This is a genomic window from Candidatus Schekmanbacteria bacterium RIFCSPLOWO2_02_FULL_38_14, from assembly GCA_001790855.1.
GTDB lineage: Bacteria > Schekmanbacteria > GWA2-38-11 > GWA2-38-11 > GWA2-38-11 > 2-02-FULL-38-14-A.
Window position 1 is genome coordinate 1 of record MGDH01000008.1, and the last position, 57,671, is coordinate 57,671.

At 36.7% G+C, this 57,671-nt stretch carries 51 protein-coding genes (1 of these 51 running past the window's edge); 30 read left to right on the forward strand and 21 right to left on the reverse strand.

Annotated elements, in window-relative coordinates:
* Positions 1-93: 93 nt before the first annotated feature.
* The 5 genes from A3H37_10400 (at position 94) to A3H37_10420 (ending at position 5,092) form a co-directional block, all read left to right on the forward strand.
* Positions 94-510, forward strand: coding sequence for a hypothetical protein (locus A3H37_10400; GenBank protein OGL51217.1), 417 nt, complete (start codon positions 94-96; stop codon positions 508-510).
* A gap of 330 nt (positions 511-840) precedes the next feature.
* Entirely contained in the window at positions 841-1,146 is a 306-nt protein-coding gene (locus A3H37_10405; GenBank protein OGL51218.1) for a hypothetical protein, read from the forward strand.
* 165 nt (positions 1,147-1,311) lie between these two features.
* On the forward strand, positions 1,312-1,497 hold the full coding sequence (locus tag A3H37_10410) for a hypothetical protein (protein ID OGL51219.1): 186 nt from the start codon (positions 1,312-1,314) through the stop codon (positions 1,495-1,497).
* A 259-nt stretch (positions 1,498-1,756) separates the two neighbouring features.
* Entirely contained in the window at positions 1,757-2,296 is a 540-nt protein-coding gene (locus tag A3H37_10415; GenBank protein ID OGL51220.1) for a cob(I)yrinic acid a,c-diamide adenosyltransferase, read from the forward strand.
* A 12-nt stretch (positions 2,297-2,308) separates the two neighbouring features.
* Positions 2,309-5,092, forward strand: a complete 2,784-nt coding sequence (locus A3H37_10420) for an isoleucine--tRNA ligase (GenBank protein OGL51283.1) — start codon at positions 2,309-2,311, stop codon at positions 5,090-5,092.
* 27 nt (positions 5,093-5,119) lie between these two features.
* Here the strand turns inward: A3H37_10420 and A3H37_10425 are convergent, their stop codons facing one another.
* Together A3H37_10425 and A3H37_10430 are read right to left on the reverse strand one after the other, a co-directional pair.
* Positions 5,120-7,651 (reverse strand): hypothetical protein, encoded by a 2,532-nt coding sequence (locus A3H37_10425; protein ID OGL51221.1) that lies wholly within the window; start codon positions 7,649-7,651, stop codon positions 5,120-5,122.
* Between the two features lie 12 nt (positions 7,652-7,663).
* Positions 7,664-8,953 (reverse strand): hypothetical protein, encoded by a 1,290-nt coding sequence (locus A3H37_10430; protein ID OGL51222.1) that lies wholly within the window; start codon positions 8,951-8,953, stop codon positions 7,664-7,666.
* A 916-nt stretch (positions 8,954-9,869) separates the two neighbouring features.
* On the opposite strand from A3H37_10430, the gene A3H37_10435 reads away from it, so the two are divergent.
* The 9 genes from A3H37_10435 (at position 9,870) to A3H37_10475 (ending at position 21,136) form a co-directional block, all read left to right on the forward strand.
* Positions 9,870-10,916 (forward strand): hypothetical protein, encoded by a 1,047-nt coding sequence (locus A3H37_10435; protein ID OGL51223.1) that lies wholly within the window; start codon positions 9,870-9,872, stop codon positions 10,914-10,916.
* A 5-nt stretch (positions 10,917-10,921) separates the two neighbouring features.
* On the forward strand, positions 10,922-11,554 hold the full coding sequence (locus A3H37_10440) for a hypothetical protein (GenBank protein ID OGL51224.1): 633 nt from the start codon (positions 10,922-10,924) through the stop codon (positions 11,552-11,554).
* 7 nt (positions 11,555-11,561) lie between these two features.
* Positions 11,562-12,143 carry a hypothetical protein gene (locus A3H37_10445; protein ID OGL51225.1) on the forward strand — a complete coding sequence of 194 codons (582 nt, stop codon included), beginning with the start codon at positions 11,562-11,564 and terminating at the stop codon, positions 12,141-12,143.
* A gap of 55 nt (positions 12,144-12,198) precedes the next feature.
* Positions 12,199-12,729, forward strand: a complete 531-nt coding sequence (locus A3H37_10450; protein OGL51226.1) for a hypothetical protein — start codon at positions 12,199-12,201, stop codon at positions 12,727-12,729.
* A complete protein-coding gene (locus A3H37_10455; GenBank protein OGL51227.1) occupies positions 12,730-14,667 on the forward strand; it encodes a hypothetical protein in 1,938 nt (645 codons plus the stop codon).
* A gap of 36 nt (positions 14,668-14,703) precedes the next feature.
* Positions 14,704-15,369: a hypothetical protein gene (locus A3H37_10460; protein OGL51228.1), complete on the forward strand. Its 666-nt coding sequence runs from the start codon at positions 14,704-14,706 to the stop codon at positions 15,367-15,369.
* A gap of 26 nt (positions 15,370-15,395) precedes the next feature.
* The gene (locus A3H37_10465) at positions 15,396-19,148 is read left to right on the forward strand and encodes a hypothetical protein (GenBank protein ID OGL51229.1); all 3,753 of its coding nucleotides are present in this window, start codon (positions 15,396-15,398) and stop codon (positions 19,146-19,148) included.
* Positions 19,149-19,413: 265 nt separating this feature from the next.
* On the forward strand, positions 19,414-20,574 hold the full coding sequence (locus tag A3H37_10470; protein OGL51230.1) for a chorismate synthase: 1,161 nt from the start codon (positions 19,414-19,416) through the stop codon (positions 20,572-20,574).
* A gap of 4 nt (positions 20,575-20,578) precedes the next feature.
* Positions 20,579-21,136, forward strand: coding sequence for a hypothetical protein (locus A3H37_10475; GenBank protein ID OGL51231.1), 558 nt, complete (start codon positions 20,579-20,581; stop codon positions 21,134-21,136).
* 69 nt (positions 21,137-21,205) lie between these two features.
* Here the strand turns inward: A3H37_10475 and A3H37_10480 are convergent, their stop codons facing one another.
* Entirely contained in the window at positions 21,206-22,273 is a 1,068-nt protein-coding gene (locus A3H37_10480) for a hypothetical protein (GenBank protein ID OGL51232.1), read from the reverse strand.
* 169 nt (positions 22,274-22,442) lie between these two features.
* The gene (locus A3H37_10485) at positions 22,443-22,883 is read right to left on the reverse strand and encodes a type II 3-dehydroquinate dehydratase (protein ID OGL51284.1); all 441 of its coding nucleotides are present in this window, start codon (positions 22,881-22,883) and stop codon (positions 22,443-22,445) included.
* A gap of 205 nt (positions 22,884-23,088) precedes the next feature.
* On the opposite strand from A3H37_10485, the gene A3H37_10490 reads away from it, so the two are divergent.
* On the forward strand, positions 23,089-24,105 hold the full coding sequence (locus A3H37_10490; GenBank protein OGL51233.1) for a 3-deoxy-7-phosphoheptulonate synthase: 1,017 nt from the start codon (positions 23,089-23,091) through the stop codon (positions 24,103-24,105).
* Positions 24,106-24,295: 190 nt separating this feature from the next.
* Here the strand turns inward: A3H37_10490 and A3H37_10495 are convergent, their stop codons facing one another.
* The 3 genes from A3H37_10495 to A3H37_10505 all read right to left on the reverse strand — a co-directional run bounded on the left by A3H37_10495 (position 24,296) and on the right by A3H37_10505 (position 27,877).
* On the reverse strand, positions 24,296-26,008 hold the full coding sequence (locus tag A3H37_10495) for a hypothetical protein (GenBank protein ID OGL51234.1): 1,713 nt from the start codon (positions 26,006-26,008) through the stop codon (positions 24,296-24,298).
* A 167-nt stretch (positions 26,009-26,175) separates the two neighbouring features.
* Positions 26,176-26,664, reverse strand: coding sequence for a hypothetical protein (locus A3H37_10500; GenBank protein ID OGL51235.1), 489 nt, complete (start codon positions 26,662-26,664; stop codon positions 26,176-26,178).
* Between the two features lie 19 nt (positions 26,665-26,683).
* Complete coding sequence (locus A3H37_10505) at positions 26,684-27,877, reverse strand: hypothetical protein (protein ID OGL51236.1); 1,194 nt, start codon at positions 27,875-27,877, stop codon at positions 26,684-26,686.
* Between the two features lie 96 nt (positions 27,878-27,973).
* On the opposite strand from A3H37_10505, the gene A3H37_10510 reads away from it, so the two are divergent.
* The gene (locus A3H37_10510) at positions 27,974-29,521 is read left to right on the forward strand and encodes a hypothetical protein (protein ID OGL51237.1); all 1,548 of its coding nucleotides are present in this window, start codon (positions 27,974-27,976) and stop codon (positions 29,519-29,521) included.
* Here the strand turns inward: A3H37_10510 and A3H37_10515 are convergent.
* Both A3H37_10515 and A3H37_10520 read right to left on the reverse strand, forming a co-directional pair.
* Entirely contained in the window at positions 29,493-31,217 is a 1,725-nt protein-coding gene (locus A3H37_10515; GenBank protein OGL51238.1) for a hypothetical protein, read from the reverse strand. The two genes, A3H37_10510 and A3H37_10515, sit on opposite strands and share 29 nt — an antisense overlap.
* A gap of 3 nt (positions 31,218-31,220) precedes the next feature.
* The gene (locus A3H37_10520; GenBank protein ID OGL51239.1) at positions 31,221-32,219 is read right to left on the reverse strand and encodes a hypothetical protein; all 999 of its coding nucleotides are present in this window, start codon (positions 32,217-32,219) and stop codon (positions 31,221-31,223) included.
* Between the two features lie 79 nt (positions 32,220-32,298).
* Between A3H37_10520 and A3H37_10525 the strand changes: the two genes are divergently transcribed.
* Genes A3H37_10525 through A3H37_10550 form a run of 6 tightly spaced genes read left to right on the forward strand, consistent with a single transcriptional unit; the run spans position 32,299 to position 38,856 of the window.
* Entirely contained in the window at positions 32,299-33,135 is an 837-nt protein-coding gene (locus tag A3H37_10525) for a hypothetical protein (protein OGL51240.1), read from the forward strand.
* 9 nt (positions 33,136-33,144) lie between these two features.
* On the forward strand, positions 33,145-34,239 hold the full coding sequence (locus A3H37_10530; GenBank protein OGL51241.1) for a hypothetical protein: 1,095 nt from the start codon (positions 33,145-33,147) through the stop codon (positions 34,237-34,239).
* Positions 34,236-35,162, forward strand: a complete 927-nt coding sequence (locus A3H37_10535) for a hypothetical protein (protein ID OGL51242.1) — start codon at positions 34,236-34,238, stop codon at positions 35,160-35,162. Before A3H37_10530 ends, A3H37_10535 begins: the two co-directional genes overlap by 4 nt.
* Positions 35,122-36,006, forward strand: coding sequence for a hypothetical protein (locus tag A3H37_10540; protein OGL51243.1), 885 nt, complete (start codon positions 35,122-35,124; stop codon positions 36,004-36,006). Before A3H37_10535 ends, A3H37_10540 begins: the two co-directional genes overlap by 41 nt.
* Positions 36,003-36,905 (forward strand): hypothetical protein, encoded by a 903-nt coding sequence (locus tag A3H37_10545; GenBank protein ID OGL51244.1) that lies wholly within the window; start codon positions 36,003-36,005, stop codon positions 36,903-36,905. Before A3H37_10540 ends, A3H37_10545 begins: the two co-directional genes overlap by 4 nt.
* Entirely contained in the window at positions 36,886-38,856 is a 1,971-nt protein-coding gene (locus tag A3H37_10550) for a hypothetical protein (protein OGL51245.1), read from the forward strand. The genes A3H37_10545 and A3H37_10550 overlap by 20 nt, the downstream gene beginning before the upstream one ends.
* Here A3H37_10550 and A3H37_10555 read toward each other — a convergent pair.
* The gene (locus A3H37_10555) at positions 38,822-39,805 is read right to left on the reverse strand and encodes a hypothetical protein (GenBank protein OGL51246.1); all 984 of its coding nucleotides are present in this window, start codon (positions 39,803-39,805) and stop codon (positions 38,822-38,824) included. The genes A3H37_10550 and A3H37_10555 overlap by 35 nt on opposite strands.
* Positions 39,806-39,808: 3 nt before the next feature.
* Positions 39,809-41,848, reverse strand: a complete 2,040-nt coding sequence (locus A3H37_10560) for a hypothetical protein (protein OGL51247.1) — start codon at positions 41,846-41,848, stop codon at positions 39,809-39,811.
* Positions 41,849-41,880: 32 nt separating this feature from the next.
* Between A3H37_10560 and A3H37_10565 the strand changes: the two genes are divergently transcribed.
* Positions 41,881-43,014, forward strand: coding sequence for a hypothetical protein (locus A3H37_10565; GenBank protein ID OGL51248.1), 1,134 nt, complete (start codon positions 41,881-41,883; stop codon positions 43,012-43,014).
* On the opposite strand, the gene A3H37_10570 is transcribed toward A3H37_10565, so the two are convergent.
* The 10 genes from A3H37_10570 to A3H37_10615 all read right to left on the reverse strand — a co-directional run bounded on the left by A3H37_10570 (position 43,000) and on the right by A3H37_10615 (position 51,709).
* A complete protein-coding gene (locus tag A3H37_10570; protein OGL51249.1) occupies positions 43,000-44,145 on the reverse strand; it encodes a hypothetical protein in 1,146 nt (381 codons plus the stop codon). The two genes, A3H37_10565 and A3H37_10570, sit on opposite strands and share 15 nt — an antisense overlap.
* Positions 44,146-44,173: 28 nt before the next feature.
* Complete coding sequence (locus A3H37_10575) at positions 44,174-45,658, reverse strand: hypothetical protein (GenBank protein OGL51250.1); 1,485 nt, start codon at positions 45,656-45,658, stop codon at positions 44,174-44,176.
* The gene (locus tag A3H37_10580; protein ID OGL51251.1) at positions 45,659-46,624 is read right to left on the reverse strand and encodes a hypothetical protein; all 966 of its coding nucleotides are present in this window, start codon (positions 46,622-46,624) and stop codon (positions 45,659-45,661) included.
* Between the two features lie 193 nt (positions 46,625-46,817).
* Entirely contained in the window at positions 46,818-47,891 is a 1,074-nt protein-coding gene (locus A3H37_10585) for a hypothetical protein (GenBank protein OGL51252.1), read from the reverse strand.
* 203 nt (positions 47,892-48,094) lie between these two features.
* Positions 48,095-49,033 carry a hypothetical protein gene (locus A3H37_10590; GenBank protein ID OGL51253.1) on the reverse strand — a complete coding sequence of 313 codons (939 nt, stop codon included), beginning with the start codon at positions 49,031-49,033 and terminating at the stop codon, positions 48,095-48,097.
* Positions 49,020-49,298 carry an excinuclease ABC subunit C gene (locus A3H37_10595; GenBank protein ID OGL51285.1) on the reverse strand — a complete coding sequence of 93 codons (279 nt, stop codon included), beginning with the start codon at positions 49,296-49,298 and terminating at the stop codon, positions 49,020-49,022. The genes A3H37_10590 and A3H37_10595 overlap by 14 nt, the downstream gene beginning before the upstream one ends.
* Before the next feature lie 207 nt (positions 49,299-49,505).
* Positions 49,506-49,895, reverse strand: a complete 390-nt coding sequence (locus tag A3H37_10600; GenBank protein OGL51254.1) for a hypothetical protein — start codon at positions 49,893-49,895, stop codon at positions 49,506-49,508.
* A 2-nt stretch (positions 49,896-49,897) separates the two neighbouring features.
* Entirely contained in the window at positions 49,898-50,479 is a 582-nt protein-coding gene (locus A3H37_10605) for a hypothetical protein (GenBank protein OGL51255.1), read from the reverse strand.
* Between the two features lie 77 nt (positions 50,480-50,556).
* Positions 50,557-50,967 carry a hypothetical protein gene (locus tag A3H37_10610; GenBank protein ID OGL51256.1) on the reverse strand — a complete coding sequence of 137 codons (411 nt, stop codon included), beginning with the start codon at positions 50,965-50,967 and terminating at the stop codon, positions 50,557-50,559.
* Between the two features lie 55 nt (positions 50,968-51,022).
* Positions 51,023-51,709 carry a hypothetical protein gene (locus A3H37_10615; protein ID OGL51257.1) on the reverse strand — a complete coding sequence of 229 codons (687 nt, stop codon included), beginning with the start codon at positions 51,707-51,709 and terminating at the stop codon, positions 51,023-51,025.
* 269 nt (positions 51,710-51,978) lie between these two features.
* Between A3H37_10615 and A3H37_10620 the strand changes: the two genes are divergently transcribed.
* From A3H37_10620 to A3H37_10650, 7 genes are all read left to right on the forward strand, one after another.
* Positions 51,979-52,674 carry a hypothetical protein gene (locus tag A3H37_10620; GenBank protein OGL51258.1) on the forward strand — a complete coding sequence of 232 codons (696 nt, stop codon included), beginning with the start codon at positions 51,979-51,981 and terminating at the stop codon, positions 52,672-52,674.
* Positions 52,675-52,715: 41 nt separating this feature from the next.
* Positions 52,716-53,231 (forward strand): DNA-binding protein, encoded by a 516-nt coding sequence (locus tag A3H37_10625; GenBank protein OGL51259.1) that lies wholly within the window; start codon positions 52,716-52,718, stop codon positions 53,229-53,231.
* A 15-nt stretch (positions 53,232-53,246) separates the two neighbouring features.
* A complete protein-coding gene (locus A3H37_10630) occupies positions 53,247-55,256 on the forward strand; it encodes a hypothetical protein (protein OGL51260.1) in 2,010 nt (669 codons plus the stop codon).
* Positions 55,253-56,608 carry a hypothetical protein gene (locus tag A3H37_10635; GenBank protein OGL51261.1) on the forward strand — a complete coding sequence of 452 codons (1,356 nt, stop codon included), beginning with the start codon at positions 55,253-55,255 and terminating at the stop codon, positions 56,606-56,608. Before A3H37_10630 ends, A3H37_10635 begins: the two co-directional genes overlap by 4 nt.
* Before the next feature lie 314 nt (positions 56,609-56,922).
* Positions 56,923-57,216 carry a nucleotidyltransferase gene (locus A3H37_10640; GenBank protein ID OGL51262.1) on the forward strand — a complete coding sequence of 98 codons (294 nt, stop codon included), beginning with the start codon at positions 56,923-56,925 and terminating at the stop codon, positions 57,214-57,216.
* Complete coding sequence (locus A3H37_10645) at positions 57,209-57,553, forward strand: hypothetical protein (protein ID OGL51263.1); 345 nt, start codon at positions 57,209-57,211, stop codon at positions 57,551-57,553. Before A3H37_10640 ends, A3H37_10645 begins: the two co-directional genes overlap by 8 nt.
* Positions 57,553-57,671, forward strand: the 5' portion of a protein-coding gene (locus A3H37_10650) for a hypothetical protein (protein OGL51264.1). It continues 79 nt past the right edge of the window; the window shows 119 of its 198 coding nt (coding positions 1-119); it begins with the start codon at positions 57,553-57,555; its stop codon lies beyond the right edge, outside the window. Before A3H37_10645 ends, A3H37_10650 begins: the two co-directional genes overlap by 1 nt.

Here is a 57,671-nt window from a genome sequence, read left to right on the forward strand (position 1 = left end):
AGGCTATAAAAGCTGCAATAGATTCTATAGCAGGCAATTTAGAAATTAAAAGTTTTTTTGAAAAAAATAAAGGGATAAAAATAAAGAGAGTCTATGACTAAAAAAATATTGGATACAAATATTTATATAGATCTCTTTATAAACCCTGATTTGTATCAGGACATTTTTGTTTCTGAAGGACCTGTTTGTCTGTCATCTGTAGTGGTAATGGAACTTCTGGCTGGCGCACATTCAAAAAATGAGAAAAATAAAATAAAAAATCTTATTGATTTATTAAAACGATTAGGAAGAGTCATTACTCCTTCTGAAAGAGATTATGAGCAAGCAGGAGAAATACTTCTCAGGCTCCAAAGCCTAAAGGGATATGAGCTTAGGAAGTGTGATTCTATTTCTCATGATTGTTTAGTTGCAGCATCTGCAAAAGGTATTGGTGCTATTGTTTATACGCAAAACAGGAAAGACTTTCAGGCAATACAAGATGTTTTTAATTTTAAAGTAGTTTTCGTTTAATTATAAGTTATGGCATTAAAACCTTGAATTAATAAAAGGGTACCTCTCTTTTAAACTCTCCCTGAAAAATTATTATATCTAAACTAACGGTTCCTGTTTGCAGACAGACAGTAAAATTATTTTTCCTGACAAAAAATCCCTCCGCCTGATAACTCCTGTTTTCTTAAATTGTTTTTACCATTACAGGTTTTAGAAATTACGGTAATATTATTACATCTGCAAGAAAATCCTTTGTTTTTTGGAAGGAAGATAGTATATTGTTACCAGTAATGTAACTTTACATTCAGATATAAATTTGTTCAATATGTTAAAATAATTCAAAGGCATATTTTGAAGAAGATAAAATATTATCTTGATACAACAATATTTAACTTCGTTTTTGTTGAAGATGAAGGTGATATAGAAAAACCGAGTATCACTAAGAAATTTTTCAATGACCTGCCTCAGATTGCTGAAGGAGTATATATCTCTGATGAGGTAATCAGAGAAATTAGCAGGGCATCTGAACCAAGAAAATCCCAATTGGAAGAATTGGTAAGAAAAACTGATCCTCTATTCCTCGAAATTGATATAGAGGCAGAGGAATTAGCAGAACGTTATCTCAAAGAGGGAATCATCCCTGAACGGTATAAGTGATGCACTTCATATAGCTGTTGCTGTAGTAAATGAAATTGAGGTAATCGTCAGCTGGAATTTCGAGCATATAGTAAAACTAAAAACAAGAGTTATGGTTAATGGAGTAAATAGGTTATTGGGGTATCACGATATAGAAATTTGTACTCCTGAGGAGGTAGTAGAATTATGAAGGATTTAAAAGGATTAAAAGAAATCCATGAGATAATGGAAAAGATTCATGATGAAGAGAAAGGATTGACTGCTGAGCAGAGGGTGAAAAAGATTAGAGAAGAATCTGATAAATTCATGAGGGAACGCAAACTAAATTTAAAGCGAGTCAAATCGAAAAAACTAAAACATATTGCGGTATAATTAGTCCCTTTTTTAGAAAATGAAAAGAACTACAAGCATGCCACTTAGAATAATCGTGGAATCATAACACTGGATTCTGACTTTACTAATGGTCATCCCATTTTCTCCTTAACTTCTTGCTATAATAATATTTATCTTTGAATGGTACGCTTGTTGTTATTTCAAATAAAAGAGGTAATTAACTTGTACAGATACCATTAAATTTCCTTGACGTGAGGGAGAAGTACAGTTAGATAAATAGAAAATTATTCAAATTTTTATGAAAAAAGAAAAGTTAACACGGGGTCTTATTCAGGTTTATACCGGCAATGGCAAGGGAAAGACAACAGCTGCCTTTGGACTTGCTTTGCGGGCTGCGGGCAGGGGACTGAGGGTCTTCATTCTCCAGTTCATGAAGGGAGGAGATTATGGAGAGGTCAAGGCGGTAAAATTACTTAAGCCTTACATAACTATAAAGAAGACAGGGCTTTGTACTTTTGTTAACAAGAATAATCCAACAAGGAAAGATATAAAACTTGCAGGAGAGGGATTGAAAACTGCTTTAAAGACAATTGAAGATGGAAAATACGATGTGGTTATTCTTGATGAAATTATCTGTGCTGTTGACTTTAAGCTTCTGGATTTGAAAAAGGTACTGAATCTGCTTGAAAAGAAACCTCCTTTTGTTGAGCTGATTTTGACAGGAAGGAATGCGCCAAAGGAGATAATGGATATGGCAGACCTTGTTACAGAGATGAAAGAGATTAAGCATTATTACAGGAATCTTAAGATTGGAGCAAGAAAAGGAATAGAGTTATAAGAAATGGAAAAAATTGATTACAAGAACACTTTAAATCTTCCAAATACCTCCTTCCCGATGAAGGCTAATCTTGCACAGAAAGAGCCAGATTTTCTTGCAAGATGGGATAAAAATAAGATTTATACAAAGCTGCGGCAAAAATATTCCGGCACCAAGAAATATATTCTTCACGATGGTCCCCCTTATGCAAACGGGCATATCCATATAGGAACAGCTCTGAATAAAATTCTTAAGGATATTGTTGTGAAGATTAAGGCTATGGAAGGTTATGATGCAGTATATGTGCCTGGATGGGACTGTCACGGGCTTCCAATTGAGCACGAGGTGGACAAAAGCCTCGGGAAAAAGAAAGCCTCACTCTCTGTGGTTGAGATTAGAAAGATGTGCCAGGAATACGCAATGAGGTTTGTTAATATACAGAGGGAGGAGTTTAAGAGGCTCGGAATACTTGCAGACTGGGAAAATCCCTACCTTACGATGTCTCCTGAATATGGTGCGGCAATTATCAGGGAGCTGGGAAAGTTTTTTCAAAACGGAGGCGTATATCGCGGCAAGAAGCCAATCTACTGGTGTGCTTCCTGCAAGACCGCTCTCGCAGAGGCAGAGGTTGAGTATGAGGAGCATACCTCGCTTTCGGTTTATGTAAAATTCCCTGTTGTGAAGGAAAAGAGCGGAGTCTTAAAGAATATTAAAAAGGATAAAATCGATTTCCTCATCTGGACGACGACTCCATGGACACTGCCTGCAAACCTTGCAATATGCCTTCATCCTGATTTTATCTATTCAGCAATTGAAGTCAGCGGAGAGGTGATGGTTGTTGCCAGGGAACTTGTAAAGGATGTAGTGAGAAAAATGGGGAAAATAGACTATCATACTCTCGGTGAATACAAGGGGACAGAACTTGAAGGGATAAGGTGCCAGCATCCTCTGTACAAAAGAGAGTCTGTTGTAATTTTTGGTGAACATGTGAACCTTGAGCAGGGAACAGGATGTGTCCATACTGCTCCGGGGCACGGCGCAGAGGACTACGATATGGGACTGAAGTACGGGCTTGAAATCTACAACCCTGTTGATGATGAGGGAAAATTTACAAAAGATATAGAAGAGTTTGCAGGGATGAAGGTTTTTGAGGCAAACTTTCTGATAAAGGATAAGCTCAGGGAGCTTGGTTCCCTGATATTTGAAGAAAAAATCAAACATTCCTATCCCCATTGCTGGAGATGCAAAAACCCGGTAATTTTCCGCGCTACGGAGCAGTGGTTTATTTCCATGGAAACCAATGGCCTCAGGAAAAAAGCCCTCAGTGAAATCAGGAAAGTAAAATGGATTCCGCCATGGGGTGAAAACAGAATTACAGGAATGATTGAGAACCGTCCGGACTGGTGTATCTCAAGGCAGAGGTCGTGGGGGGTTCCGATAACAGTGTTTTACTGCACCTCATGCAATGAGATTCTTGCAAGCGGAGAGGTTTTTGAAGCAGTTGCAAGGGTTGTTGAAAGGGAGGGAACAGGGGCTTGGTTTTCAAAAGAGGCTCAGGAGATTTTACCGCAGAATGTTTCCTGTAAAAAATGCAACGGAAAAAGCTTCAGAAAGGAAACGGATATTCTTGATGTCTGGTTTGATTCAGGGACAAGCCACGAGGCGGTTCTTGCAAAAAGAAAAGAACTTTCCTTGCCTGCTGATATGTACCTTGAGGGAAGCGACCAGCACAGGGGATGGTTTAACAGCTCTCTTCTTATTGCTGTAGCAAATCGTGGCGCATCTCCGTTTAACGCAGTTCTGACACACGGCTATGTGGTTGATGGCGCCGGAAAAAAGATGTCAAAATCTGCCGGCAATGTTATTGCTCCTCAGGAGATAATAAAGAAATACGGCGCAGAGATTTTAAGACTATGGGCATCTTCTGTTGACTACAGGGATGATATAAGAATATCAAATGAAATCATAGAAAGGTTGTCAGAGGCATATCGTAAAATCAGAAATACCTTTAAATACCTGCTGGGAAACCTTTATGATTTTGATTTTAAAAAAAACAGGGTCTCCTGCAGTGAAATGGAGGAGATTGACAGATGGGCACTCCATCACCTCCAGAAATTAATAGAACGGGTGAGAAGCGCCTTTGATGAATTTGAGTTCCATGTATTTTTCCATATGTTCCATAATTTCTGCTCTGTCCATATGAGCTCCTTCTACCTTGATATAATAAAGGACAGGCTTTACACATCAAAACCTGATTCAAGGGAGAGACGCTCTGCGCAGACAGCCCTTTATTTAATCCTTGACTCAATGGTCAGGCTTATGGCTCCAATCCTTTCCTTTACCGCAGAAGAAATCTGGGGATATCTTCCGGGCAACTCAATGAGGGAAGAGAGCGTTCATCTTTCTCTTTTCCCTGAGGTTAAGAATGAATATGTTGACCAAGAGCTGGCAGCAAGATGGGAGAATATAATCCTTTTGAGGGAAGAAGCAGCAAAAAAACTTGAAACGGCAAGAAGGGAGAAACTCATAGGTCACTCGCTTGACGCACTGGTTGAGATAAAGGGAAAAGGGAAAAACTTTCAGTTCTTCAAAACTTACCAAAACCAGCTTCACACAATCTTCATAGTGTCGCAGGTTATTTTAAAGGAAGAGGATGTTGATGAAGACTCCTTTGAGAATGAAGCCCTGAGGGGTTTGAAAATCTCTGTTTCGAGGGCAAAAGGGGAAAAGTGCGACAGGTGCTGGATGTACAGCGAAAGCATTGGCGAAAAAAGAGAGCATCCAACAGTATGTTCAAGGTGTGGCGGGAATCTGTGATAAAATTTCAAGTTTCCGGACTGAATTTTACAAACTCAGCGGTCCGATTGCTCCGAGGCTTTCAAGCTCTATTACAAGCCAGAAGAACTGGTCATTTCTTATTTCATCATCAAAAGTCATCTTGGAATGTCCTTCCCTGAAATATTCTCTTACTCCATAGAGCGCTTCAACTGACCAGCACTGGCTTGAATATTTTGTGCGAATGGCAAATTCACGCTGGCTCAGGCTGAAGAGGTCACTGTCAAGAGATTGTTCTGAGGAATAGAACCTTCCGAGGTATCCAAGCTCCCAGCCGTTTGGAATGTTAAGGTCAAGCTTCAAGGTGGTGAAGGTATTACGAAGAGGAGTCTGGATTCTGGATGACGGGTTATAATCCGGTTCATACCAGTCAAGAGCCTGGTTTTTTTCAGGGTCTGTCCATCGCATGGAAAGTGAGGCATTAAGTTTTGTTCTGAAAAATTCACGCTCAAAGTTGATATTTCCTATAAATCTGTCAAGGGCTCCGTCAGTGGGGTCAAAGAAGGAGTTAAGGTTAAATACAAGATATTTATATGGATAGAGCTCCAAATCAAAGTTTAGATCAGAAAAGGCTTTTTTCTGCACATCAACCCTGCTCTGACTGAGGATTTTGTTGCCAAAACGCCCCTCTCTTACAATTCTGTCCCTTGTACTTTTTTTATCCTTCATAAAGTCATAATACTGGCTTATCTTAATGGTTGCTACCTCCCTTGCTGTTTCATTTCCATTTCCGGCATCTTTGAATTTTGCATAAAAACGGTTGGTGATTGAGTAGGAAAGAAACTCTCTCCCCTTAATATAATCCAGAGAATCTGTCTGTATTATAGTGCTCTGGTCAACGCTTGGAATATACTGATATTCAACAACAGGTTCAATTACGTGCTTTAGTTTGCTGATATCCAGAAAATTAAATCCAAGGGTTTTATAAATTCTCGGGGCATCAAACCTTAAGGAGAAGTCAAAAAGTTCTCTTGATAATGCCGAGTCCCCGCTGAAATCTGTTCTCTTGCCTGTACTGTCGGCTTTACCCTGAAATTCCTCGCTCCTGTTCCTGCTCGACTGAAGCCTGTGGGTATAATAGGTTTCTCTTATCCCTATTGCTGGGGTAAGGGTCATAAAATTTTTATAACTTAAAGGCAGTAAGATGCTGGGGTGTATATCCAGTCTTTCGGTAATAAATGAGTTTTTTGTATCACCGTCAAAGGTGTAGTCATTTGTATCTTTACTGCTTTTTAATGACGCAAAGGAAGCTTCAAGGTGAAACTGAAAAGGCATTAGTTCCGAGAGTTTTTCAAAGTCTTTGAAAATACCGTTTCTGCCAAAAACAGGCTGGGCAATGCTTATGAATTTCAGTTCAGGAAGATGCTGGTATATGCTTTCAATACTTGCTTCTCTTGAACCTTCTGGGTCTACTGCCTGCGACTTGATTCTGTCCTCATAGCCGCTTATGTTTAAAAGAAAGGCATTTTTCTCCCATGTTTTTGTAAGCGAAAAATAAGAATCAGACTTAATATCAGACTGTTTTGTTCTTTCTTCAAATGTTTCCTTAAAATCCCTGTTAAAGTTTTCATCGCTTCTTAAATCAACCTTTAAAATCATTCTCAGGTTTTCAGGAAAACTTTGCTGGTGGAAGGCAAAGAAATTCCACCTTGCTTTTTTTCCTGTTGTTCCGCTTTCATTACTGTAACCTGATCGGGTATCTATTATATATCCATTGACAGCGCCTGAACTTTCCTCGTCAATTACATACCTGAAGTTTCCCTCTGCGCCTACTCCTCTTTTTCCCTGATAGTCGATATTGAAGGTTGCATCAGCATAATCAGTCAGCGCCCAGAAGAATGGCTGGTACCAGCGGAATCCGTTTCTTGTGCTGGAACCGATTTTTGGAAATAAAAGTCCGGTAGCGCGTTTGGTTTTTATTGGTACAAGGAGATGGGGGAAATAGAATACCGGAACTTTTTTTATTGCAAATGAAGCATCCTTGGCATGAAGCATTCCTTCTACTTCTGCTGTTGCCTCTGAGGTTTTAATAGACCATTCAGGGACCGGCTTCTGACAGGCTGTGTAATATCCGTTTATAATTTTATATTTATCAACTCCGAGCCTTCTTATCTCAACCCCTGTGAGGTAATAGGTTGGCTCAAGAAATAATTCACCATTATAGATTACCCCAATCTGTGTTTTGATGTTAAGGTCCATAGATTCACAGAAAAGCACTGATGAGCCATCTTCGACAACCACATTGCCTGTCGCTTTTACGTTTCCTGTTTCAAGGTTATATTCAGCCCTGTCTGCCTGAAGGCTCATGCCGCGGTACTGTATGTCCACTGAGCCTTCACCTATAAGGAGGTTCTCATCTTTTCTGTAATCTAAATTCTCAGCGTAAAAATCAACCGGTATGGTATCATCTTTGCCCATTGCTTTTATTCTGTCAGAAATCTTTTCTGAAGCGAAATCAGCTGTCTTTTCTGCAAAAGAAATGACAGTGAGGCTTTTCAGAATCAGAAGCATTAAAAATATGTAAAGGAAATTTTTTCTCATAAACCCTTTTCTTTAGCGTCCTAAATAAAAATACCCCTCTTTGCTCTCCTTATAGTTTTTCCGGTTGCTGTTTTCTTTTTTTTCAAATTTTTTAAGAATATCAGCAACAAGAAAAGTAGAACCGGTAACGCAGATTAAGTCATTTTTTTCTGAAAGTTTTTGAGCGAGTTCCAGCGCTTTTACCGGGTTTGCCATTGCTATTACCCTGTTATCATCAGCGAAAAAAGTTTCTTTTATCTTTTCAGGGTCAAGTGAGCGCGGATGGTCAGGTTTTGAAAGAATTATGTTTTTTGCCAGAGGCTTCAGGGTTTTTAATATTTCAGCATAGTTTTTGTCAGACAGGGCAGCGTAGACAAAATTAACAGGCATATCTTTCAGGGCATCACTTTTCAGAAATTCACAAAGCTGCAGAATTCCTGAGATGTTATGGGCACAGTCAAAAAGCATTTTTCCGGGGCTTTGGATAAATTCAAGCCTTCCGCGCCAAATTACATTTTTCAATCCTTCTCTGATATTCTGCCTGTTGACTTTATATCTCAACTCGGAAAGCTTCAGGGCTGCAAATACAGCAAGGCTTGCATTCTTTGCCTGATGTTTTCCGCACAGAGGAGTTTTAATATTTTTGAAATCTGCAAGTGGAGAGGTGAAGTCAAAGGATGTTCCATGGAAATCTGTATTTACTGATGAAAAGGAAAAATCTTTTCCGGATAAAAAGATTTTTGACTTTCTATCATCACAAATTTTTTTAAAAAGATTTTGAATATCATCAGATTCCTCAGAAGCGATTAGTGTTCCACAGGGCTTGATTATCCCTGCTTTTTCAATTGCAATTTCTTCCAGGGTTTTTCCAAGGTATTCAGTATGGTCAAGCCCAATATTTGTGATTACTGACAGCAGGGGGTTTGCCACATTTGTTGCATCAAGCCTTCCGCCCATTCCCACTTCAAGGACCGCAATGTCAACCTCTTCCTGCGAGAAATATATTAATGCAACTGCTGTGATGAATTCAAAAAAAGAAAGAGGCTCAGGCAGATTTTTTTTAAGACCGTCAACAAGATTATCCAGTTTCTGGCGGCTTATTTTTTCGCCATTTATCGTGATTCTTTCACGCAGGTCAAAGAGATGAGGCGATGTGTAGAGACCTATTTTATATCCTGATTGCCTGAGAATGCCTGCAAGCATTGAAACTGTTGACCCCTTGCCGTTTGTGCCTGCAACAAGGACAGAATCAAAACTGTCCTGAGGGTTTCCATATACAGAAAGGCTTTTCTTTATGGACGCTAAATCAAGCCTTATTCCCATTTTCCCAAGGCTGTAGAGATATTGTATAGTGTCATCTTTCTTCATAGTTTATAGAAAATTATATGAATTGATATTGGTTGTCAAACTTAAACTTTAGCATAAAAGACTGCTTCCTTTTTAATTAAATAGATGATATTATAAAACATCCATGAGCACAGATTTAACTTTTATTACAAATGAGAAAGACAAAAGTTCACAACTATGAAAAACAAATTAACCAGATGGTTTATAAGCTTTATGGCTTAACAGAGGAAGAAATTAAAATTGTAGAGAATTTTGGTAATAAATAAACTATGGAATACACACCTGAACAATTAGATATTTTAAAACATGACCCTGAAAAACATGCTTGTATTTTAACAGGTCCAGGAACAGGAAAAAGTTTTACAATTATTAGTTATATTGGCAAAGTCCGCGAGCAACACAAAGATAAAAATATAAGACTTCTATAAGAAAAAGGGGACGGTTCTCTTTTTATTTTGAGCGAGTATAAATATCTTACTTTGCACCATGCTAAACTTAACTGTAACTGATAGAGCAGGTGCAGGTTAAAGTAATTTAAAAGGGGAATTAGGTGACGTTGGTGCAGAGAGTGCATTCATTTCTAAGTCCCTTTAATATTTCATCGCAGGATTTATCCACTCCTCCTGAAGAGGCTATTCTGTTAATGCAGGAAGTTGTTACGCCGAGATAGCGTGCATCGCAAAAGCTTTCTCATTGCATCTGACTGCGAGCATCGCTCAGGCAGGTCTGACTGCGGTAACTTTCCGGCACTAAGTCCCATCACTGTTAGTTGTCAAACCTAAAAGAGATTTCTGAAAGAAAAATCATTTTCAGTAAAAAATACAGAGAGTTCTTGACAATGGGGGTTTGGTGAAAATATAATAAAGATAAAATATTTAAAAAAGAAAACAAAATGCTTTTTTCAGAGAAACAAGTTGTCGGACTTGATATAGGGTCAAGTTTAATAAAAGCCTTCCAGATTGCTGAAACCAAAAAAGGGTTCCGGCTTTTAAAATTTGCCGTAAAGGATGTTGTTCCTGATGCAATTGTTGACGGCGCAATAATGGATTCAGCCTCTGTTGTTCAGGCAATCAAAGAAATCTTAAAGGAGATGAAAATAAAAAAATCCTTGGTCTCAACAGCAATTGCAGGTCATTCAGTTATTGTTAAGAGGATAAATGTAAACAAGATGACTGAGGATGAACTTCGTGAGGCAATAAGCCTTGAAGCTGAGCAGTATATCCCCTTTGGCATTGATGACGTTAATATGGACTTTCACATCATTGGAGACTCAAAGGCAATTGAAGGGCAGATGGAGATAATACTTGCTGCTGCAAAAAAGGAACAGATAAATGAATATTCAAACCTGATAAGAGAGACAGGCCTGATGCCGGTGATTGTTGATTTAGCGGCTTTTGCTCTTCAGAACTGCTATGAGGCGAACTATGAGGAGGAAGACGGCAAGACAATTGCCATTGTGAGCATAGGGGCTTCTTCAATTAATACAAATATTTTAAAAAACAGGATTTCCTCATTTGTAAGAGATATTCCGCTGGGAGGGAAACAATATACAGAAGCAATACAGAAGGAACTGCAGCTGAGTTTTTCAGAGGCTGAGAAGCTCAAAAAGAGCAGCAGCCCGCAGGGCGGAGTTCCGCCGGAGATTGAAGGGATTTTAAACGGAGTCAGCGAAGAAATATGCCAGGAAATAAAAAGGTCATTTGATTTTTTCAAAACCCAGACATCAGAAGCTGATGTAGATAAAATTTATCTGTGCGGAGGCTCTTCCAAGGTTTTTGGTTTGGATAAGATTCTTTCATCGAGGATAGGTATTGAAGTAAGCATGCTTGATCCTTTCAGAAGGGTTAAGATTGATGAAAAAAGCAAAGATTTTCAGCTTCTGAAGGAGATAGCCCCAATGTCAGGAATCGGGGTAGGGCTTGCAATAAGAAAGTTTTAAAAGATATGATAAAGATAAACCTTCTCCCATATCCTGAAGAATTAAAAAAAGCCAGGGCAAACACTGAGATTTCTATTTTCTTTGCTGTTTTGCTTGTTATCTGTCTTGGACTTTTTCTTTTTCAGAAAAGCAGGAGAGCGGTTGTAAATCAGCTTATGGCTAATATATCAGAGATAAATGCGAATGTTGACAAGCTGAAGGATGTTGACCCGATACACACCGAAATTATAACTGAAAAAGACAAAGTCAAAGTAAAGCTTGATGCAATAAATGCTGTGACAAAGGCAAAACGCAACCCTATAAAGCATCTTGATGAATTGACAGCAATTACTCCTGATACTGTCTGGCTTGTAAAATTTTCTCTCCACGGAAGCAATATTTCAATGGATTGCAAGTCTATGAGCTATTATGACGTATCAAGATTTTACAACAATATCGTGGATTCAAAATGCTTTAATATAGACAAATTTCCTTCTGTCGCTGAAGGTGAAAAATTCGGAGATAAACCAATTTATCAGTTCAGCCTTTCCTGTATTGCAGAATGGATGGTTTTGGAGGAGCCTGCCCGTGCACCTGAAGACGCAAATAAAAAAGGTAATGCAGTAGCAGGACAAATTCCGCAGGGCAATAAATCTTAGGGGAAAAATGGCAAAGCTATTTGGAAGAGAGCTTAATATAGAGTTTATGACAAGAATGCCGCAGAAACAGAAATTACTCGTCTTTGCAGGAACAATAATACTCATAGTAATTCTTTACCTCTGGCAATGGTATTTTCCAGTGAGAGAAGAAATTACAAACTATGAGAACCAGAAGGTAGAGTTGGAAAAGAAGCTTGAATCGCTCCAGAAGGTTCAAAAAGAGATTGATAAGTTTAAGGCAGAGATAGCGGCATTGACTTCTCAGTATCAGAAGCAGAGCGAGATTCTTCCTCCCGAGGAAGAGTTGCCAACGCTATTAATCTCAATTGCAGACCTTAGCAAGGAAACAGGAGTTATGATAAAGGCTTTTACGCCCGGCGCTCTCCAGAATCTTGGGAATTACCAGGAAATGGGAGTTAATCTCAAGTTATCAGGGAACTTTCATAGTCTTGCGACTTTTATAGACAGGATTGGCAAATTGAAGAGAATAGTCAATGTTGAGAACGTAACGTTCGGAGAGCCTGCCCTGAACAATGGCAAAATTCTGCTTAACTCAGAATGTGATTTAAAGATTTTTTCAAGGCCTTAAAATAAAACTTGGAGATCAGGCTTTAGAATTTAAAGTCTAAATATAGGGATAGGTTTTGCAGTATAATAAAATTACTATAACACTAACTTGCTGGGCTTTTTTTTTATGCGGGTATGTTTTTTCTGCTGAGCAGACTCAGCCCTTAGATTTGAAAAAAGAGGCTCAGAATACAATTAATAAAGCTGAAGAGAATAAAATCTTATATTATTATAATCCAGCAGGGAAAAGAGACCCTTTCAAATCGCCGCTTGATGAAATTAAGGAGCAATCCGCAGTCGTTGAGACAGGAGAGGTTTTGGAAGGGATTAGAAAATTCAGCATCAGCACATTAAGGCTTACAGGGATTATGTCAAAAGGCTCAGATAGTATTGCTATTGTAAAAGCACCTGACGGAAAGAGCTATTCCCTAAAAAAGGATTCAAGGGTTGGGCCAAACGGAACAGTTAGAGAAGTACACAGGGACAAGGTGGTAATAGAAGACAAGTATAGGATTGATGAAAAAGATTATACGGGGAAAACGACGACTAAGACGATTTCAAATAAGATTATTTTATCCCTGCAACAAAAAGAAGGAGGGAAGAATTAAATGCTGCCAAGTCAAACAAGAGTTTTTATATCTGTTTTCTTTTTTACAGCACTACTTGGTTGTGCAATGAAAACTCCAAAGGATGAGATGTCTTCTTTTGGAAAAATTTCTGAAAGAAAATTAATTACGGACATGTCTTTTGAAGATACTCCCACAAACACTATTATCAGATTAAAATCCAATGGTGTTTTGTCTTACAGTTCCTATATTCTTACCAATCCAACAAGAATTGTCATAGATATAAACGACACGATACTTATACCCGGAATAAAAGATGAACTTGAAATAGATAAGGGGCTTGTAAAAAAGGCAAAACTGCGGGAAGAAAAACAGCCTGCGGAGATGACAAGGCTTGAGATTGAAATGGAGGAGATTGCACCGCGCAGGATTGAAATGGCAGGAGAAGACCTGGTTGTGGATATTGAAAACCCGAAAGAGAGTGAAAGCGTAAAGGAGGATTTAGAGGCAATAAAGGAATCTCTTAGAAAAGGAGTTGATGAAAAACTTGGAGAAATTGAAGCAGGAGAAGAGAGTGAAGCAGGTGAAGGGGCTGAATATGCAGAGGAAGAGGAAACTCAGGAGGCAGGGGATGAACCGCAGGTAAAAGAAGAGATGAAATATAAAGGTGAAAAAATATCCTTTGATTTTCAGGATGCCAGCGTTGAAGATGTGATAAGGCTGATTGCAGAAGTCAGCGGAATGAATTTTGTCATAGAGAAGGGAGTTACAGGAAAGATTAATGTAAAACTCAATAAAATTCCCTGGGACCAGGCATTGGATTTGGTTATGAAGATAAATGACCCTCAGCTTGTTACACTGGTTGATGAAGGAATATACAGAATTATGACGCGGGATAAGAGCAAAAAAATGCGGATGGATAAGGCTGAGGAAACCAAGGCAAGAAGAGAGGAGGAAGAGGATGCAGTGGCAATTCTTCCTCTCACGACAAAAACCTTCAGGCTGAGCTATGCCAAGGCAAAGGATATTGAAAATAATGTCAGGAATTTTATGTCCTCAAGAGTGAAAAGCGGAGATGCGCTTATTACCATAGATGATAGGACAAACTCTGTCATAGTAAAGGATGTAGAGAAAAACATCAGAGAGATGGAGGATGTAATCAGTAACCTTGACAAACCGACACCTCAAGTAAAGATTGAGGCAAAGATTGTTGAAGTAGCTGACAAGCTTGAAAGAGCCCTTGGCATCCAGTGGGGGGGAAGGTATATTGCAAGTCCTGTAACAGGAAATGCAACAGACCGCGAATTTCCAAACACAATAAGCCTTGGCGGCGCTCCTATAAATCCTGATACCAAAAGTTTCCTTAATCCCTCACCCGGAAATACCTGGCTTGCCAATTTTCCGGTAGAAAGAGCTGCGTCAGGGATTGGTCTCCTTCTTGGAAATGTAAACAACACACTCAACCTTGAAGTCCGCCTGTCAGCCCTTGAGGCTGAAAACAAGGTAAAAATACTTAACAAGCCTGAGCTTCTTGTTGTTGATAATGAGAAGGCAACAATCCAGGTTGGCAGACAGCTTCCAATGGTCACGGTGGATGAACAGGGAAAGCAGAGCATTGCATGGAAGGATGTGGGCATAATCCTTGAAGTAACACCGCAGATAACCGCAGATAAGAGCATATTTATGAAAGTCAAGGTTGAAAAATCTGAAAGGGGAGAGGAAGTAGCAATAACTACAGGAAAACATTTTTCTATAGATACAACCAAAAGCGAGACAATGGTGATGATAAGGAATGGAGATACAACAGTAATAGGAGGACTTTACTTTACTAGTAAAACAAATTCAAATCAAGGGACTCCGTTTCTGTCAAAGGTTCCAATTCTTGGCAATCTGTTTAAAGGAAGCTCAAAGACTGAAGACAGAAGAGAGCTTCTTATATTTTTGACTCCAAAGATTGTTGAGCAGTATGCTGGCAGTTGAAAAAATGTTTATGGCTTTGATATAGGAGAATATATTATGAAAATACGTTTATTCCTTTTGGCATTGATTATTGTTTCAGTGGGTTTTCTCTTTTCTTCAGATAAGATTGCATATAGCGGTAATAATGAGACAGGGTCTGAGATAAATATTGATGATGTTATTACAAAGGATTTCGGGGAGAATGATGGGTCAAATGTTGATGTTTTCAGAGTCTCGGATTGTGACGGAGATGAAACTACTAACGACCGTGAAGGTTTTTCAGATGTTACTGCTACACTTACGATTTCAAATGCAAGCAGGCCAAATTTTTCTGAGTCAACATCACACCCTGTAAGGATTTACAAATATAAAGTCAGCTTCCAGAAAATCGGAAGCTCGGTAAAAAAAAGCAAGATGCCTGATATAAAGGGTTTTTTAAGAAACATATCTTTTACAGTACCTGCTGGTGATGTTGATGAACCTGCTACTAAGGATTTAAAGGTAACAATATTTTCAAAAGCAATGAAGGAAGCCTTTGCAGACCAGTATATAAAAAAATTTGGAGAGAATCCAAGCGAGACTGGGATTATAAAATATCTTGATTATAATGTAAAAATAAAAATATTTGGCAGAGAAGTTACTGAAGAAAAGAACAGCGCGGGGGCTTCTGGCGAAACCACTATAATCCTCACTGAAGTAAATAACTGCGTAACAAGCGAATAATAATAACAAATAGGAGGGGAAAAAATATGCTCTCTAAATCTAAAAATATAAGTTTCTTTATTATTGCAATTATCTTTTTTATGTCAGGGCTATTTTTCTTTGAAAGCTCTTTGTATGCGCAGACCCAGAAATATATATTGAATCTTAGTGTTAAACCTAAAATCATCAAAGGTGATGGTAGCGATGAAGCGACAATGACCGCAAAGGTAACAAATTTTAAAAAGATTCCTGTTTCAGGCGTAACAGTATTATTTTCAATTATATCGGGAGAAGGAACCCTCTCAGAAGAATCTGCAACTACAGATGATGATGGGATTGCAACCACAAGCCTTACAAGCACAACAGCGGGGAATCTTTATGTGCGGGCAAACATTGAAGATGCCAGATTAAGGGGTAAGAGAGTTGTGAGAATAAGAATCACAAAGTCGCCTACAACAAGTACTTTTAACCTGACTCTTTCAGCAGAGCCCACGAGCATACAGGCAGACGGAGAGAGCGCATCAACCATAAAGGCATTACTGCGCAATAATGTGAATAATCCAGTTGTAGGCGTGCCAGTAACATTTGAAACAACTCAGGGAATAATTACAGGCTTTGCTGTGACAGATACCTCAGGTATTGCAACTGCAACACTTACAAGCGATACTACTGCGGGAACTGTAACTATTACAGCTAAATATAAAGGCACTAGCAAAACTACCACTGTTGAGTTTACTGAGATTACTGAGTCTGTAACTATGACTGTTAAGGCTAATCCAAAAACCATTCAGGCAGACGGAGCCAGCACCTCAACAATAACTGTTCTGTTGCGCAACAGCAAAAACAACCCTGTGCAGGGAGCCACAGTTTCTTTTGAGGCAGACCACGGAGTGATTCCGTCTTCTGCAGTAACAAACAGCTCAGGAGTGGCAACTGTTGCGCTTACAAGCGATGATTTTAATGGCGATGTGACTGTGATTGCAAAGTATAATGATATTGAAAAACCAGTTACAGTTAAGTTTGTTGTTGCAGGGCTTTTTAAGCTGTCGCTTTCCCTTTCAACCAATACAATACCAAGCGATGGCACAACTGCAACCATAACAGCAATCCTTACTGATTCAGCCAACAACCCTATTGTGGGTAAGACAGTTAAATTTTCAAATGCCCTTGATGTTGATGGAGACGGAACAATTTCTGCCGGGGATACTCTTGATTATGCAACTCTATCAGCTTCAACAGGCACTACTGATTCTGACGGAAAGGTAACAGGTATAACTGTTACATCTTCAAATACAGGCACAGTAGTTATAAAGGCTGAGGTTGATGAAGTTGTTGACAATGAAATACTTAAAATTGTTGCGCCATCTGAGGTTAAGAGTGTTGCAGTAACTACTGATGATACAAAAATACTTGTTGGCGGAGAGACAACCACAATTACAGCTACTTTCCAGAATGTACCTTCAGGCACAGCTACTTTTACCACTACTTTAGGTTACTTTACAAGTTCCACAGTAATCCCAATTGATGTCGTAATAAATTCAGGTATTGCAACAGCAACCCTTGCATCAGGGAATAAGACAGGTGTTGCTGAGATAAAGGTTTCAGCGTTGGTAGATGCAACAACAGGTGAAAGGATAGAGGGAAGCGTATTTGTCAAGATTTCTGCAAACACTGCAGCTACAATTGAACTCTCTTCAAGCCCGAATAATATTCCAATAAATGTTGGTGAGTCAACAATAACAGCAAGGGTAAGGGATGCAAGCGGAAACCCGGTTTCAGGAGTGCTTGTAGGGTTTGAAATAGTAAATAGCCCGGGCGGAACAGGTCCAAATGACACAAGCCAGCTTTCTGCTGCCTCTGCTATTACAGATGATGATGGAATTGCAACTGTTACATTTATTGCAGGAGCTTTAGAAACACCAACCTTTAACGGAGTAAGGATTGATGCGTTTTTAACTGATGATACAAGCATTAAAGACACAACATATCTGACAATATCAGGAAAGCCGTCATTCATATCAATAACATATTCTGAAGCTCCAACTATTAATGAAGATGATTCTTTGTCTGTTCCTGTAACAGCGCTTGTATCTGATATCCACGGAAACCCTGTTGCAGACGGAACCCCTGTTTCCTTAGGACTTGTAATCACAAGGCTGGCACGCGCAGGAGATGGAGCAGTTATTGGAGATTTTTCTGGGAGCGAGATTCTTAATTCAGAGGATATAAACCAGAACAGCGCGCTTGATTCAGGCGAGGATATCAATAACAACGGATTCCTTGATTTTATAGAGGATGTAAACGGCAACGGGCTTTTAGATGACGGTGAGGACTTAGACGGAAACAACAAGCTAAACAGGAGTGAAACTCTTGAGGAGGTTGGTGTGCTTATTACTCCGGCTAGTGCCACTACAGAGAATGGGGTTGCTAAAGCAGAGTTGAAGTACGGGCAGAGTCTGATGGAAAAGTATCAAGTTCTGATTACTGCAGAGGCAGGCGGTGTGATAAACAGCCAGTACTTGGTCCTCCCACATACTCTCAGGGAAATACACATAGAAGGCACAACAGACAAAACAAAATTAGTTCCTACTGACCAGACAGCCTTTATTGTTTCAGACACAACTAACAACGCAATTCCTCCTGCAGGTCCTACTGAGCTCACAGCAATACTGATTTCTGCAGGGCGCGTATCCCTTGATTGGACTGATAACAGCAATAATGAAACGGGTTTTGAGATTGAAAGAAGCACAACCTCAGGCTCAGGATTTGTCCAGATTGCAGATAGCTCTGATGTTGGACCAAATACTACAAGCTTTATTGATTCAACTGCATCTGTTGGGACAATATATTTTTACAGGGTAAGGGCTGTTAATACAAATGGCAATTCAAGCTATTCAAACGAGGCATCAACTCTGGCTGTAAAGATAAATCCTCCAAGCAGCCTTGCTGCATATGGTGCTTCATCAAACCAGGTTCTTCTTGTATGGACAGATAACAGCGATAACGAATCAGGATTTATTATTGAGAAGGCATCCTTTGACGGAACTTTTATAAATGCATTTGAAGAAATTGCAAAGGTTGGGAAGGATGTAACCTATTACAGGGATGGAAAAATTTCTCCGGCTTTTACATATTTTTACAGGGTTAAAGCCTTTTCTGAAACAGATGCATCCCTTTACTCCAATGAGGCAAGCCACAGGCTTGCAGCTTTTGCTCCGAGCAATCTTATTGCCACTGTATTCTCTGCAACCCAGAACGACCTCACATGGAATGATAACAGCAGTAATGAAACAGGATTTGAGATTGAAAGAAGTGAAAGTTTCTGGAGCGGTTTTGCCAAAATAGGGACAAACACAGCAAACGATACGACATATTCTGATACAACAGCAGTTGCTAATACTACTTATTATTATCGAGTAAGGGCAACAACATCAGGTGGAGGTGTCTCAGGGTATTCAAATGTAATAAGCCCAACAGGTCCAACAATTAATCCTCCAAGTGGTTTAGTAGCAACCGGATATTACTCTGCTGGACCACCCGTGGTTCGCGGAACAACGCTTACATGGACAGATAACAGCACCAATGAAGTAGGATTTGTTATAGAAGAAAAAACCTTGAATTCACCATATTACACAGAGACACTCTGGGTTCCTGCAACTCTTCCTGCAAGTGGGACAGGGGCAATGACTATTACGGTAGTAGGTCTTTCAGAAGCTTCACAGCATTTCTACCGGATAAGGGCATTTAATGGCTCAACAGTATCAGATTACTCAAATGAGGACGGGGCTGTAGTTCCGTAAATAATTTTTTTCAAAAGGAGAGAGCGGGGATTAAATTTCCCGCTCTCTTTCTATTTTCTCTTTGTTTTCCCTGCCACTAAAATAAACCTTGCAACAAAAGCAGGATTTCCTTTAATATCAGATACACTTGACAGACATTCCTTATAAAATGCTTTGTAAAAGTTATACGATAGTACTTTTTTCTTTCAATTTAATAGAATTTTTTGATATATTATTTCAATAAATAAAATTGATAATAGCATAAAAGAAGGATTGCAAAGAAGATATGCTCCGCTACTTAACATCAGGTGAGTCCCACGGGAAATTAATAAATGCAATTCTTGAAGGAATTCCTTCAGGGCTTGAGCTTTCTGAGGAGGATGTAAACATTGACCTCAGGAGAAGACAGTCAGGCTATGGCAGGGGAGAGAGGATGAAGATAGAGCGGGATGAGGTGGAGATAACCTCAGGAGTCCGTTTTGGAAAAACAATGGGAAGCCCAATTTCCATGATAATCCGCAACAGGGACTGGGAAAACTGGAAGAATGAGATGTCAATAATCAGGCGCAATAAAGGGATAAATATGGTTACAAGACCAAGACCCGGACATGCTGACCTTGCAGGAGGAATCAAGTATAACGAAATAGATTTACGTAATATTTTTGAAAGGTCAAGCGCAAGGGAAACCGCATGCAGGGTGGCTGTTGGGGCTGTTGCAAGAAAAATTCTTGCAGAATTGGGTATAAAAATTTTAAGCCACGTGATAAGCATAGGAAATATTCGGGCGAAAAACATTCCAAGAAACCCTAACTCAATCGTTCACTTGGCAGAGAGATCAGACCTTCGTTGCGCTGATGCAGAAGCTGAAAGGAAAATGAAGGATGTGATAGACAAGGCAAAAAACAAAGGAGATTCAGTAGGGGGGATATTTGAGATAATTGTGATGAATCCTCCTGTTGGTTTAGGAAGCCATACCCAATGGGACAGGAAGCTTGATGGAAAATTAGCCCGGGCTTTAATGAGCATTCAGGCAATAAAAGGAATAGAGACCGGTATGGGTTTTAGAACTGCCGACCTTTTTGGCTCACAGGTCCATGATGAGATATATTACAGGAAAGACAAAAGAGGCTTTTACAGGAAAACAAATAATGCCGGAGGAATCGAAGGCGGAATATCAAACGGAGAGGATATTGTTTTGAGGGCGGCTATGAAACCAATTCCGACATTGTTAACTCCGTTAAGATCAGTTGATATTATTACAAAAAAGCCTTTCAAAGCCTCTGTTGAAAGGTCTGATGTGTGCGCAGTTCCTTCTGCAGCGGTTGTGGGAGAGGCTGTTGTTGCCTTTGAAATGGCTGATGCTGTGCTGGAGAAGTTCGGAGGAGATAGTTTAAAAGAGATGAAAAGAAATTTCAATAATTACAGGGAGTATATTAACAGGCTGTGAGCAGATGAGATTATTTTTAGCTGTTATAATTTTTTTACTTTTGTTACCTCCAAATGTGTCAGCAAATATATATAAGTTTGTTGACGAGGAAGGGATTATTCATTTTATTGACACCTATGATGCAATACCTGAGAAATACAGAGAGAAAAAAGTTGAAGAAGTAGTCAGCAGTGATGAAAAAGTGGATGAAAAAATAAAAGAAAAAAAATCCAAAGAATCTGTTTCAAAGGATTCTAAAGAAAAAGACAAGGCTTTATCTGAACCTGAAAAGAAAAAGACAGAAGCAGAAATAATAAAGGATTGGGATGAAAAAGTATCCAAGCAGAAGGAAAAATTAAAGGAAACAAAAAGAAAGCTTGATGAGGCAGAGAGGTCTAAAAACCGCACCACAAGCTCTTATTCAAGGAAACAATATTCAAATGCTGACAGAAAAGCAGCAGAAGATGACTATGATGCCGCTAAGAAAGATTATGAAAGTATCCAGAAGGAATGGGATGAGCTTGGAGAAAAAGCAAAAAAAGAAGCGCCTTATCCATGGTGGCGCCAGAATTTTTACAAGTAGAATCCTTTCGTTTTTTTATTTTAATCCTGAATATTTCCTCTAAGCCTTAATTCTGTAACCTTTCTATGGTCAGATTTCAAATATATGAGGGATATTATTTGTAAGCACTTTACATCCTGATTCTGTTACATAGACCATATCTTCTATCCTTACGCCTCCAAAACCGGGGATATATATTCCCGGTTCAACTGTGAATACCATTCCCTCTTTGATTTTTTCCTTTACCTTTTTGCTTATTCTTGGTTCCTCGTGAACATCAAGCCCGACCCCGTGTCCCAAGCCATGGCCAAAGTATTTGTCAAAGCCATTTTTTTTTATATAATTTCTTGCTGCATCATCAATTTCTTCACAAGTTTTTCCGGGCTTTATATTTTCTATGGCAATACTCTGGGCATCCCTGACAATGTTATAAATCTGCTGCTGTTTTTTATCTGGTTTTCCAATTATAAAAGTTCTTGTAACATCAGAATGATAACCATTATAGGAACAGCCAAAATCAATTATTACAAATTCTCCCTTTGATATTTTTTTATCTGAAGCAACTCCGTGAGGAAGGGCAGACCTTTTTCCTGATGCAACTATTAAATCAAAAGATAATTTCTGTGCGCCGAGTTTTTTTAGCTGGTATTCAAGTTCAAGAGCTATCTCTCTTTCTTTAAGTTTTTTCCTTAGCATTGGAAGAACAGGCTTTAACCCTTTTTCAAGAATTGAGACTGCTTTCCTTATACATATCATTTCGCCTTCATCTTTTACAATTCTCAGTATTTCAATAACGCCTGTGGTTGGAATGAGTTTAACAGGGGATAAGGCTTTTTTAAAGTTTTTATAAACAGAGAATGGCATATAAGAAGCCTCAAAACCAAGATTTTTAATCCTTTCCTTTTTACAGAAATTTTTAATTGCTTCGTTTTGATTTTTAAATTCTTCGATTTTAAACCCTGAGACTTCTTTTTTAGCCTGTGTTGTGTAACGGAAATCAGTAAAGAAGAAGTTTTTTTTAGGGGACATTATAATAAAACCAGAAGAGCCTGTAAAATTTGAGAGATACCTGACATTGATAAGATTTGTGATAAGTAATCCGTCAAGGGGCGGCTTTATAAAGGACTGTAGGGCTTTGGCACGGGCGGTTGTTTTCACTTATTGTTCCTTCGATGATTTGCTTATGTCCCTAAAAATGTAGAAACAGGTCTTCAGACCTGTTAATCTATTGAATAACTAACACACCTGAAGGTGTGTTTCTACATTTCCTGCTTAATATAAAAGTCGGTATTAAAAAAAACCTTGGCAATTACTATTCTTTCAAAAATTACTTTGATTTAAGATAATCTATTGCAGCGCTGAATGCGAGGATGTAAGACTTGCTTCCAAACCCTGTAATTGTTCCTACTGCAATATCTGAGATTAAAGATTTTTTTCTGAACTCTTCTCTTTTGAAGATGTTAGACAGGTGGGCTTCAATAAACGGGATTTTTGTGGACAGCAAAGCATCCCTGATACAGACAGAGGTATGGGTCAGTCCTCCGGGATTAAGTATTATGAAATCAATCTTTTTTAAGCCTTCCTGTATTGCATCCACAATTTCTCCCTCGTGGTTTGACTGAAAGAATTTAATATTCATTCCAGCCTCTTTGGCGATTTTTGAAAGAGATGAATTGATATCCTTGAGGGTTTCTTTTCCGTAAACCTCAGGCTCTCTTGTTCCTAAAAGATTTAAATTTGGGCCATGGATTACGAGGATGGTTGGCATAGGGTTTGAATCCTTCCTATATTGAGTAAATATATATTTTAAATAATACCAGCAGAGAACCTCTATGTCAAGCAATCTGATTTTTTCTTTACTTCTATCTTGACATCTTAAAACGATAAACTATTAGTATAAAACATTAAACTGAAAAATTAGTCTGTTGAGAAAGAACAGTAATTAGCAAAGGAACGGAAAAGGTAATAAAAAAATGATTATTGTAATGCGGTCTCATGCAAGTGAGGCAGAGATTGATGAGGTTATAAAAAAAATTGAAAAGATGCACTACAAAACTCACATAATCAAGGGGGTTGAAAGAACTGTAATCGGGGCTGTGGGCGATGAAAGGGGAAAAGAGAGACTCCAGTCTCTTGAATCAATGCCGGGGGTTGAAAAGGTTATGCCGATTCTGCAGCCTTATAAGCTTGCGGGCAGAGAATTCAAACACGATGATTCTGTAATAGATGTTGGGAATGTTAGAATTGGCGGCAAGGAAATAGTTGTAATTGCCGGACCCTGTTCTGTTGAAAGCAGGGAGCAGATAATAGAGTCTGCTGAAATTGTAAAAAAGGCAGGAGCAAAGATTCTGCGCGGTGGAGCTTTTAAACCAAGAACCTCTCCTTACAGTTTTCAGGGGCATGAAGAAGAAGGGCTTAAAATGCTTGCTATCGCCAGAGAGAAAACAGGGCTTCCCTTTGTTACAGAGATAATGGATACCGTAGATATTGATACGGTTGCAGATTATGCGGATATGTTGCAGGTAGGTGCAAGGAATGTACAAAATTTTGCCCTTCTTAAAAAACTCGGAAAGATAAAGAAACCGATTCTCCTTAAAAGAGGAATGATGACAACTATTATAGAATTCCTGATGAGTGCGGAATATATATTGTCAGAAGGAAACCCAAATGTCATTTTATGCGAAAGGGGAATAAGGACATTTGAGACAGAAACAAGGAATACCCTCGACTTAAGCGCCATACCTGTTATTAAGAGCAAAAGCCACCTTCCAATTATAGTTGACCCAAGCCATGCTATTGGCAACTGGAAATTTGTAGCGTCAATGTCAAAGGCATCAATTGCGGCTGGAGCTGACGGGCTTTTAATTGAGGTTCATCCAAGGCCTGAAGAGGCTTTTTCTGACGGGGCCCAATCGTTAAAACCTGAGAAGTTTTCAAGACTGATGGAAGAACTCAAGACTTTGATAATAGCCTGCAATAGAGCTTTCTGAAAAACCTGACTCCAACCATTATGAATAACGTCCCACCTCTGTCATTGCGAGCAAAAAGCGAAGCAATCTCGTTTTTTTTGAGATTGCCACGTCGCCTGCCTGCGGTAGGCAGGCTTACGCTCCTCGCAATGACACAAAAGGATAGTTTTTTCAGAGGTATGTAAGAAAAGTGGCTTATGTATCTGAGGCTTTACTGAACCTCTCGCCAGCTTATTATCTTTGGGGGTTGTGGGATTACAGTTTTTGTTGAACCGGGAAGGCCTGGGGGTAGATTATTTGCAAGCGCAGGGACCTGAAATAATGTAGGGCTCTTTATTCCCAAGTTTATATAATTTGATACAAAGGTTCCAGCCACATCATTCTTTTTGGCAGAAACTATTTCATTTTCTGCAAAAAAAGCTGCTGCTACAGTGAGGTCACTGTCAGAATCTTTTAAGGCTATTTCAATTTTATCCTTTGCAACAAATCCGAGTGTTTCTCCACCGGAGGTTGCGAAGGACTTGCTTCCTGAAGGCATGACACTGTTATGAACCTTTACCTTGCCTGAGCCTCCTGTTAAATCAGAATTTGCAAAAATTGTTGAACCAACAGTAGTTGTTCCATTTATAGTGGTAGGGTCAGTGATATAGGTTACAATGGCACCATCAGTTCCGTTTCCAATGTCCAAATTACCATCAACAGTTACTATTCCTTTTACTTGCAAAGTTTTTGAAGAATTGGTCCATGACATTAAATGCTGGTTTCCGTTGGAGTCTGTACGAGTTATAGTGAAATCTCCTGTACTCGTATTTGCAGATACAGTGGTTCCAGAATATTTTGATTCAATCTCACTCTTTTTTGCAGAAAGGGTTGAAGCTGCTCCATTAGTAAAATCTATATCAAGGCTTGGAATATGAAGGGAATTAGTTGTAAGCCAGTTCTCATATGAAACCCCTGAAGATATTTGGTCGCTCAGAGAAGGCATTTTTATCTGGCTTTGGTAAGATACTGGAATTGTATCATTATATACTCCGGATTTATCTGTAAAAACCTGATTAACATCATTAGGGTTCACATAACCATCTGTAATGTACACTCCATCCATTGTATCTTTGTAAGCAGTAGTTGCTTCAGGTGAACCAATCTTGGAGTCTCCTTCAAGCGATACCTTCCCGTGTTTTATCCTCAACACGCTATTCAGGCTCTGTGGAGAAGTTGCAAGGTCAGGTATTTTATCCAGCAAACCACTCACTAACCCATCATAATTATTTCCAATCCTTGCCTTTCCGCCCATCTCCAGTATTTCCAGGTCCACTGCTGTATCTGCATACCCAACTGTTTGCACTCCGCTTGCATTCTCTCCAAGAAGGTGAACAGAGCCGCTGATTATAACCTTTCCTTTAACCATTTTTCCTGCCTGTCCGCTTCCTGAGAAAATAGCATTGTTCCAGACAGAAACATCTTCCGGCATATATCCTTCAACCAAAACCTCAATTACCTTTTTTGCCCCAAACAGAGTGCTGCTTTCAGACCTGATATAAATTCTTCTGTTTGTGTCAACCGCAGGGTCAGGAGTTCCTGCTTCATCATTATCATCCTTTATTTTTATTACATAATTCCCTGATGATAAAAAACTTACCCAAGGATTTAGTGAAGTTGCTCCGGAAAGCAGGGACGTGAAGCTGGCATTTGAATTTGTCCAGCTCATAGTTGTTGTTTTTAGCTGGGCAAGTGCGTGCTGGATTCCGCTTTCAGCTCCATAGAAAGCCTTATTTGCTTCCTCGTGGTTATCGCTGACCTTTAGTTCAACTATATTAATTGTGATGGCAAGTGTAGCAAACAGGGTAAGCACAATCAGAATGACGAGTGAAGCAATTAGCGCTGCACCTTGGTTAGAAATTATAATCTGCTCCTTGAAACTCATAAAACCACCTCATAAGAGTAACCGAGAATCCCTTTTTGTCATTGCGAGCGACCGATAGGGAGCGTGGCAATCTCTTTATTTGCAAGAAAAATTATGAGATTGCTTCGTCGCTATTGCTTCTCGCAATGACATTCTTGATCAGCCTGTCATATGTTTTTCGACATTTTCTATAATTTCATTATATCTTCAAGCCTCAGTAGTTTCTTCTTAATCTCAATTCCAGATGAAAAACCTCCAAGGCTCCTGTCTTCTCTTATTACCCTGTGGCACGGGATTATGACAGGTATCGGATTTTTGCCTACTGCATTGCCAACAGCACGGCAGGCTTTTGGTTTTCCAATTTTTGCCGCAATCAACTTATATGTTGATGTACTGCCATAAGGTATTTCAAGCAATGCATCCCAGACCTTTTTTTCAAATTCTGTCCCGCTTAAAAAATCAAAAGATATAGAAAAGGTTTTCCTTTTCCCCTGAAAATATTCTTTTAGCTGCTTTAGACAATTTTTAAGCAAAGATGTTTCATATTTTTTTTCTATAACTTTCCATGGATTACCGTGAAGAGGTGAAATTGAAATACCACATATACCTTTTTCTGTTCCCTTAATATAAATCTTTCCAATAGTAGAGTTAAAACAGGTAAAATAAATTTTATTCATAATATTTTTTTAAAAACTATTAAAACAACAATTCGTTAAAAATAGAAAGAGGTCTTATTAAAAATGGTACTATATCATCTGACTGAAAATCAAGGTACACTAATTTCTCATCAAAAAAAGAGGCAAAAAAATCTCTTAGGGCTTCAATCCTTGATAAAGAAATATCAGGCCACCATTTGGGAATTCCTCTTAATCTTAAGAAAAGGTTTAAAAGATCACCCCAAAAAAATCTTCCCTTAAGACCTACCTTGTAAAATGTCTCTGAAGAGTCTACAGGCATATCATTGACGCTTTTGAAATATAAGAATGGCATGTCCACTCCTGAAAAGATAGAGAGAGGAAGAGAGCCCCAGAATCTTCCATTAATCTCAAGAAGATAAATTTCTCCATCTTTCCCTGTTTTGAACTCAAGCATGGCAGGGCCTGACCATTCAAGGGCTCTCATCAGAGGTAAAGCCTGAGTTTTCAAGGTATCATTTAGAGCTATGCTTTCTGCCAATGCACTTGGTCCTCCTATTGGCCTTGTCTGCCTTATCCGTTTATAGGCAAAAAGAGCAATTGGATTGCCATTCTTGAAGATTCCAGATATTCCAATGATTGTTCCTGCAATAAACTCCTGAACCAGGAGTTTATGAAGCCTTGTCTGAAAAACTTTAAGTTTTGATAATAATTCCTCTTCAGAATTTGAATAAATCGTATTACTTCCCCCAATGACTCTGTCTCCGATAATATCCGCACTGCAGCAAGCCTTTATCGCCACAGGGAAATTAATCCCTGCATTTTGAAGCAAATTTGATTGCCATTGATCATTATTCAGGAATATTGTTTTAGGTGTTTTAATGCCAAGGCTCTGGGCAAGTTTCTGGGTCTCAAATTTATTCATTGCGGTTTTGATATGCTTATCCTGAGCCAGAAAAGTCTTTGCCTTTAAGTCTGCCCTGTGCTCTGAGATTACTATGAGAGTCTTATCAGCTACTGGAATCAACATATCAGGAGAATAATTATCAATTGCTTTCTTTATATCTTTTAAGAATCTCTCTATGCTTTTCTTCGGGCTTGTATAGATAAACTTTTTCGCCACAGATTTTGAATAAAAACTCATATCTGTGGCTCTTTCTCCGCCAACTATTATTTCAAACCCTTTTCTTGCCAATGATCTGGCGACAGAGAGAGTCGCATAGGTGTTTGCATCAGTCAGTATTATTTTTTTCATGGCTTTTATTTGTAGTTGCAAAACATCCTGTTATAAATTAGATTTAATTATCTCAGATTAAGGTCTATTTTCCAAATATAAAATTTATCTCTTTTTATGAATCACTCTAACAGGCTTATAAAAAATATTCTTAGCAATTATGCAGGAGTTCTGATTCCTTCAGCAATCCTTCTCTTCCTTACACCATTCATGATTAAGAAACTTGGAGTTGCGGCATACGGAATCTGGATTGTTGCAAACTCTCTCAAATCCTATTTTCAGGTCATGGAGCTTGGCATCAGAACTTCAGTAATAAAGTTTATATCACAATACCATGCAGCAGATGAGAAAAAGAAAATTGAAGAACTCCTGTCCACTTCATTTTATGTGTTTTTGCTAATAGGAATAATCTCACTATTTGCATTAAAAATTATTGCCAATTTTTCTCCTGACATTTTTAAAATCCCTCCTGATTTTTCTCAGACAATAAAAACCATCATTGGTATTTTTGGGATAAATGTGGCTATTGTGTTTTTAAACAGAATCCTTGAAGGAGCTCTTGTGGGACTTCAAAGGTATGACCTCATAAGCCTCCTCAATATCCTCTCAGAAGCCCTGAATGCTGTATTGACGGTTTTGCTGCTCTTGTCAGGGTTTGGCATCATCTCTCTTGCTCTTCTCAGCCTGTTTGTAAGTGTTTCAGTTTTTTTTATACAATTAACTATCCTGAAAGCATATTATGGCTTTGGGATTAAACTCAGCAGATTCAGATGGCAAACTATTAAAAGCATCCTCGATTTCAGTTTTTTCTCTTTTATCCTGGAAATTGCTTCCAAAGTAACAGCCAAGATGGATAGCCTCATAATCGGGATATTCATGCCTGTAGCTGCAATAACTAATTATATAATCGGGGTGAAACTGGCAAGTATTGCTGAAAAGCTGACAGATCCCATGGTTGATATCTTCTTTCCCTTTTCCTCAGAGCTTTCAGCAAATAGAGACAGGGAGGGTCTTCAGAGATTATTGATCGAAGGCACAAGGAGTTCAGCCCTCATTGCCTTTCCACTGGTAGCGTTCCTTTTTTTATCAGACAGGGCTGCAGTAGCTTTATGGGTTGGAAAGGAATACCATAAAAGCGTTATAATACTTGATATATTTCTGATGATATCTGTATTTACAACTCTTGAGGCAACTGCAAGCAGAATTTTACTCGGGATTGGAAAATTGAGGTTTACCGCAGCAGTGTCCATTATTAGCACTCTTGTCAATCTGTTTTTAAGCCTGATTCTGATAAAATCCTTAGGCCTCAAAGGGGTTGCTCTTGGAACTTTAATCCCGCTTTCTATAAGCAGTTTATTTTTAGTAATCCCTTATACCTGTGCCATGATAAACCTGTCTGTAAAAGAGTTAATCAAGCGTTCCTTGATCCCACCGCTAATACCAATTGTTCCTGTTTTTTTCTTCCTGATTTTTTTAAATAACCTTTTAGGCCTTGAAGGCATTAATAAACTTTTTGTGAATGCCGCAGTAATATTCCCTTTTTATTTTATTATATTTTTTAAATTCTGCCTGTCAGGAGAAGAAAGAGGTTTTTATGCAGATATGCTCAGGGATTTTTTGAAAGGAAAGAGAATTTTCAGGTTCTTTTCAGGAGAAGGTTTTTAAAATATTTTTTGATGCAAACCCCAGTTTTGACTTTAGATAAAAATTCCAGAAACCCATCGGACCTGAATATCTCTACCCTTTTTAATTCAAAAAAATCATCCTGTGGTTTTACCATGCCCTGTTTTACAGAAAAGGCTGCTAAATACCCTGCCTCTTTTGCAACTCTTTTTGCTTCCTCATCGTATTTGCCATAGGGGTATGAAAAGAACCTTACTTCTTTACCAAGCTCTTTCTCTATTATTTGTTTAGAAAGAGTTATTTCTCTGAAGAGTTCTTTTTCAGAGAGCCTGTTGAGTTTTTTATGGGTCAGGGAATGAGATTCAAATTGTATGGTTTCTTCTTTTACCATACGAATATTATCAAATGATGCAAGAGGGTAAAGCGAGTCTTTATATTTTTCATCCCAGTCATTCCTTTTACCTGCTTTTTCCGCAACTATAAAAAATGTAGCTTCAATCCTGTACTTCGCTAAAACTGGCAGGGTATTCTCAAGAGTCTCCTTAAAGCCGTCATCAAAGGTGATGGCTACAGGCTTTGCGGGAAGAGGTTCTCCATTTTTCAAGAACTCAATGAGTTTATTCAGCGAAATGGAATTAAACCCACTTTGCTTTAGATAAAGCATCTGCTTTCTGAAAGATTCTCCGGGAATCGAGTATTCCTTAAGGTCCAAACCCCTTCCTTCTCCTATCCGATGATAGGCTAAAATGGGTATCATATTATTCTTGTATCTTAAAAGGTTATCTCCATTTTTTTCTGCCTCATTCTTTACACCTATCCAGAATGAATAGTCTAAGATAAACCTCAAAAGGGGAAAGCGGAAAAAACTTAACGGTAAGTGAATAGTTAAATTTATAAGCTCAAGTATAACTTTCAATAGAAAAGAACTATCATCAAGCCTTAATAGAAACTCCCTTAGTATCCTCTTTAGAAATGGACCTTTATGATATTTACCAAGATCATATTTCCAGATAGATTCAGGATGTTTTTTGCGCATAAGAACTGCAGCTCTTCCCTGACAGTGTGCTTTGGCAATGCTTTCTTTGAAACCTTTCTGATAGAGGTGATAACCGATTGCTTTGGGATTAAAGATGAATCTTCCTCCTGCTTTTTCAAAACGATATGCAAATTCTCCATCCTCATTTGCAATCCTTCCTAACTCATCATCAAACATTCCGAGTTCTAAAAAAATATTTTTTCTGATTGAAAAATTTCCACCCCTTACATCATTTGCACTAACAGTTTCATGATGCGTTGCCATTCGTTCGTATTCTCTTTTAAAAGAATATTCAAAAAAAGATGCCATTGGCTCCTTCAGAATACTCTCATCACTCCTTATATATCCTATTACTGCTTTTTTTCCTTTTTCTAAAGTATGGGATAAAAGATGTTCTTTTATTAATTCACTTGAAGCAACTATATCATCATCAAGGAAAAGAAGTATTTCTCCCTGAGCTTGAGTTGCTCCATGATTCCGTGCAGCGGAAAGTCCGGCATTCTTCTGTCTAACAAATTTGAAGTTATAAGAAGTTTTAATGGTGTTTAAAATCAAAGAGGTATCATCTGTGGAGCCATCATCTACAACTATTATTTCATAATCACACTTTTCCTGAGTTTGACCTAAAAGAGAATTTAAGATTTTTTTTAGGAACTGACTGCGGTTATAAGTCGGTATAATAACGCTTATTTTTATTGGCACTTTTCAAACTCCATTAATCAGATTAATAAAACTCTCTTTACTTCCGCAAGCTTTTCTTAGCCCCTTTAAATAGTAAAATTCCCTTGTCAGAACCTGTATTTTCCCAAACAGGGTCCCCTTTAGCCCCATCTTTAATGCTATTTGCATGAGGCTTTTTAAAAAATAAAAGTTTATGGATAAAAAATCTGGAAGTGATATAAAAAGTTTTTTAAAAAACATTATCTTTTTTGAATTCTGATAATATTTGGAAAACCTCAGTTGTTGTTTCATCTCACCATGCTTTAAATAGAATTTCAAATCAGCCTTGCCAACTGAAAAGAAATCCTCACAGTATTTTTTGAAATCCTTGTCATAATATTGATAACCTAAGGCTTTCGGGTTATATACAGGCGATACTCCTGATTTGAGAAGTCTTAAGGCAAGTTCCCTGTCCTCCTCTCCATAAGAATTGAATGTTTCATCAAATCCTCCTAACCTTAAAAATAACTTTTTGTCAATGGAAGCATTGGCAAAATATATATCTTTAAAGGAAAATTTATATCCTTCTTTTTCAAGTTTTGAAAATTGCTCATCTGACCATTTCTCCAAACCTGCTTTTAAGAAATTTTCAGGAGAGGAGGGATGTACTCCGATCTTTCCAAGGAGTATCATAGGTTCCTTGCGCTTATGCTGTGCATGCTCTGACAGGAGTTCTTTATCTGCTATTATATCATCATCAAGAAAGAGGGCTATTTTTCCTATTGCCTCCTTTGCTCCCTTATTTCGTGCTGAGGAGGCACCACTATTTTTCTGGTATAGAAACTTTAATCTAAAATCAGGAGAAAATTTGGCAAGTATCTCCATGGTATTATCAGTTGAGCCGTCAACTACTACAATTACCTCAAAAAGTTCTTTTCGGTATGTCTGCAGAGCGAGTGCTTCAAGAGAGGATAAGAGTATTTTCCCCCTGTTATAGGTAATTATCACCACAGACAGTAACGGTTCGGTTTTCAGGTCTGACATGGAGTTCATTTTTTTAAAAGTTGTAAAATCCTTTTTAACATATTATTATATTTTCAACTCTAATATTTCTTAAAAAATCATGTTTAATGTTGTTTCAGAAGAAGATATTTACCTCCACTTTGAAAAATTCTTTGCTGACAGAGAAGTACTCAGGAAGAGGATAAAAAACTGGATTCCTGAAAATTGTAACATCCTTCTTGACCTTGGCTGCAAGAACGGAGCTATTACCTATTCTTATTCCAATAGCTCTCAGCGGGTCATAGGCATTGATAAAAACTATAAATACCTCTCATCAATTGACAGGAAATATCCTGATATAACCTTTATCAATGGTGATGCCTCTTCTCTTCCGTTTAAAGACTCCTGCGCAGAGGTTATTGTATCAACTGAAATTCTACAATATATTCCGAAAATTGAAAAGATATTTTATGAGGCTTACAGAGTTTTAAAACCCGGAGGCATTTTCATTATTTCTTTACCTCAAAAAGGAATTCTTTCCAAATACTTAAAAATTTTAACTTACGATAATTTGAGAACTTATTTTAGAAAGGAAGGTAAAAATTCCAGAAAAGAGTTAAACTTTCATTTGCACTCTTTTAAAGATATTGAAAATCTCTCAAGAGATATGTTTAATGTTAAGGTGCATGAAGAAAAAGGGTTTCTGCTTTATCCGATTTCCTATGTCTTTATTGAGGTGTTAACCTGGTTAACCTCTGTGCTTTTGCCGGATACTAAAAAACAGGAAAGGAGTTTAATAATATTCTTATACAGTAAATTGTTATTTTCTTCCTTCAGACTTCTCTTCTGGTTCATTGGACTTTTGATGATTATTGATTCAAATTTAAGTTTCTGGAAATTTTCATATTCTCTCATCGTTTCGTTACAGAAAATATTGCCAGAAAAAGCTGGAGATTAAGAGGATAAATTGAAACTGAATCTTAAATATTTAAAGGGATTTATTGGATATAAACTTTTTGATGGAAAGGCTTTGCCTCCCTCATCCATCTCCTTTAATCTTACATCTAAATGCAATTTAAAATGTGAGATGTGCTGGCAATATAGAGATGGAGGAATTTTCAAAAAAGAATCTCCTCTGCTTTTGGAAGGAGAGATGGAATTTCAAGATTTGAAAAAAGTTGTAGACGATATTTCAGGTTCTTTAAAAAATATAACGCTCTGGGGTGGTGAGCCAATGCTTCACCCTGACTTTGCTCAATTTACAGGTTATATAAAAGAGAAAGAGAAATACTTAAATATAATTACTAATGGTTCCCTTCTTAAAAGATTTGCAAAATCTTTAGTAGAAATGAAAGTCAATAACATAGTAGTTTCTATTGATGGCCCTCAGGAAATTCATGACGAAATCAGAGGAGTCAAGGGGAGTTATCAAAGGACAATAGAGGGAATTGAGACAATCAAGGATTTTAAATATAATTATAGCGAAAACCTCCCAAGAATTGAGATAAACTTTACTATTTCAGATTTAAACTTTGACAGGGTTGCTGATACTGTAAAGATTCTTCAAGGGTTAAATATCAATTCCATAACCATTTCCCATCTCTGGTTTGCTGATAAAGATATGTATGAGAAAAATGAAAAAATTTTTAAAGATGAATTAAAAACAAGCTCTCCCTATTTTCATGCTTTTATCCGGGAAACTTCAGGGGTTAATTTAAAAATCTTAACTTCTGAAATAGCCAAGGTCAAAGAGACAAGATGGAAAATTCCTATTATATTTCTGCCAGATTTAGATAACAAAGAGATTTTTCAATATTACAGCAATCCCGGGAATAGCTTCAGGTTCATATACTGCCTTGTTCCATGGAGAACTGCATGTGTTCTTCCCAACGGGGATTTAACTCCCTGCGGTGACAGGCCTGATTTCATTGTGGGAAATCTTAGAAAAGAAAGGTTCAGCCAGTTATGGAATAATGAAAAGTTCAGGTCATATAGAAGAGCATTGAAAGGACACAAACTTTTTCCTATGTGCAAGCGCTGCTGTGAGTTGTTTCTCCAATGAAAAAAATATCTATAATAATAGCAACAAAAAACAGACCTCATCTTCTGAAAGAATCTCTTTCTTCAATTATCTCTAATACTATCCTGCCTGATGAGATGATTGTTGTGGACCAGGGAGACGGAAGCATGGCAGGGGATATAGTTGAGGCTCTCAAAATAAATTATAAGAACCTGCTTTATTTTAAAGATTCCCGTGTTGGAAAGTCAAAGGCATTAAATTTTGGAATCAGAAAGAGCAGAGGAGATATTATTGGCTTTACAGATGATGACTGTATAGTTTCAAAGGAATGGATTTCAAGCTTCAGGGCAGAGGCTGAAAGTTCTCCTGATTTTTCCGCTATTACGGGCAGGACTCTGGCTGAACAGGGATTTGAAACAAAAGAATTCTTAAATCTTGTAAGATCAGAGAAAAGAAAGGAGGCTGTGGCTCGCAAAAACCCGTGGGAAATAGGGTGCTCTGGGTGTAATATGTTTATCAAAAAAGAATTTCTGGTTAATATAGACTATTTTGATGAAGATTTTGGAAGTGGCGCCCGCTTTAAAGCTGCTGATGACGGAGATATAATTTACAGAATTCTCAGGGCAAAGGGAAAGGTCATCTATTCCCCAAGAGTCATTGTCTATCACAAGGCATGGCGTGAAAGGGAGGATAACATCAGACTGAGGTCTAACTATGCCTTCAGCCTTGGTGCATTTGCAGGAAAATACCTTTTCATGGGAGATGTCTATCCATGCTGGTTTGTTTTTTGTAAATTTCTGCAAAAAGCCAGAAGACTTGCAATAGGGTTTTTGGTTTTTGATAAAAACAGAATTTCAGATGGCTATTCTCATCTGAAGGGAATAGCCATAGGGTTTTTAAAAATATTGCTTTATAATTTTAAAAATGGAAGAAAAAATATCAGTAATTATCTGTACAAAAAATAGACCCGATGCTTTGGGTGTATGCCTGGATTCTATACTTGCCAATACACTTCTTCCCTTTGAAATTCTTGTTATAGACCAGAGTGAATTTCCGGATTCTAAGGAAATAGTCAGAAAGCTTGGAGGAAGGACTCTGCCTGTAATTCATATGGAAAACCACCTAAGAGGAGTTTCATCTTCAAAAAACCTTGGCATAAAATATAGCCATGGAAACATTATTGCCTTTACTGATGATGACTGCATAGCTTCAAAAAACTGGATTAAAAATGCAGTAAAGGAATTTTCAATGAATCAGAAAATCCACTGTATTGTCGGCAGGGTACTCCATCAGAGTACCATGGATGAAAGTATGGTATCAGAGGATGGAATGGAAGGACAGTTATTCCATGACAGAGTAAATCCCTGGGAAATAGGACCTTCAGGGGGAAATTTATTTATCAGGAAGACTGTTTTTGATAAAATTGGAATATTTGACCCCCTTTTTGGACCAGGAGAAATCTTTAAAAGCGCAGAGGATGCTGATATCATTTACAGGATATGTAAAGCTAAGATTGTTATAAAATTTTCACCCTCTGTAGTAATTGCCCATAACAGGCCGAGAAGCGGAGAGGCAAATGATGAAAGGATATTTCACTATGGTACGGGTCTTGGTGCTTTCGCGTTAAAGCATGTCTCATTTAATGACCTTCTTCCATTGAGAATATTTTTAATTAGATTTTTAACAGAACTAATAAGGACTTTAACAGGAGCTTTGCTATTGAAAAAAGAAATGGCAAAAACGGGATATTTGTGGGTTAAAGGATTTACACATGGCTTTCAGTTATTTCTGAAAGAAAGGAGAAAATGAAAGAACAAAAGCACATCACAATTACAGTAATTATACTCCATGGACATCCAAAAGGAATGCTCATAAAGTCCCTTGAATCTGTATTCAAGTCAACTCACAAAAGCTTAAAAATTGCAGTTATAGATAACGGTTCAAAAGATGAGTCATTAGGATTAATACAGAAGAATTTCTCTTCTGTTCAAATCCTCTCTTCAAGTAAAAATCTTGGAATTGCATCAGGAAGGAATTTGGGTTTGAGCAGATTATTAGATACAGAAACTGACTATTTTTTTTTAATGGATAGCGATATCATACTTCATGAGGAATGCCTTGAGGAATTATTAAAGGTGATGACATCTGATAGCAGGATTGGTATTACTGCTCCTGTCATTTTTAAAGAAGATGGCAGATTCCTTTCTCTTGGAGGGAGGTATATTAAATTTATGAGCCAGCCATTTTTGTTAGGTTATGGAAAAAAAAATTCAAAGAAGAGGATAAACTTTTTCAAAAAAGAAACTGACTATGTTACAGGGGCAATTTCACTCATAAGAAAAGATGTTTTTAAAAAAGCAGGGATATTTGATTCAAGGTTTGATCCATACGGGTTTGAGGATATAGACTGGTCAATAAGGGTAAAAAAAGCAGGGTATAATATTTTAATTGCAGGGAAAGCCTTTGCAACTCATAAAGGAGAATTTTCTTTCTTTAATCAAACTCCGGAAAAATTATATGAGACTACAAAGAAAAGATTCTTTTTAGCAAGGAAACATCTTCCAAATCTATTATTCTTTCTGGTGTTTTTACCGTTCTTTTTTTTGCGTGGAGTTCTTCTGACAACTATTATATATTTATTTAAGGGAAAATTAAACCTCATCAGAGCAACTGCTAAAGGAATGGCTCATGGTCTTGGAAAATTTTAGCAAAACCCAAAATAACTCTAAGTATCTGTTCATAATTGCTTTTGTTATATTTCTAATTTCCCTTTCCTCATTATACTTTACCCTTTCAGATATAGGAGCCGTTGTTGATGAAATAGGAACATACAGAAAGTCCTCAGTTTCTTTTGTCAACTGGATTGAAGTTGCTTTAAATGCTATCTTTAATGGAGACTTCAGCAGTTTCATCAGTAAGGAAGTAGTTGAGAAATATTTCCCAGATAAATATTTTTACCATCCACCTTTTTCAAATTTTCTTAGCGGCATAACATGGTATATTTTTCATGACTCTTTAGGAGAGTTCAAAGCATATCGTCTTGCACCTGCTATTCTATTTTCTATTTCCACATCCCTTCTTTTTCTCTGTGTTGCAAAGTACTATAGTGTTTTAGCCGGTATATTTACCTCTCTATCTTTTATATTTATACCACCTGTGTTTGGATATGCTCATTTATTTACCATAGATAGCCCTATTGCAATTATGTGGTTTTTAACTGCTTACTGCTTTTTAAGGGGAATTGAAAGCCCCATGTGGAGTGTTATTCTGGGAATTGTATGGGGTTTGAGCTTGAACACTAAAGTGCATGCCTATTTTATTCCTGTATCACTTTTTCTGTGGAGTTTCATATTTGCCAAGAAAAAATTTCAAAACAATTTTTTTTCAATGTTTTTTATAAGTCCGGTTGTTCTCTACCTGACTAACCCTTTTTTCTGGTATGATTTTGTTCACAAGTTTTTTATTTTTTTCAGAAAAATGACAACGAGAGAAACTTTTGAATTCATCCCTACTTCTTTTTTGGAAAGTATCTACGACTTTTCTCTCCCCTGGTATTATCCATTTTATATGGTATTGATAACAATCCCGCCATTGATTGTAATATTTTTTCTTTCAGGCACTTTAATTTCTTTAGGCAGAGAACCTTTTTCTCTTCTTAAAAAAGATAAAGAAGAATCGGGTATTGGTTCTTTCTTTATTTTGAATGCTCTCGTTCCTTTGATTCTGACTGCCCTGCCTGTAACCCCTGATTATGACGGAGTAAGGCTTTTTTTGCCAGCATATTACTTTCTCGCTGCCCTTGCTGGAGTTGGTTTTTATTATTTGGAAGGGGCGATATTGAGATTCAATCATGGGAGAATGGCATCTGTTGTGATTCTGCTGATATGCCTTTTGCCTTCAATCTATTCTCTTATCTCCATCCATCCTTTTGAGCTTTCCTATTACAACAGCTTTATTGGAGGGGTAAAAGGCGCTACAGAGTCAGGATTTGAGACCACTTACTGGAATGATGCTTTTACACCAAGGGTTGCTTCAGACTTTAACCAGTTATTTAAAGGGAAAATCTTTTCTAAAAGAAATGGTTTGTATATGAGTTTTGATTATTACCATAGCTTGGGTATTCTGAGAAAAGACATAAAATATTCTGAAGCAGATTATGATTATTATATTTTGTATTTCAGGCAGGGGTGGTTTAATGAAGAAGATTGGATGTATGCAAAATATATGAGTCCTGTGTATACTGCGGAGGTTGAAAGAACTCCGTTGATTTCTATTTACAAACCCATCCCTTTTTTGGCCATGCAGATTTCCTCCCTGAATTCAAATATCCCCTTTATGAAGAGGAATTTCGTAGGAGTGTTAAATTGCCTTCTTAAGGTTTCTAAACGAGGTATCTATAAGTTTGGTATACTTTCAGACGGAGAATTCAGTTTATCAATAGATGGATACAAAATTCTAAGCCATGGTTCTGTAGGAAAAAAATCTTTCAAAGAAAAAGAGGTTAATTTAGCCACAGGGTTTCATACCTTGGATATAGAGAGCAGAGATTTAAACAATTTTTATTTAGCATGGCTTACTCCTGATGGCTCAAAAGGACTTATAGGGCAGAAGAATCTTTTAGCTGTTAAAGCCATCCCTCATTCATATACCAGGCAATAGTTTCCTTTATTCCTGCTTCAATACCTGTTTTTGGGTAATATCCAAGCTCTCTTTTGGCTTTTTCAATGTTGGTATAGTGAGACTTTGTAAAAAACATAAGCCTTCTTCTTGTAAGGAGTGGAGCAGTTTTTAAAAGCCCTGAGATTTTTTCAAGGCTATATGCCATCAGGTAGAAGAGAGAATAGGGAATGAGAGGAGTTTTAAAAACCCTCCTTCTAAGATTTTTTGCTATTGTTTCAAACAAGACCTTGACACTGACTTCCTCAGGTCCGCCAATATTATAAATTGAAACACCATTTTGTTTCATTAAAGAAGCCAGCACTATTCCTTCAGCAGCATCATCAATATATGTTGGGAGAAAAACAGCTTCCCCTTTTCCGGGAATAAAAGCCATGCTCTTCATGATTGTATTAAAGAGAGGGAGTTTCTGCCTATCACCGGGTCCATAGACAAAGTCAGGTCTTACTATGGTAAGAGGAAGCCTTGACTCTTTTGAGGTTTTAATGAGAAATTCCTCTGCTCTGATTTTCGAGCCCTCATATGCACCCCGCGCTGAATACTCCTCTTCCTCTGTCACAGGATAATTCTTCCCTATCCCGCACACACCGGGGGTACTGCAAAATACGAAATGTTTTACTTTTTCTTTTAATGCCTCTAAAATTAAATTTTTAGTCCCTGTAAAATTTACTTTATAGAGCTCTGCTGGAGTTGTATTCCAGTCTTCCATCTTCCCTGCCAAGTGAATCACAATGTCTATCTCTTCAGCAGAACCCTTCAGAGAATCCGCATCAGTAACATCACCTGTTCTGAAAGAGATTTTCCCCAAACTCTCCCTGAGCCTGTTTTTTGTTCTTGAAAGGATTACTACTTCATGACAGGAGCCAGCCAGCTTTTCTGCCACTCTGTTTCCAATAAAACCTGAACCACCGGTTACTAATATCCTGCTCATTTTTTATAGAGGCTTTAAAATAACTTTTTCTATTAGAAGATTCTTTTTGGAGACTTTTTCCCTTTTTCCATCAGGTTTTTCCCAGAATAGACCTGATGGAAAAATACTGTTTCTGGAAATTTTAACAGATATATTTATAAAATGATATCCTGTGTCAAACATTATCCCTTTTTTATAAAAGCTTGAATTGTTTATTCCTCCATCTGGCTGGAAAATTTTCTTTTCGTCTATTTCCATCTCTAATCCCTCTCCAGAAAAAGCTAAAATATAGTTTCCATTTTGTGATATTTTCAGCAATCCTTTCACTTCAAGAGACCATTTTTCATTCTTATCCCTTTTTGAGAAAAGCTCTGTCAAAATATCTTCCCTGAAAAAAGGAGTTTTTTCGCTTGGTAAAAAAGAAGCAAGGGTTGAATCCTCGGTTACGTAATAGAGAACTCCTTTTTTATTTTCTCCATTCCATTCCATAATTGGATAAAGATAAGGATATTTGGATTTGTGGTAAAGGAGTGTTTCCAGTTGAGGCCTGGACTTCATCTCCAGATTGCTGAAATAAATAAAGCTTGCTTTCTTTTTTAAAGCAAACTTTACCAGTTCATCAACTGAGGACACTAAAGGGATTTCCCTATATCTTACACCCCCATAAAAAGTTATATTAGGAGAACGGCAGATGAGTAGATTATCTTCATGTGAGATAAATTTTAGAAAGTCTCCAAAATAAAGAATTTCTGTTGGAAGCCATGATGCTCTCTTTTGATTAAAAGCTATTGCATCTTTAGAAGAGTAGATAATAAGAAGCAGAAAAGCTATTATCCTTAGAAATAAAAAGGATTTTTCGCTCAAGTGTTTGTTAAAAACATTTAAGAAAAGATGAGCTGCAAAATAGATAAAAAATGGAATAAGGAAAATAAAATATCTGTCTTCATAATGGATAAAAAGCATAATTAAATAGTAGCTTGCAGCAAATAGGAAAATAAATATCTCTTTTTTTGAGAGTTTGCCACCAATTGCTCCAATAAGAAAGTATGCTATTCCTAAAACTGTGACGTACTTTAAAGATTGAGAAAAGAGCAGTGAATTTATCTGATTGTTAAAATGAGAAAAAAAATGTTCGAGGAGTTTGTATGAAAAGGATACAGGATTATAAAAAAAAACATCTGATGCTGAATGAAAATTATCTGCCAGGTATTGCCAGTAAAAGTCCTTATTAATATATCCTTCATATATAAAATCATAAGCGAGATTTCTGTAGGAGCGGTTAAAAAAGGGATTACCCGTTTTAAGATATAAAAAGATATGCCATGGGGCTATTGTCAAGAAAAAGGAGGCAAGATAGAAGCTGAGCTTCTTGGTTTTTTCCCTGAATCCTTCCTTTTCTTCATCCAGAAAGAAGAGATATAGAATTACAGGGAGGAGAAGAAAAATTCCATTATATCTTGTGAAATATGCATAGCCTGAGAAAAAACCTGCGAGTAAAAGACGATAGGTTTTTGAAACCTTCTCCGTGCAGAGAGAATTTATTGCTGCAAAAACAAGAAAGAGAAAAAACATGTCAGTTCCAACTGTATAGCTTGAAATAATGAAAAAATTATTTGCCATGGTTCCTAAAATTATTAAAATTCCTGTTAATGGATTAAAGGAGCTGGAGAAGATTTTGTAGATTAAAAACAGAGAAAGGGCTGAGAAGATTACAGAAATGATTTTCCCTGATACAAAAATATCTCCTGTTGCAAAAGTAACCAAAGCTAAAATAAAATGATACCCTATCCCTTTTAAATCATAAAATTCTATTGACCAGAGGTTACCATTTAAAATTTTTTTTGCATCAGGTGCATACCAGTTATAAAAATCATGCTCTACATTCATTTGCTGACCAACAGGATAGTGGTAGTATGAATAGGTTGCTATTAATAAAAAATAGATTAATATGAAAGCTAAAGCTATAAAGTTAAAAAATTTTGTTGAAAACAGGGGGATAGTTTTTCTGTGATTTTTATCCATATTTAGGTGATACCCAAGATTTTTCAAAGTTATCAGAGGCATTAGTATTTGTCAAATAGGCAGGAGGAGGAAAAGTGAAAGGCTTTTCCCATTTACCATTTAAGTTTTTAAATTACAGGCTTTCAAGAGCAGGGCTTCTGTCTCCATCTCTTCCAATAAATCTTACCTTTTCAGTAACAAACATGTGTCAGTCAAGGTGCAGGACATGCAATATATGGAAAATCTCAAGTAACCGGAAATCATATGACACTGAAGAGCTTGAGCTTTCTGAAATAGAAAAGATTTTTAGATCAATGGGAAAAATATTCTTTTTTAATATAAGTGGTGGGTGCCCATTCCTGAGAAAAGACATGCCTGAAATAATTTCTCTTGCCATAAACTTTCTTAAACCCTCAATCATCCATATCCCAACCAATGCTATTGAGCCTGATTTAGTAGAGAATGGGGTATTAAAGATTTTAAAGGTTTTGGGAGATAGTGGCAGGAAAACAGAGTTATCATTGAAACTTTCCCTTGATGGAGTTGGCATAGACCATGATGATATAAGGGGTGTGAATGGTAATTTTGAAAATTTGAGAATACTAATTGCAAGGCTGTTCAAATTGAAAGAGAAATACAGTAATCTTAATCTTGGATTTAATACAATAGTATCAAAAATAAATGTGAAAAAACTTGCTGGTATTATAGATTTTGTTGATTCTTTTCCAGTTGATTCCTATGTCATTGAAATAGCCGAGAAGAGAGCAGAAATGGATAATGAAGATGATGATATAACTCCTGAAATTTCTGATTACAGGGATGCGGTTAATATGTTTATAGGGAAGAGTCTTCTCCGTCTTCCTCATCTCCCATTTCTGGGAAGAGTTACTGAAAGCCTCAGGATTGTTTATTACAGAAATTCAGTTGAAATTTTAGAGAGAAAAAAGCAGATTCCCAAGTGCTATGGAGGGATTTCCAATGCCCATATCTCTTCAACAGGTGAGGTTTGGCCATGTGCTGTTTTGGGGAATAAAATGTCGCTTGGAAATCTAAGAGAGGTTGATTATGATTTTGGAAAAATCTGGAATTCAGGCAAAGCAAAGAAAATAAGGAGTTTTATAAAATCTAATGGATGTTTCTGCCCTCTTGCAAATCAGGCATATTCAAATATTCTCATGTCTCCTGTTCAATTTTTAAAGGCTCTAAAATATTTTTTAGCTCAGCCCTGAAGAATCTTCTCCTATTTCTTCAACTGCTTCAATAAGTCTGTTCCATGAGAATCTGCTGATTTCAGAACCGATGTTAGTTTCAAAGCTTTTGGATTTTTCTTCTTTAAAAAATTTTATCACTCCTTCTGCAAGGGCTTTTTCGTCTCTTGGAGGGACAAGAATTCCTGTAACCCCGTCTTTAACAACATCTGGAATGCCACCAATTTTAGTTGAAATCAAAGGTTTTCTGAATCCATAGGCAATCTGTATAACACCACTTTGAGAAATCTGAGTGTAAGGAAGAACTACAACATCTGATGAAGTAAAATAGCTTCCGACCTCCTCATTGGGTATATATTGATTTATTATCCTGATATTTTGCGTGACTCCAGTTTCTTCTATTAACTTTTTATATTTATTTTCATCTTCATAAAACTCTCCAGCTATTAAAAGATAGCAATCCTTTATTTCCTTTAATATTTCAGGCATGGATTTTATAAGATACTTTAACCCTTTGTACTCACGCACATATCCAAAAAAGAGAATGAGTTTATCAGTTGGTTTCAAGCCAAAGTATTCTTTCAGATTCTTATGACCATTATTGCTATATATATCACTAAAAACTGAATAAATCGGGTGAGGGATTACTTTTAGCTTTGCATCCTTTTTTATCAGTTTTAGTCCTTCTTCATCTTTTTTCGAATGAAGTATAAACCATGAAGCATTATAAAAAGCTAATTTTGAAAAGATGTTGTCAGTTATGCTCTTTTCCGGAGGGATTAGGTCATGAACAATAAAAATAATTTTGGTAAACTTTTTAATGAAAAAACTTATAAAGCTATAGCAGGGGCCAAAAAAAGGAGTCCACCAGTTGAATATTGTAATCTGAGGCTTAAAGTCCTTTATCTCCTTTATCACTTTTATCCATGAAAAGGGATTTAAGGAGTCAATAATGGCATGGCTTTCAGCCTTTAAAGGTTTCAGGCTTATATCCTTCTGGGTTTTTCCGGGGAAAAGGAGTTCAGGATATTGACGGCGAAAGGATAAAAATTTTACATCATGCTTTTTTGAAAGGGAATTGAAAGATAAAGTTGAGTAGTGAGAAATACCCCCTCTGAATGGATGAGTAAGCCCTATTAGAACTATTCGCATTGAAATAAACTTCCTTCTTTCTCTTTCCTCACGACTCTTTCTTTCTTACCACTGAGTAAATCCTACAGTATGGATCAGTGTATTCAAGTCGTAAATACGGATTCTTATCTGCAAACCTTATAAACTCTGCATGAGAAGAATCTGTAAAAAGGAAAGGAGTTTTAAAATCTTTTAAAAGTATATCATATAGATTTCCACTTATTTGTCCAGAGTTAATGAGATCCCATTTTTTAAAAAGTTTTTCATTATATAAATACATAAAAGCCGGATCTAATCCTACCAGATACCTGTTTTTAGAGTTGTAAAAGAAAAGCTCTGGGAAATCATCCCAATCAGTAGTATAAACTGTTGAGCCTGGTGTATGAGTCTCAAGCCATAAAGCTGCACCTTTATATCTATCAACTGGCCTTCTGTCAACTATCAACTCCTCTTGTGCCATACCATATTGATATACTCCAAAAAATATTAAAAGGGCTATTAGAACAAAAGAGAAAAGTACCTTTTCATATATTCTAACTTTATATCTACCGGAGAAAAATTTTCCCTGTAAATCTTTAATTGAAAAAGCTGAAGCAATCATAGCAAAAGGTGTAAAAAATTCTATAAATCTTCTTGACCTTAAAGTCATTAGCAAAAGGGATATTGATATAAGGATAAGAGTTATAGTTTCACAACTTATTCTGTTTTTAGAACGTTTTAGAAGAATAATTGAAAATATAAATATTAGAAATAGAGGAAAGGAGTCTTTAATGAGCAGGAAAGGCTCATAACCGAGCCATTCACCACCACCTTTTATGACACGGCTGATGCCAGCTTTGGTAATTTGAATAAAAATAAACTTTAAATTGAAAGAGAAATAGAGGTTTATTATTAAACCAGCAGTTGAACCTATCAATGGGAATAAAATTGTTTTTATTTCAACATCTCTTTTTACTAAGAAATTTCCAATAAAAGCTAAGATAGCAAAGAGGATCATTAGTATAAAGCCTCCATAAAGCCATACAAAAAAGAATGATAATAAAATAATTTGAAAATATTTTTTCTTAAAGGTCATATAAAGCCCTGCGAACAAAAATATTAAAGCAATCGCTGGTGCTCTTGGAAGGCACATTCTAAACAAAAAAGGGTGAGATGATGATAATAAAAGAAGTGACCATATTATTGGAAATTTAACATCAAATTTTTTCAGGAATAAATAAAATGCAAGAACCATAAGGCTCGGGAAAAAAACTGCTGATAGTTTAGCTCCCTCGATAAGTCCGAAATACGTAAAAGGAATTAAGAGGAAATGATAAAGAAAATGATGATCCACATAATGCTCTTTCAAATCAGTCATCTGGAGCCAGTGGAATTTTTTGATGATTCCGTGGGTCTTAATAATTTCAGCCATTTTGATGTGGTAATAGCCATCATATCCCGGGATGTTTGTGGTTGTAAATTGAAGGTTGTAAAAAAAGATAAGAATAAGGGAGAAAAAAAGCAGAGGGATTAATATTTTTTTAAATCCAGTCATTTACATTTCATTAAAACCTTTTTTTATTTCTAACAATTCATTCTTTGCTCTTTTTTGAAAAATATTGTCAGGATAATCTTTTATAATATTTTTAAGACTACTTTCAGCTTTTAGGCGAAACTCCTTTGCCCTGTTTAAATCATCAAAGGACTGCAGTTCGGCTAACTTTATATCCTGAGCCATTTCTTTAATACCCTTCCAGTTTTCTAGAAATCTCTTCAGTGATTCGTATCTTTCTTTATACATGAGTGCCCTCTTCTTCAAGAAGATAGCTATCCTCAGAGAAGCTTCAGCAGATATTTCATTTTTGCCATATTCATTTATAACCTTCCTGTATTCTTCTATTCCTTTTTCAGGATTATCCAAAAAATTGATATAAATATCTCCTATTTTCATATGAGCCTTGGCATCAAAAATACTTTTTGGGTCTTCATTTATTACGTTTTGAAGCTCTTTAATGCTGCTTTCATAGTCTTTTTTGATTAAAAAAAGAACAGCCAAATGATATCTAATTTCATCAGCTAATTCTTTACCTCTGTTCTCATCAATTATCTTTTCAAGCTCTTTAACAGCAGTTTTGAAAAATATATCTTTACTGTCTGTGCTGTTTCCAGCAAGGAAGTTTGCCAGAGTGGTATCCCCTATTACCCATCGGAGGTTAGATTTTAACTCAAGTGCAACCTGAAGATTCTTTAAAGCCTTATTGTAGTCTTTACGGTTAAGATATGAGTATCCTAAATAATAATAGACTCTGGCATTGTCTGAATACTTATTGTTCAGTTCATTTAACTTTGAAATAGCAGAGTTGTACTGCCTTGAATTCAATAGATTAGCTACATTCTGTAGTTCCTCTTTGCTTGGCTTTGAACAGCAGAATAAAAAAATAGATACAATAAATAAAAAGGTAACTTTTAAGAATGAGGATTTTTGCATAACAAAATATAAATCCCTAAGTTCCTCTCTCACTCATTCATGCCAGTTTTTTACTTTTGTACTAGGTGTATAGGGAGGAGTCCCGCCACTGTTGACATTAGTATTGGAATTAGTGGATGCTGAGATTATCTCAGTTCCTAAAATACCTATCACTACAATTGCCAGTCCCAGAATTACTAATTTCTTAAACATACAATCACCTCCAGTCATTGTTTTTTAGAAAAAATTACCATTGTCCATGGTTATATGAAGTCCATAGACCTGTAACCGCATCACCATTGCCTGCTGATTTTGTTAGAGTACTTATATCCACCAGTTCTGCTTTATAAATTTGCCCTGTGGCAATACTTAAAGTTGTTATTGTAGATGTTATATAGTCGCTTCCAACTTTAGTGACTACCGGCTCTAACCTGCTAACTCCTGCAACAGCAGTTCCATAAGGGGTATAAAGTTCACCACGTAGCGTTGTCCCGCCCTGCAGTATGAAAGTTTTGTTTACATTATTAATAATAGGTTCTCCAACAATATCCCAGTCTTCGGTAGCGAGATTATTGTCACGGTCTTTGTATATTATTAATGCCTTGTTTTGGTCATGGGTCTCATAGGCATTAGTACAAATTCCTGTTATTTTGCCAAGAGTCGCCGGCTCAATCCCATAATCATATCCATTGCCTCCAATTACTACACTATTGTAAGAGTAGTTGTCAATATTTAAAGTAGAATTTGAAGAATCTTTAAAAGTTTGAAAAACCAAAAGATTATCTTCGAATTGTACTTCAATATCTCCATTGACTTTTTTAGGGTTTTCACCTTCAAACATTGATTCAACTGCCGGGAAAGTAATTTTTGTAGGATCTGTCCAAAACCATTTGGGCCTATTAAGGGTTATAAGGGCATTACTCCCACTGATTGTTATCCTCTTATAAAGTGGCCAGTTTCCTTCAGCATTGGAAGAACTCAAAAGAGTTAAGAGACTGCTATCTTTATACCATGTAGTATCTACCCAATTTAACGGATTTGTAATAGTTGTCCGGGGAGGAGTTGAAGTTGAACCTACTTCGTAGATTTGGCTTGTTTCTGAGAAATTATTACCCGCAGAAGAAGTGAGACTTGACCTTACTGCCTCCATTCCTCCTTCAGCGATATAAAGGGCTTCTGTCGCTGTCCTTACATTACCTGATATTTTAATTTCAGTGGTAGAGGTAATCAATATAGCAAGCCCCAAGACGGTTATAGAAACCAGAATCAAAAGAGCAATAACAAAAGCTGCTCCTTTTTCAGAACCAAGATTTAACTTCAATCCTCTTGCCTCCCTTATAGCTACTATTTTATTTTCGTTAATTTTACTCTTAAACTATAATTTTTGTCCACAGTTTTTATCTGAAAATCTTCCTTCAAATTCCCTTTAATTCCCCTTTGCTAAAGGGGAGAATTTTAAGTTCCCCTTTGAAACCTGCCTGCCGGCAGGCAGGAAGGGGGATATAGGGGGATTTTTCACATAATTCAATCAGCTAAGTTTCTCAGCATTACATCTGTCTCAAGCCTTGTCCTGTGATAATTTAATTCGTTTGATGGATAAGGGATTCCTGTGTCATAATTTCCTGAGCTTGTATATCCCTTTTCGGTTTTTGATGTTCTGCCTACAAGAAGTATGCCAATACTTCTTATTTGTGTTGTGTCAAGAAGGTTGACTCCTGTATATGGCGATGGCAATGGATCTGGAATACTAACATTGCTCCCATCGTAATATTTAAACTGGAGATAATCCAAGTTATTGCAAACCGGGTCATTGCCACCTCCATCTATTTCCCTTGTGAGTTCCTTGTCAGTGGTATCTATTGTATAGGTTACGGTATTGACCACATGTATTGTGCTACCTGCTGGATATGTACTTGACAGAGCTGAGGTTACGGTTAAAGACCCTGTGGCTGTACTAGAGATAGTAGCTTGGCTCCATTTCGCTCCATCAGTTATATAAATTGTCTTACCGATTCCAAAATCCACGCTTGAATTTACAGAGAGTACTGTTCCGGATGCATAATCACTTGATAATTCTGTATGTACATCTGAGCGATTGGCTAAGAAGGTAATGGAATTTTCTGTAGCATTAGTAATTCTTATTATGGTGCTTGGAGATGTGGCAGAGGGAACACCATAACCTGTTATCCTGAGGTCTCTGCTGAGGGCGTCCGTTGCTACTCGCAAATTCTGCTGCATCTCTGTTAACTGGTCCTGAAGGTTATAGCTTTTCTGCTGATAATCAAAAAATTGATAAATAAAAACTACTAATATGCTGCTTAAAAGCACCGCTATCATCATTTCTATGAGGGTAAAACCATTTATATTTTCCCTATTAAACATAAGGCTATTGGATGGTTTCGTTCTCGATTTTACCGTCATTGCGAGGGACTTTAGTCCCGAAGCAATCTCATAATTCATCATATAAATCTTTCCATTCTGGATTCATATTTTTAATCAATCCAATTTTCTTATCTCTTGAACCTGACTTAATCTGTTTTTCTCTCAAAATAGCGTTTTCTATATCATCAAATACCTCATAATAAACCAATTTATTAACATTATATTTCTTCGTAAATCCTTGATGGATTTCTTTATTCCCTTTAGTACAATTTTTATGCTCATAAACCCTTCTTATTAAGTCATTTGTAACTCCTGTATAAAGAACCGTATTCCATTCATTAGTCATTATATAAATGTAATATTGCTTTCCCACGAGATTACAGAATTTCTCCTGAGCCTTAAAGAATGAGATTGCGGAGCTTGTTCCGAGCAATGCGAAGGAATCTGCTCCGGGTTTGCTTCGGCTTTGCCTCGCAACCGCTTTGCTCCTCGCAATGACATCTTAACTAAATTATCCCAACTCTTTTTTATGAAAAAGCCAATTTTTATTCCTTTACTGTGCTATTGCGGTCGTTAAACTCACACTGTGCGGTGTTGTTGAGATGAAAGGTTTCATCTCATACCATGTGACAGCAACAGTTATTGTCTTCATACCTGTCTGTGGTACACCTGACGCGACTGTTGTAGTCCTTGTAAATGCATTGTTTAATCCTATATTGGTTTCTGTCTGATTGGCGATGCTATCATAGTCGGTATTTTTCAACTGCTCAATTTTTTCCTGTGCGAGGTTTGTGGCGTAGGTAATTGCTTTGCTAAAGACATTACTCTTTATAATAGCTACATTTAATGCAAAAAAACTTAATAACCCTATTGCCAATACTATCATGGCAACCATAACTTCAATGAGAGTAAATCCACCAGCATTTTTTTTAAATTTTTTCATATTTACTCCCACGGAGGATTAATGCTTGATTTATACCTGTAAGATTTTATTCTTCCTGTTGTAATGACTGTTACTGCCTTCATGCGGTCCTTGCTACTTGCTGTAAGGTCCTGAGAAAGGATAAAATAAGCAGTCCCGTTATCGCTGGCAGTCCCATCTGTTTTGAAATAAAATTTAGGGGGATTTCCTGAAAAATTTACAGAACTTGTAATTGCGCTTCCGCTGACCCCGATGGTTCCGGAAACATATCCAAATCGCACATCCGGGGAATCAGTGCCTATATTTACTGTCTTATATAATTCACTACTGTCAGCAGTTCCATTATTATTATTATCATCATAAATACTATAGCGATTGTTGTTTATATCAAAAGTTATAATGTACTTATTATTTTCAGAAATAGCGCGGAACTTTGCCAGCATTAAATCAGAAAAAAGGTTTCTGGCAGCTCCGTTTACTCTTATGTTCCTAAGCATGGAGATTATTGATGGAGTAGCAATGGCTGCCATTACACCCATTATGGCAACAACAATAAGGGTTTCTAAAAGGGTAAATCCATAATCTCTTTTTTTAAAATGTTTCATAATTAAAAATACATCAGATTTCTTGCAAAATCAAGAGAACTATTGGGGAACAGGAAACAGATTTTTTCATCATTATGCTATTTTTCGGGCTTTTCTTCTCTAAAAGTAGCCAATAAATTAATCACAAAGAGCAGAATAGAGACAGCCATAGTTATCCCGAACAGCACCAGCAGGTAATCTGTTAATCTTCCTCCAAAATAGACTGAGATTGTATAAAAGGTTGCCATCCCAATAAGCCCTATGTTTGCGGTCCAGAACTGAATGTTTGCCATTGGTTTGCTGTAAAGTTCCTTGCCACGGAATCTTGGAAGGACATGGTACCCTACTCCGAAAATCATCATTGATACAAAACCAAGAAGGTTAAAGTGGGAATGAACAAACACAAGGTTCTGATAGTTTGAATTATAAAGGAAAAGAACTCCCAGGATTGTTCCCAAAAGAAGATAGGTGAGAGATGCTTTTATAAACCTTACAACAAAGATATCCATGCAAAACTCCTTTCTTTTTTATTAAAGGGTATTTCAATTTAATATGAGATATATTTTACCCTTCGATAATTTTTAACAGCTTGCCTATATTCAAAATTATTATTTTTCTTTCTGATGACTTGATAATTCCGTCTTTTGTCCATCTGCTCATTATCCTGATTGTAGTTTCAACAGTTGTTCCAACCATTTCAGCTATATCCTGTCTTGTAAGCAGCAGGCTGAGTTTTACAGTATTTTTATCCTTTTCTCCAACCTTATCTGCCATTTTAACCAGCAGGCTTGCAATTCTTTTTTCAACTCTTTCAACAGCAAGATTTCTTATGGTATCAATGGCTTCTCTGAGCCTTCTTCCTAAAGTTCCAATAATTTTTCTTGCTATAACAGGATATTTTTCTAAAAGATTAAAAAAGTCCTTTCTTGATGTCATCATGATTTCACAATCTTCCATTGCTTCAGCAGTAGCCGGGTAGGGACCACCATCAAATATTGAAACCTGGGCAAAGGCTTCACCGCTTGGTATCACTTCTAATAATACATTTTTTCCCGTTTCAGAATGTTTTATAATTTTTACCTTTCCTTCTTTTACTATGCAAAGATATTCCGAGGGTTCACCTTCAAAAAAAATGTATTCTCCCTTTGAATATTTTTTCTCGAAAAAGTTTTTTGCAATAATCCTGCAGTCTTCTTCAGGGAGTGATGAGAATAAAGAGTTTTTCTTCAAAAGTTCAAATTTTTCATTCATGCCTTTAACTTATATTAAATTACTTTTTATTTCAATATGTTAATTGATTCTTTCTCAACAACTTAATTTATTTTAAGATTAAGAAATATCATTTGATTTATGAAGGGCATATATATAACATAGCAAAAAGTAACAATAAAAGGAATAAACAAATGCCCCGTATTTTCGACAATATCCAGCAACAACTTTTACCAGCTCTTCAGGATACATTAAAAGTCGCAAACCGTGCAGACTTTGAGCATAAGAGAGGGAAAATAAAATAAAAAATAATGAGTAAAGATAAATCTTTCACCATTCACGACCTGCCAAAACAGGAAAGACCAAGAGAAAGGCTTAAGAATCTCGGAGCAGAAGCACTTTCCTCCCAGGAACTTTTGGCATTGATTATTGGTCGCGGTATTCCAAAAAAATCAGTCATAAATATTGCACAGGAGTTATTGACAAAGTTTGGCAATATTAAAGCTATAAGTCAGGCAACTATAGAGGAACTATCTCAAATAAAAGGGATAGGTTTTGCAAAGGCAGTACAAATAAAAGCCTGTTTTGAATTAGGCAAAAGACAGGATTTGGAACCAGAGATTAAAAATATTGATATCTCAAATCCAGAAAGTTTGATAAAAGTTATCAGTGCAAGTATTCAGGATAAAGCAAAGGAACATTTCAAGCTTGTTCTTTTAAATGCACGGAATAAAATCATTGGTATATCTACTATATCTGTTGGCACATTAAACTCAAATTTAGTGCATCCGCGAGAAGTTTTTAAAGAAGCTATCGTCCATAGTGCTGCTTCAGTCGTTTTAGTCCATAATCATCCTTCTGGTGACCCTGAGCCTTCGGAAGATGATTTGACGATTACAAAAAGATTAGTAGAAGCTGGCAAAATTTTAGGGATTGAGGTTACAGACCATATAATTATTACTAAAAATGGATTTTTTAGTTTTAAAGAGAGAGGATTATTGAGATAAACTTGAAGTCACAAATTGTGACTTTAGAATGGAAAGGGTAGATGAAGACACTGATTCCATTAGAAGCGATTGAGAAAAAAATCTATTTGATACGTGGACAAAAGGTGATGTTAGATAAGGACCTTGCAGTTCTTTATTGTGTAAAAGCGATACGATTAAGAGAACAAGTTAAACGAAATATAAAACGTTTTCCTGAAGATTTTATGTTCCAATTAGATGAAAAAGAGATTGACATTATGGTATCGCAAAATGCGATACCTTCACGTAAATACCTCGGAGGGTATCAGCCTTATGTTTTCACAGAACAAGGAGTTGCAATGCTCGCCACTGTTTTAAACAGTGAAAGAGCAATAAAAGTCAACATTGAGGTTATGAGAACATTTGTCAGGCTACGCCAGATGCTTGCTTCCAACAAAGAACTTGCCAAAAGGCTTGATGAACTTGAAAGTAAATATGATGCACAATTCAGGGTTGTCTTTGACGCTATCCGTCAGTTGATGACTCCACCTGAACCAAGACAGAAACAAATTGGCTTTCTCAAAGGCAAAGAGAAATAAAGGATAGTATTTACTATGAAGAATATAACTTACACACCTCCAAAAGAAAGAATTGGCACAGAAGAAATCTTTGATCTGATTTTCAAAGATTCTTCTATAAAACATGGGTTACAAGAATTCTCAAAAGACATTCTAAAAAAAGTCAGTGCATTTGAAAAAGAAAATGGAAGATTTTATGTTCGTTGCTTAAAGAGAAATAAGGACATTTTTGTTTATGACAAAAATAAAAAAATGGGAAAGCCTGAGGAAGTTATACGTCAGCTTTGGCTAATAAAGCTAACTCAGGGATACAAATATCCAATAGACAGAATAGAGGTTGAGAAGTCAGTTCAATTTGGAAGGGAAGTAAGAACAAAAGCAGCAGATATTGTCTTATATAAAGAAGATAAAGTTACTCCATACATAATTTTTGAAGTTAAAGAACCTAATGCCAAGAAAGCCGAAGAACAATTAAAATCATATTTAAGTGCAGAGGGCTCAGAAGGTGGTGTTTGGTCTAATGGAATTCAAAAATTTATACTTTATCGCCCTTACCCTAAAGAATATGTAACTACCCTTTCAGATATCCCTGATGTCAATCAAACATGGGATGATCTTTTTGAAGAAAAAAGAACTTACGATGAATTGAAAGACAAGTTTGATTTATCTTTTATCATTTCCCGACTTGAAGAAATGGTTTTGGCGCAAGCTGGAGTAAACGTATTTGAGGAGGTTTTTAAATTAATCTATGCCAAGCTCTATGATGAAGACCAGGCAAGAAATGTTAGGGCAAAAGGAGAAGTTCATTTTAGACAATATAAGGAACCAAAGAAAACATACACTATTATTAATGATGAGCTTTTTAAAGGCGCAATTCAAGAATGGCAAGATATTTTTAACCCTTTATCCAAGATTGATTTGACACCAGAACAGTTACAGATATGTGTTCCTTTCTTAGAAGACAAAAAATTCTTCGGATCAGGTAGAGAAGAGTTAGAAATTATAGACCGTGCCTTTGAACATTTGATTGCAGAAGTTTCAAAAGGTCAAAAAGGGCAGTATTTCACGCCTCGTAATGTAATTAAGATGTGCGTTAAAATACTTAATCCCATAAAGAATGAACATATCATTGACCCTGCTTGTGGTTCAGGTGGGTTTTTACTTCATACCATGTATTGGGTCTGGGATAATGATTTAAAATCTGCTTCTGATGCTGCAAAACAAAAATACGCTAACCGCTATCTGTATGGAATTGACTTTGATGACAATATGCGCCGAATTTCTCAAGCCTTAATGCTTATTGCCGGCGATGGCAAACACAATATCTTCAAGCGTAATTCCTTAGATGGAAGAGACTGGATTGGTGAACAGGCAGAGGGAGCAAGGATATCTTTAAAATCACTTTTGAGACTGTTTGAAAACTCCAAAGAGAATGAAGAAAATCGTAAGACTTATCGCTATCTCAATTTTGATATATTAATGACCAATCCTCCCTTTGCTGGTGAAATAACAGATTCTGCTCTGCTGCGTCAGTACGAATTTGCAAAGAAGAATGGAAAACTTAAACAAAAAGTTGAACGCCATTTACTTTTCATTGAGCGTTCTTTAGATGCACTCCGTCCTGGTGGAAGAATGGCGATTGTTTTACCTCAAGGAGTTTTTAATAATACTAATATGGAATGGATAAGATTATGGTTTTTTGAAAAAGCACGAATCTTAGCGGTAGTTGGTTTAGAAGGAAATACCTTTAAACTTCCTGCTCCTGCCAAAGGCACAGGAACGAAAACCTCGGTTTTGTTTTTGCAGAAATGGGAAAAAGACCAAAAACCTTTAGATGATTATCCAATATTCATGGCTGTCTCTAAAAAATCCGGCAAGGATAATTCTGGAGAGTATATTTTTATAAACGATGAAGGAAAAAGAATAACTGCTAAAAATGGCATTTTTGAAGCACATGAGAGTTTAAAGCTTGATGATGATTTGAACGAGATTGCAGAAGAATTCATAAAGTTTGCTGGAAAAGAAAAGTTTGAGTGGTGGAGATGATAACTTATTCAATCATTCAGAAATCTCAACTTGAGAGTGCAAATAGGCTTGATGCAGAGTATTATCAGCCTGAGTATTTTATAGACTATTCAAAAGGTAATTGGAAACCAATTGGTAGCTTTTTAGAAATTTGTCAGTATGGTATTTCTCAAGCTATGAACGAAAATGCTGTAGGATGCCCTATTTTTCGAATGGATGATATAAAAAATGCTTTTTTAATGGATGACGAAGTTAAGTATGTGGAAATTTCTAAAAATATTTTTACTCAATTCAAATTAGAGAAAAATGATGTTTTATTTAACCGGGTAAATTCAGAGGATTTTGTTGGTCGCACGGGTATTTTTAAATTAGATGGGATTTTTGTTTTTGCCTCTTACCTTGTTAGATTACGAGTCAAAAAAGAAGACTCTATACTTGCAGATTATTTGAATATTTTTCTAAATTCATCCTTTGGTATTAAACAAATTAGAAAATTTAGAAGGCGTGCAGTAAATCAGGCAAATGTAAATGCAGAAGAATTAAAACAGATTAGAATTCCTGTCTTTCCACAAAATATTCAAAAAGAAATTGAGCAACTAAGTAACGAGTCATGGAATAATTATGAATTATCCAAAGCCTTATACTCCCAAGCTGAAGATTTGCTTTTAGAAGAATTGGGTCTGAAAGATTTTAAACCAGAAGAAGATTTATCCTGTACTGTTAACCTCTCCGAAGTAAAGTCTGCTCACCGTGCCGATGCTGAATACTTTCAGCCGAAATATGAGAAAATAATAGAGAAAATCAAAAAATATGGTGCTGAAGTATTGCTAAATATTGTTGAAAATGTGCCTGCAAAATTTAACCCTCTTACACAACCAGATAAATTATTTAAATATGTAGAACTTTCAAATATAAACTCTTCAATTGGTATTATTGATGGATATTCTGAGGTTTCTGGCCAAGAAGCTCCCGGTAGGGCAAAAAGAGTTTTAAAGACAAATGATGTAATTGTTTCCAGTGTTGAAGGATCATTAGAAAAAGTAGCATTAGCGAATAAAGAGCAAGATGGATTCTTAGCTTCAACAGGATTTTTTCAATTCCGAGGTAAAGAAATTTTACCTGAAGTTTTATTAGTTCTCGCAAAAAGTCTTGTTTTACAAATGCAATTAGAAAAACAATGCGCTGGCACAATACTCACTGCTGTCCCAAAAGAAGCAATAAAAAATGTTTTTATTCCTATTCTTCCTAAATCCATTCAGCAAAAAATTGCTGATTTAGTTCGGCAATCCCATGAAGCGCGCAGGAAAGCAAAAGAATTATTAGAGGAAGCCAAGCGAAAAGTTGAAGAGATGATTGAGAAAAAGTGCAATTAACCTATGGATATTTGTGACTAGAAATCACACATTTATTAAATAGCCAAATTTGAGCTAAACAAAAAAGTAGGGTGCATCCTTATAAAAAGAAGAACTGGACTTCATAATCAACTACGACATCAAATACAGAATGGGGCGGGAGAGTCAGGAGGAGGAGTGAGACAGGAAGAACTCAAAAAGCTGTTAGATGAATTAAGAAATTTGCCAGTGGAAACGGAGTGGAAAACTCTAAAGAAGTTTCTGTTTGACAGTTTTAATCTAACTGTGGCCATAATAAGAAATGAGAGCATAACTTAATAATATTGAGGGGAATAATGAAAACACTTGAAGAGATAAGGAATTTGCTGTTAAGGCATAAAGAACAACTAAGGAAAGAATATGGGGTAAAAGAAATTGGCATATTCGGATCTTATATAAGGGGTGAACAGGACAAAAGCAGCGACCTTGATATTCTCATAGAGCTTGAAAAACCTATTGGGTTTGTGAAGTTCCTAAAGCTTGAGAATAGCTTATCTGCTTTGATAGGAATTAAAGTCGAACTTGTAACCAAAAAAGCCTTAAAGCCTTATATAGGACAACGCATTCTTCAAGAAGTTAGATATGTCTAAAGAACGACTGTTACAGGATTATCTAAATGACATTATAGAATCCATCTCTGATATAAGAGAATTTATAAAAGGAATGTCATTTGAAGATTTTTCAAAAGATAAGAAGACAATAAAAGCTGTTGTGAGAAGTCTTGAAGTCATTGGAGAAGCAGCAAACAAAATCCCTCAGAATCTCAGAGATAATTACCCTGAAACTTCCTGGCAGGAAATTATTGGAATGAGAAATCGACTTATCCACGAATATTTCGGAATAGATATTGAGATTCTCTGGCAGACAATAGAAGAAGACTTAGAACCCCTATATAAAACTGTCAAAAGAATAGTTTCTGATACCTAATGAAAATTACATATAACCCTGAAGTTGATATCCTGCGCATTATTTTTAGTGATGCACCTATTGAAGAAAGTGATGAAGAAAAGCCAGGAGTAATCCTCGATTTTGACAAAGATGGCAA

Coding starts and splice junctions, on each gene's coding strand:
- A3H37_10440 (OGL51224.1), top strand. CDS start 10,922: ATGATAAAGATAAACCTTCTCCCATATCCTGAAGAATTAAAAAAAGCC.
- A3H37_10595 (OGL51285.1), bottom strand. CDS start 49,298: ATGACTAATGAATGGAATACGGTTCTTTATACAGGAGTTACAAATGAC.
- A3H37_10505 (OGL51236.1), bottom strand. CDS start 27,877: ATGAAAAAAATAATACTGACTGATGCAAACACCTATGCGACTCTCTCT.
- A3H37_10400 (OGL51217.1), top strand. CDS start 94: ATGACTAAAAAAATATTGGATACAAATATTTATATAGATCTCTTTATA.
- A3H37_10615 (OGL51257.1), bottom strand. CDS start 51,709: ATGAATGAAAAATTTGAACTTTTGAAGAAAAACTCTTTATTCTCATCA.
- A3H37_10610 (OGL51256.1), bottom strand. CDS start 50,967: ATGGATATCTTTGTTGTAAGGTTTATAAAAGCATCTCTCACCTATCTT.
- A3H37_10520 (OGL51239.1), bottom strand. CDS start 32,219: ATGTCAGACCTGAAAACCGAACCGTTACTGTCTGTGGTGATAATTACC.
- A3H37_10625 (OGL51259.1), top strand. CDS start 52,716: ATGAAGACACTGATTCCATTAGAAGCGATTGAGAAAAAAATCTATTTG.
- A3H37_10470 (OGL51230.1), top strand. CDS start 19,414: ATGCTCCGCTACTTAACATCAGGTGAGTCCCACGGGAAATTAATAAAT.
- A3H37_10415 (OGL51220.1), top strand. CDS start 1,757: ATGAAAAAAGAAAAGTTAACACGGGGTCTTATTCAGGTTTATACCGGC.
- A3H37_10490 (OGL51233.1), top strand. CDS start 23,089: ATGATTATTGTAATGCGGTCTCATGCAAGTGAGGCAGAGATTGATGAG.
- A3H37_10525 (OGL51240.1), top strand. CDS start 32,299: ATGTTTAATGTTGTTTCAGAAGAAGATATTTACCTCCACTTTGAAAAA.
- A3H37_10545 (OGL51244.1), top strand. CDS start 36,003: ATGAAAGAACAAAAGCACATCACAATTACAGTAATTATACTCCATGGA.
- A3H37_10425 (OGL51221.1), bottom strand. CDS start 7,651: ATGAGAAAAAATTTCCTTTACATATTTTTAATGCTTCTGATTCTGAAA.
- A3H37_10575 (OGL51250.1), bottom strand. CDS start 45,658: ATGACTGGATTTAAAAAAATATTAATCCCTCTGCTTTTTTTCTCCCTT.
- A3H37_10630 (OGL51260.1), top strand. CDS start 53,247: ATGAAGAATATAACTTACACACCTCCAAAAGAAAGAATTGGCACAGAA.
- A3H37_10465 (OGL51229.1), top strand. CDS start 15,396: ATGCTCTCTAAATCTAAAAATATAAGTTTCTTTATTATTGCAATTATC.
- A3H37_10540 (OGL51243.1), top strand. CDS start 35,122: ATGGAAGAAAAAATATCAGTAATTATCTGTACAAAAAATAGACCCGAT.
- A3H37_10560 (OGL51247.1), bottom strand. CDS start 41,848: ATGCCTCTGATAACTTTGAAAAATCTTGGGTATCACCTAAATATGGAT.
- A3H37_10500 (OGL51235.1), bottom strand. CDS start 26,664: ATGAATAAAATTTATTTTACCTGTTTTAACTCTACTATTGGAAAGATT.
- A3H37_10550 (OGL51245.1), top strand. CDS start 36,886: ATGGTCTTGGAAAATTTTAGCAAAACCCAAAATAACTCTAAGTATCTG.
- A3H37_10485 (OGL51284.1), bottom strand. CDS start 22,883: ATGCCAACCATCCTCGTAATCCATGGCCCAAATTTAAATCTTTTAGGA.
- A3H37_10570 (OGL51249.1), bottom strand. CDS start 44,145: ATGCGAATAGTTCTAATAGGGCTTACTCATCCATTCAGAGGGGGTATT.
- A3H37_10535 (OGL51242.1), top strand. CDS start 34,236: ATGAAAAAAATATCTATAATAATAGCAACAAAAAACAGACCTCATCTT.
- A3H37_10590 (OGL51253.1), bottom strand. CDS start 49,033: ATGATGAATTATGAGATTGCTTCGGGACTAAAGTCCCTCGCAATGACG.
- A3H37_10645 (OGL51263.1), top strand. CDS start 57,209: ATGTCTAAAGAACGACTGTTACAGGATTATCTAAATGACATTATAGAA.
- A3H37_10435 (OGL51223.1), top strand. CDS start 9,870: ATGCTTTTTTCAGAGAAACAAGTTGTCGGACTTGATATAGGGTCAAGT.
- A3H37_10620 (OGL51258.1), top strand. CDS start 51,979: ATGAGTAAAGATAAATCTTTCACCATTCACGACCTGCCAAAACAGGAA.
- A3H37_10430 (OGL51222.1), bottom strand. CDS start 8,953: ATGGGAATAAGGCTTGATTTAGCGTCCATAAAGAAAAGCCTTTCTGTA.
- A3H37_10410 (OGL51219.1), top strand. CDS start 1,312: ATGAAGGATTTAAAAGGATTAAAAGAAATCCATGAGATAATGGAAAAG.
- A3H37_10460 (OGL51228.1), top strand. CDS start 14,704: ATGAAAATACGTTTATTCCTTTTGGCATTGATTATTGTTTCAGTGGGT.
- A3H37_10455 (OGL51227.1), top strand. CDS start 12,730: ATGCTGCCAAGTCAAACAAGAGTTTTTATATCTGTTTTCTTTTTTACA.
- A3H37_10635 (OGL51261.1), top strand. CDS start 55,253: ATGATAACTTATTCAATCATTCAGAAATCTCAACTTGAGAGTGCAAAT.
- A3H37_10495 (OGL51234.1), bottom strand. CDS start 26,008: ATGAGTTTCAAGGAGCAGATTATAATTTCTAACCAAGGTGCAGCGCTA.
- A3H37_10600 (OGL51254.1), bottom strand. CDS start 49,895: ATGAAAAAATTTAAAAAAAATGCTGGTGGATTTACTCTCATTGAAGTT.
- A3H37_10475 (OGL51231.1), top strand. CDS start 20,579: ATGAGATTATTTTTAGCTGTTATAATTTTTTTACTTTTGTTACCTCCA.
- A3H37_10640 (OGL51262.1), top strand. CDS start 56,923: ATGAAAACACTTGAAGAGATAAGGAATTTGCTGTTAAGGCATAAAGAA.
- A3H37_10510 (OGL51237.1), top strand. CDS start 27,974: ATGAATCACTCTAACAGGCTTATAAAAAATATTCTTAGCAATTATGCA.
- A3H37_10605 (OGL51255.1), bottom strand. CDS start 50,479: ATGAAACATTTTAAAAAAAGAGATTATGGATTTACCCTTTTAGAAACC.
- A3H37_10555 (OGL51246.1), bottom strand. CDS start 39,805: ATGAGCAGGATATTAGTAACCGGTGGTTCAGGTTTTATTGGAAACAGA.
- A3H37_10445 (OGL51225.1), top strand. CDS start 11,562: ATGGCAAAGCTATTTGGAAGAGAGCTTAATATAGAGTTTATGACAAGA.